49 protein-coding genes and 1 riboswitch (1 of these 50 running past the window's edge) are annotated in these 57,671 nt (G+C 57.6%); of the genes, 29 read left to right on the plus strand and 20 right to left on the minus strand.

From position 1 onward, the window contains the following. From rluA to araB, 6 genes are all read right to left on the minus strand, one after another. On the minus strand, positions 1-75 hold the 5' end (the start) of the coding sequence (gene rluA / locus DBY73_RS10525; RefSeq protein ID WP_112011092.1) for a bifunctional tRNA pseudouridine(32) synthase/23S rRNA pseudouridine(746) synthase RluA. It extends 585 nt beyond the left edge of the window; 75 of the gene's 660 nt are visible here — the first part of the coding sequence; it begins with the start codon at positions 73-75; its stop codon lies beyond the left edge, outside the window. 12 nt (positions 76-87) lie between these two features. Next, positions 88-2,994, minus strand: coding sequence for an RNA polymerase-associated protein RapA (gene rapA / locus DBY73_RS10530; RefSeq protein ID WP_112011093.1), 2,907 nt, complete (start codon positions 2,992-2,994; stop codon positions 88-90). Between the two features lie 129 nt (positions 2,995-3,123). After that, a complete protein-coding gene (gene polB / locus DBY73_RS10535) occupies positions 3,124-5,475 on the minus strand; it encodes a DNA polymerase II (protein ID WP_112011094.1) in 2,352 nt (783 codons plus the stop codon). A gap of 212 nt (positions 5,476-5,687) precedes the next feature. Continuing rightward, positions 5,688-6,383 (minus strand): L-ribulose-5-phosphate 4-epimerase, encoded by a 696-nt coding sequence (gene araD, locus DBY73_RS10540; RefSeq protein WP_025758012.1) that lies wholly within the window; start codon positions 6,381-6,383, stop codon positions 5,688-5,690. 47 nt (positions 6,384-6,430) lie between these two features. Beyond that, positions 6,431-7,933, minus strand: coding sequence for an L-arabinose isomerase (araA, locus tag DBY73_RS10545; protein WP_112011095.1), 1,503 nt, complete (start codon positions 7,931-7,933; stop codon positions 6,431-6,433). A gap of 10 nt (positions 7,934-7,943) precedes the next feature. Continuing rightward, positions 7,944-9,653 carry a ribulokinase gene (gene araB / locus DBY73_RS10550; RefSeq protein WP_112011096.1) on the minus strand — a complete coding sequence of 570 codons (1,710 nt, stop codon included), beginning with the start codon at positions 9,651-9,653 and terminating at the stop codon, positions 7,944-7,946. A 335-nt stretch (positions 9,654-9,988) separates the two neighbouring features. Between araB and araC the strand changes: the two genes are divergently transcribed. Continuing rightward, positions 9,989-10,834: an arabinose operon transcriptional regulator AraC gene (gene araC / locus DBY73_RS10560; protein WP_112011098.1), complete on the plus strand. Its 846-nt coding sequence runs from the start codon at positions 9,989-9,991 to the stop codon at positions 10,832-10,834. A gap of 128 nt (positions 10,835-10,962) precedes the next feature. Beyond that, positions 10,963-11,730 carry a DedA family protein gene (locus tag DBY73_RS10565; protein ID WP_112011099.1) on the plus strand — a complete coding sequence of 256 codons (768 nt, stop codon included), beginning with the start codon at positions 10,963-10,965 and terminating at the stop codon, positions 11,728-11,730. Between the two features lie 137 nt (positions 11,731-11,867). Here DBY73_RS10565 and thiQ read toward each other — a convergent pair whose 3' ends face one another. The 4 genes from thiQ to sgrR all read right to left on the minus strand — a co-directional run bounded on the left by thiQ (position 11,868) and on the right by sgrR (position 16,946). Next, positions 11,868-12,569, minus strand: coding sequence for a thiamine ABC transporter ATP-binding protein ThiQ (gene thiQ / locus DBY73_RS10570; RefSeq protein ID WP_112011100.1), 702 nt, complete (start codon positions 12,567-12,569; stop codon positions 11,868-11,870). Beyond that, positions 12,553-14,163: a thiamine/thiamine pyrophosphate ABC transporter permease ThiP gene (gene thiP, locus DBY73_RS10575; RefSeq protein WP_112011101.1), complete on the minus strand. Its 1,611-nt coding sequence runs from the start codon at positions 14,161-14,163 to the stop codon at positions 12,553-12,555. The genes thiQ and thiP overlap by 17 nt, the downstream gene beginning before the upstream one ends. Next, complete coding sequence (thiB, locus tag DBY73_RS10580; protein WP_112011102.1) at positions 14,139-15,122, minus strand: thiamine ABC transporter substrate binding subunit; 984 nt, start codon at positions 15,120-15,122, stop codon at positions 14,139-14,141. Before thiB ends, thiP begins: the two co-directional genes overlap by 25 nt. Before the next feature lie 31 nt (positions 15,123-15,153). Continuing rightward, positions 15,154-15,254, minus strand: a riboswitch (TPP riboswitch). A gap of 36 nt (positions 15,255-15,290) precedes the next feature. Continuing rightward, positions 15,291-16,946 carry an HTH-type transcriptional regulator SgrR gene (sgrR, locus tag DBY73_RS10585; protein WP_112011103.1) on the minus strand — a complete coding sequence of 552 codons (1,656 nt, stop codon included), beginning with the start codon at positions 16,944-16,946 and terminating at the stop codon, positions 15,291-15,293. A gap of 88 nt (positions 16,947-17,034) precedes the next feature. Between sgrR and sgrT the strand changes: the two genes are divergently transcribed. The 3 genes from sgrT to DBY73_RS10600 all read left to right on the plus strand — a co-directional run bounded on the left by sgrT (position 17,035) and on the right by DBY73_RS10600 (position 18,856). Further along, positions 17,035-17,187 (plus strand): glucose uptake inhibitor SgrT, encoded by a 153-nt coding sequence (gene sgrT, locus DBY73_RS10590; RefSeq protein WP_112011104.1) that lies wholly within the window; start codon positions 17,035-17,037, stop codon positions 17,185-17,187. Between the two features lie 120 nt (positions 17,188-17,307). After that, positions 17,308-18,486, plus strand: coding sequence for a sugar efflux transporter (locus DBY73_RS10595; RefSeq protein ID WP_112011105.1), 1,179 nt, complete (start codon positions 17,308-17,310; stop codon positions 18,484-18,486). 217 nt (positions 18,487-18,703) lie between these two features. Next, the gene (locus tag DBY73_RS10600; protein WP_045907789.1) at positions 18,704-18,856 is read left to right on the plus strand and encodes a Hok/Gef family protein; all 153 of its coding nucleotides are present in this window, start codon (positions 18,704-18,706) and stop codon (positions 18,854-18,856) included. Between the two features lie 91 nt (positions 18,857-18,947). Here the strand turns inward: DBY73_RS10600 and leuD are convergent, their stop codons facing one another. From leuD to leuA, 4 genes are read right to left on the minus strand one after another with little or no spacing between them, the layout of a single operon-like run. Then, entirely contained in the window at positions 18,948-19,553 is a 606-nt protein-coding gene (gene leuD, locus DBY73_RS10605; RefSeq protein WP_112011106.1) for a 3-isopropylmalate dehydratase small subunit, read from the minus strand. A 10-nt stretch (positions 19,554-19,563) separates the two neighbouring features. Beyond that, positions 19,564-20,964 carry a 3-isopropylmalate dehydratase large subunit gene (leuC, locus tag DBY73_RS10610; RefSeq protein ID WP_112011107.1) on the minus strand — a complete coding sequence of 467 codons (1,401 nt, stop codon included), beginning with the start codon at positions 20,962-20,964 and terminating at the stop codon, positions 19,564-19,566. A 2-nt stretch (positions 20,965-20,966) separates the two neighbouring features. Then, on the minus strand, positions 20,967-22,058 hold the full coding sequence (gene leuB, locus DBY73_RS10615) for a 3-isopropylmalate dehydrogenase (protein WP_112011108.1): 1,092 nt from the start codon (positions 22,056-22,058) through the stop codon (positions 20,967-20,969). Next, positions 22,058-23,629 carry a 2-isopropylmalate synthase gene (leuA, locus tag DBY73_RS10620; RefSeq protein ID WP_112011109.1) on the minus strand — a complete coding sequence of 524 codons (1,572 nt, stop codon included), beginning with the start codon at positions 23,627-23,629 and terminating at the stop codon, positions 22,058-22,060. The genes leuB and leuA overlap by 1 nt, the downstream gene beginning before the upstream one ends. 816 nt (positions 23,630-24,445) lie before the next feature. Here leuA and leuO point away from each other — a divergent pair. The 23 genes from leuO (at position 24,446) to mutT (ending at position 51,619) form a co-directional block, all read left to right on the plus strand. Further along, on the plus strand, positions 24,446-25,390 hold the full coding sequence (leuO, locus tag DBY73_RS10630) for a transcriptional regulator LeuO (RefSeq protein ID WP_112011111.1): 945 nt from the start codon (positions 24,446-24,448) through the stop codon (positions 25,388-25,390). 381 nt (positions 25,391-25,771) lie between these two features. Next, positions 25,772-27,496 (plus strand): acetolactate synthase 3 large subunit, encoded by a 1,725-nt coding sequence (gene ilvI, locus DBY73_RS10635; RefSeq protein WP_112011112.1) that lies wholly within the window; start codon positions 25,772-25,774, stop codon positions 27,494-27,496. Between the two features lies 1 nt (position 27,497). Next, positions 27,498-27,989: an acetolactate synthase small subunit gene (ilvN, locus tag DBY73_RS10640; protein ID WP_112011113.1), complete on the plus strand. Its 492-nt coding sequence runs from the start codon at positions 27,498-27,500 to the stop codon at positions 27,987-27,989. Between the two features lie 178 nt (positions 27,990-28,167). Continuing rightward, complete coding sequence (gene cra / locus DBY73_RS10645; RefSeq protein ID WP_006173866.1) at positions 28,168-29,172, plus strand: catabolite repressor/activator; 1,005 nt, start codon at positions 28,168-28,170, stop codon at positions 29,170-29,172. 602 nt (positions 29,173-29,774) lie between these two features. Then, entirely contained in the window at positions 29,775-30,233 is a 459-nt protein-coding gene (gene mraZ, locus DBY73_RS10650; RefSeq protein ID WP_112011114.1) for a division/cell wall cluster transcriptional repressor MraZ, read from the plus strand. A 2-nt stretch (positions 30,234-30,235) separates the two neighbouring features. Further along, positions 30,236-31,177 carry a 16S rRNA (cytosine(1402)-N(4))-methyltransferase RsmH gene (gene rsmH, locus DBY73_RS10655; RefSeq protein WP_112011115.1) on the plus strand — a complete coding sequence of 314 codons (942 nt, stop codon included), beginning with the start codon at positions 30,236-30,238 and terminating at the stop codon, positions 31,175-31,177. Then, positions 31,174-31,539 carry a cell division protein FtsL gene (gene ftsL, locus DBY73_RS10660; protein ID WP_006173860.1) on the plus strand — a complete coding sequence of 122 codons (366 nt, stop codon included), beginning with the start codon at positions 31,174-31,176 and terminating at the stop codon, positions 31,537-31,539. Before rsmH ends, ftsL begins: the two co-directional genes overlap by 4 nt. A 15-nt stretch (positions 31,540-31,554) precedes the next feature. Continuing rightward, a complete protein-coding gene (locus tag DBY73_RS10665; protein WP_112011116.1) occupies positions 31,555-33,321 on the plus strand; it encodes a peptidoglycan glycosyltransferase FtsI in 1,767 nt (588 codons plus the stop codon). Beyond that, the gene (murE, locus tag DBY73_RS10670; protein ID WP_112011117.1) at positions 33,308-34,795 is read left to right on the plus strand and encodes a UDP-N-acetylmuramoyl-L-alanyl-D-glutamate--2,6-diaminopimelate ligase; all 1,488 of its coding nucleotides are present in this window, start codon (positions 33,308-33,310) and stop codon (positions 34,793-34,795) included. Before DBY73_RS10665 ends, murE begins: the two co-directional genes overlap by 14 nt. After that, on the plus strand, positions 34,792-36,150 hold the full coding sequence (gene murF / locus DBY73_RS10675; protein ID WP_112011118.1) for a UDP-N-acetylmuramoyl-tripeptide--D-alanyl-D-alanine ligase: 1,359 nt from the start codon (positions 34,792-34,794) through the stop codon (positions 36,148-36,150). Before murE ends, murF begins: the two co-directional genes overlap by 4 nt. After that, positions 36,144-37,226, plus strand: a complete 1,083-nt coding sequence (gene mraY, locus DBY73_RS10680) for a phospho-N-acetylmuramoyl-pentapeptide-transferase (protein ID WP_028016681.1) — start codon at positions 36,144-36,146, stop codon at positions 37,224-37,226. The genes murF and mraY overlap by 7 nt, the downstream gene beginning before the upstream one ends. Positions 37,227-37,228: 2 nt before the next feature. Continuing rightward, complete coding sequence (gene murD, locus DBY73_RS10685) at positions 37,229-38,545, plus strand: UDP-N-acetylmuramoyl-L-alanine--D-glutamate ligase (protein ID WP_112011119.1); 1,317 nt, start codon at positions 37,229-37,231, stop codon at positions 38,543-38,545. Next, complete coding sequence (ftsW, locus tag DBY73_RS10690; protein WP_112011120.1) at positions 38,545-39,789, plus strand: cell division protein FtsW; 1,245 nt, start codon at positions 38,545-38,547, stop codon at positions 39,787-39,789. Before murD ends, ftsW begins: the two co-directional genes overlap by 1 nt. Continuing rightward, on the plus strand, positions 39,786-40,850 hold the full coding sequence (murG, locus tag DBY73_RS10695; protein ID WP_112011121.1) for an undecaprenyldiphospho-muramoylpentapeptide beta-N-acetylglucosaminyltransferase: 1,065 nt from the start codon (positions 39,786-39,788) through the stop codon (positions 40,848-40,850). The genes ftsW and murG overlap by 4 nt, the downstream gene beginning before the upstream one ends. Positions 40,851-40,906: 56 nt before the next feature. Next, positions 40,907-42,382, plus strand: coding sequence for a UDP-N-acetylmuramate--L-alanine ligase (gene murC, locus DBY73_RS10700; RefSeq protein WP_112011122.1), 1,476 nt, complete (start codon positions 40,907-40,909; stop codon positions 42,380-42,382). Beyond that, positions 42,375-43,295: a D-alanine--D-alanine ligase gene (locus DBY73_RS10705; protein ID WP_112011123.1), complete on the plus strand. Its 921-nt coding sequence runs from the start codon at positions 42,375-42,377 to the stop codon at positions 43,293-43,295. Before murC ends, DBY73_RS10705 begins: the two co-directional genes overlap by 8 nt. Position 43,296: 1 nt before the next feature. Continuing rightward, positions 43,297-44,139 carry a cell division protein FtsQ gene (gene ftsQ, locus DBY73_RS10710; RefSeq protein ID WP_112011124.1) on the plus strand — a complete coding sequence of 281 codons (843 nt, stop codon included), beginning with the start codon at positions 43,297-43,299 and terminating at the stop codon, positions 44,137-44,139. Beyond that, positions 44,136-45,392, plus strand: a complete 1,257-nt coding sequence (ftsA, locus tag DBY73_RS10715; protein ID WP_112011125.1) for a cell division protein FtsA — start codon at positions 44,136-44,138, stop codon at positions 45,390-45,392. Before ftsQ ends, ftsA begins: the two co-directional genes overlap by 4 nt. A gap of 61 nt (positions 45,393-45,453) precedes the next feature. Beyond that, positions 45,454-46,605, plus strand: coding sequence for a cell division protein FtsZ (gene ftsZ / locus DBY73_RS10720; RefSeq protein ID WP_112011126.1), 1,152 nt, complete (start codon positions 45,454-45,456; stop codon positions 46,603-46,605). A gap of 101 nt (positions 46,606-46,706) precedes the next feature. Next, positions 46,707-47,624: a UDP-3-O-acyl-N-acetylglucosamine deacetylase gene (gene lpxC, locus DBY73_RS10725; RefSeq protein WP_112011127.1), complete on the plus strand. Its 918-nt coding sequence runs from the start codon at positions 46,707-46,709 to the stop codon at positions 47,622-47,624. 278 nt (positions 47,625-47,902) lie between these two features. Next, entirely contained in the window at positions 47,903-48,406 is a 504-nt protein-coding gene (gene secM, locus DBY73_RS10730) for a secA translation cis-regulator SecM (protein ID WP_112011128.1), read from the plus strand. 57 nt (positions 48,407-48,463) lie between these two features. Further along, entirely contained in the window at positions 48,464-51,169 is a 2,706-nt protein-coding gene (gene secA, locus DBY73_RS10735; RefSeq protein ID WP_112011129.1) for a preprotein translocase subunit SecA, read from the plus strand. A 57-nt stretch (positions 51,170-51,226) separates the two neighbouring features. After that, on the plus strand, positions 51,227-51,619 hold the full coding sequence (gene mutT / locus DBY73_RS10740; RefSeq protein ID WP_112011130.1) for an 8-oxo-dGTP diphosphatase MutT: 393 nt from the start codon (positions 51,227-51,229) through the stop codon (positions 51,617-51,619). Between the two features lie 29 nt (positions 51,620-51,648). Here mutT and yacG read toward each other — a convergent pair whose 3' ends face one another. From yacG to coaE, 3 genes are read right to left on the minus strand one after another with little or no spacing between them, the layout of a single operon-like run. Then, positions 51,649-51,846: a DNA gyrase inhibitor YacG gene (gene yacG, locus DBY73_RS10745; protein WP_112011131.1), complete on the minus strand. Its 198-nt coding sequence runs from the start codon at positions 51,844-51,846 to the stop codon at positions 51,649-51,651. 9 nt (positions 51,847-51,855) lie between these two features. Next, entirely contained in the window at positions 51,856-52,599 is a 744-nt protein-coding gene (gene zapD, locus DBY73_RS10750) for a cell division protein ZapD (protein ID WP_112011132.1), read from the minus strand. Next, positions 52,599-53,219 (minus strand): dephospho-CoA kinase, encoded by a 621-nt coding sequence (coaE, locus tag DBY73_RS10755; RefSeq protein ID WP_112011133.1) that lies wholly within the window; start codon positions 53,217-53,219, stop codon positions 52,599-52,601. The genes zapD and coaE overlap by 1 nt, the downstream gene beginning before the upstream one ends. Before the next feature lie 228 nt (positions 53,220-53,447). Between coaE and DBY73_RS10760 the strand changes: the two genes are divergently transcribed. Further along, the gene (locus DBY73_RS10760; RefSeq protein WP_112011134.1) at positions 53,448-54,491 is read left to right on the plus strand and encodes a GMP reductase; all 1,044 of its coding nucleotides are present in this window, start codon (positions 53,448-53,450) and stop codon (positions 54,489-54,491) included. 32 nt (positions 54,492-54,523) lie between these two features. Here the strand turns inward: DBY73_RS10760 and hofC are convergent, their stop codons facing one another. Genes hofC through ppdD form a run of 3 tightly spaced genes read right to left on the minus strand, consistent with a single transcriptional unit; the run spans position 54,524 to position 57,542 of the window. Then, the gene (hofC, locus tag DBY73_RS10765) at positions 54,524-55,720 is read right to left on the minus strand and encodes a protein transport protein HofC (protein ID WP_112011135.1); all 1,197 of its coding nucleotides are present in this window, start codon (positions 55,718-55,720) and stop codon (positions 54,524-54,526) included. Continuing rightward, positions 55,710-57,092 (minus strand): type II secretion system protein GspE, encoded by a 1,383-nt coding sequence (gspE, locus tag DBY73_RS10770; RefSeq protein ID WP_112011136.1) that lies wholly within the window; start codon positions 57,090-57,092, stop codon positions 55,710-55,712. Before gspE ends, hofC begins: the two co-directional genes overlap by 11 nt. A gap of 12 nt (positions 57,093-57,104) precedes the next feature. Then, positions 57,105-57,542: a prepilin peptidase-dependent pilin gene (ppdD, locus tag DBY73_RS10775; protein ID WP_112011137.1), complete on the minus strand. Its 438-nt coding sequence runs from the start codon at positions 57,540-57,542 to the stop codon at positions 57,105-57,107. Positions 57,543-57,671 lie beyond the last annotated feature (129 nt).

Raw genomic sequence — 57,671 nt, forward strand, 5'->3', positions numbered from 1 at the left:
TACCATAATATGCTCATCCTGATACAGAATGACCAGCCACGGGTCCGTCGGCGGATTGTAGGGCTCCATTACCATTTTTCGCTCCGCTTACTGATGCGTAACAACGATCAGACGCAGCGCGTCCAGACGCCAGCCCGCCTGATTCAGGCTTTCCAGCACCTGCTGGCGGTTGCTTTCAATCGCCGCCAGCTCATCGTCGCGGATGTTCGGATTCACCGCTTTTAGCGCTTCCAGGCGCGACAGCTCGGCAGAGAGCTTCTCGTCGGCCTCGGCTCGCGCGGCATCGATCAGCGCACGGGCTGCTTTCTCAGCCTGGACTTCGCCCTGCTGCAGAATGGCATGCACGTCCTGCTGGACCGCGTTGACCAGCTTGCTGCCCGTATGGCGGTTCACGGCGCTCAGCTGGCGGTTAAAGCTTTCGAACTCCACCTGGCCCGCCAGGTTGGTGCCGTTCTTATCGAGCAGCAGGCGTACGGGAGTCGCCGGCAGGAAGCGGTTAAGCTGCAGCTGCTTCGGCGCCTGGGCTTCCACCACGTAGATCAGCTCCAGCAGCAGCGTGCCGACCGGCAGCGTTTTGTTTTTCAGCAGGGAAATCGTGCTGCTGCCGGTGTCGCCGGAGAGGATCAGGTCCAGACCATTGCGGATCAGCGGGTGTTCCCAGGTGATGAACTGCGCGTCTTCGCGGGACAGCGCGACGTCGCGTTCAAAGGTGATGGTACAGCCGTCCTCCGGCAGGCCCGGGAAATCCGGCACCAGCATGTGATCGGACGGCGTCAGGACGATCAGGTTCTCGCCGCGATCGTCCTGGTTGATCCCCACGATGTCGAACAGGTTCATGGAGAAGCTAATCAGGCTGGTATCGTCATCCTGCTCTTCGATGCTTTCAGCCAGCGCCTGTGCTTTCTCGCCGCCGTTGGAGTGGATCTCCAGCAGGCGATCGCGCCCCTGTTCCAGTTGGGCCTTCAGCGCGTCGTGTTTTTCACGGCAGGCTTTGATCAGATCGTCAAAGCCTTCGGTCTCTTCCGGCGCGGCCAGGTAGCCAATCAGGTCGCCGTGGACCTGGTCGTAAATGGTGCGGCCCGTCGGACAGGTGTGCTCAAACGCGTCCAGCCCTTCGTGGAACCAGCGCACCAGCACGGACTGGGCGGTTTTTTCCAGGTAAGGCACGTGGATCTGAATATCATGCGCCTGGCCGATGCGGTCCAGACGGCCGATGCGCTGCTCCAGCAGATCCGGGTTAAACGGCAGATCGAACATCACCAGGTGGCTGGCGAACTGGAAGTTACGGCCTTCGGAACCGATCTCCGAGCACAGCAGAACCTGCGCGCCGCTGTCCTCTTCGCTGAACCACGCCGCGGCGCGGTCGCGCTCAACGATGGACATGCCTTCGTGGAAGACGGCGGCGCGAATGCCTTCACGCTCGCGCAGAACCTGCTCCAGCTGCAGCGCGGTGGCGGCTTTCGCGCAGATCACCAGCACCTTTTGCGAGCGGTGTGCGGTCAGGTAGCCCATCAGCCACTCTACGCGAGGGTCGAAGTTCCACCATGTGCCGGTATCGCCTTCAAACTCCTGGTAAATCTGTTCCGGGTAGAGCATGTCACGGGCGCGATCTTCCGCGCTTTTGCGCGCGCCCATAATGCCGGAAACTTTAATGGCCGTCTGGTACTGGGTCGGCAGCGGCAGCTTGATGGTGTGTAATTCGCGTTTCGGGAAACCCTTCACGCCGTTACGGGTGTTACGGAACAGCACGCGGCTGGTGCCGTGGCGGTCCATCAGCATATCGACCAGCTCTTTGCGCGCGGATTCCGCGTTGTCGCTCTCGCTGTTGGCCGCCTGCAGCAGCGGCTCAATGTCCTGCTCGCCGATCAGGTCGCTCAGGGTATTCAGCTCGTCGTTTGACAGGCGGTTGCCCGCCAGCAGCAGCGCGACGGCGTCGGCAACCGGACGGTAATTATTTTGTTCTTCCACGAACTGCGCAAAGTCGTGGAAACGGTTCGGGTCCAGCAGGCGCAGGCGGGCGAAGTGGCTTTCAAGGCCCAGCTGTTCCGGCGTTGCGGTCAGCAGCAGGACGCCAGGCACGCGCTCGGCAAGCTGTTCAATCGCCATGTATTCGCGGCTTGGGGCATCTTCGCTCCAGACCAGGTGGTGAGCTTCGTCAACGACCAGCAGGTCCCACTCGGCGTCACACAGGTGCTCCAGGCGCTGCTTGCTGCGGCGCACGAAGTCCAGGGAGCAGATGACCAGCTGTTCGGTGTCAAACGGGTTATCCGCGTCGTGCTGGGCTTCCGCGTAGCGCTCGTCGTCAAACAGCGAGAAGCGCAGGTTGAAGCGGCGCAGCATTTCCACCAGCCACTGGTGCTGCAATGTTTCAGGAACCACAATCAGCACGCGCTCGGCCGCGCCGGAGAGCAGCTGCTGGTGCAGGATCATCCCCGCTTCAATGGTTTTCCCCAGGCCCACTTCATCTGCCAGCAGCACGCGCGGCGCGTGGCGGCGGCCCACGTCATGGGCGATGTTGAGCTGGTGGGGGATCAGGCTGGTGCGCTGTCCGCGCAGGCCGCTCCACGGCATGCGGTACTGTTCGCTCTGGAACTTACGCGCGCGGTAGCGCAGGGAAAAGCGGTCCATGCGGTCAATTTGCCCGGCGAACAGGCGGTCCTGCGGCTTGCTGAATACCAGCTTGCTGTCGAGCAGCACTTCGCGCAGGACGACGTTGGCCTCGTCGGTATCGAGGCGAGTCCCGATATAGGCGAGCAGTCCATTCTCTTCTTTTACGTCTTCAATCTTGAGCTGCCAGCCGTCGTGGCTGGTCACGGTGTCACCCGGATTGAACATCACGCGGGTCACAGGGGAGTCATTGCGAGCGTACAGGCGGTTTTCACCGGTGGCGGGGAAAAGGAGGGTAACCATGCGCGCATCGACTGCCACCACGGTTCCCAATCCAAGTTCGCTTTCTGTATCGCTGATCCAGCGTTGACCAAGTGTAAAAGGCATAGTTGTTCGGCTCTACTCTTTAATTGCAGGCAATAGTTCAACCGCCGTCGAAGAGTGACGGCCATCGAAAAATGGGTCCGGGAATGGAAAGGGCGCTATGGTACTGGATGGCAGCGCTTTCGTCACGCGTCAAAATAGGCCAAGTTGCCCTGTCACAAGTGTAGCAAAGTCGTCGTCAATAAAGGGCAAAATTCCCTCCGCAACCGGCTGAAGCTGACGCGTCAGGTAGTGATCGTAATTGAGCGGCGAGCGTTGGTAATCAACGGGTTCCGGGCCGCCGGTTGTCCAGACGTATTTAATGGTTCCCCGGTTTTGATACTGCGGCGCGCGGCCCCGCTTAACGTTCTCTTCATCCGCCAGCCGCGCGGCGCGCACGTGGGGCGGAACGTTACGCTGGTACTCAGCCAGCGGACGGCGCAGGCGTTTACGATACACCAGCTGGTCATCCAGCTCGCCTGCCATCAGGCTGGCGATGGTTTCGCGCACGTAGTCCTGATAGGGCTCGTTGCGGAAAATCCGTAAATAGAGCGTCTGCTGAAACTGCTGCGCCAGCGGGGTCCAGTCCGTGCGCACCGTCTCCAGCCCTTTGAAGACCATCCTCTGCGTATCGCCTTCCTGGATCAGCCCGGCATAGCGCTTCTTGCTGCCCTGGTCGGTGCCGCGAATGGTCGGCATCAAAAAGCGGGCAAAATGGGTTTCGAACTCCAGCTCGAGCGCGCTGGTTAAGCGCTCTTTTTGCAAACTTTCACGCCACCAGTCGTTGACGTAGGCCACCAGCGCCTTGCCGATGCGGGCGGCGTCCTCTTCCGAATGCGCGCTTTTCAGCCACACGAACGTTGAGTCGGTATCGCCGTAGATAACGTCATAACCCTGAGATTCAATCAGCGCTTTGGTCTGGCGCATGATCTCATGCCCGCGCATGGTAATAGACGACGCCAGGCGAGGGTCGAAGAAGCGGCAGGCGCTGGTGCCGAGCACGCCGTAAAACGCGTTCATGATGATCTTGAGCGCCTGCGAGAGCGGCTTGTTGCCGTGGCGTTTCGCCTCGTCGCGGCCGTGCCAGATGTTGCCCACTATTTCCGGCAGGCAGTGTTTTTCCCGCGAGAAGCGCGCGCCCAGGAAGCCTTCGGTGCTGTGCTCGTCGTCCGGCTGCGCCATCCCTTCGATCAGCCCTACCGGGTCTATCAGGAAGGTGCGGATAATCGACGGATACAGGCTTTTATAGTCCAGTACCAGAACTGAATCATATAGCCCGGGCCGGGAGTCCATGACGTACCCGCCGGGGCTGGCCTGTGGCGGCACGTCGCCGAGGTTGGGCGCAACGTAGCCCGCGCGATGCATGCGGGGAATATAGAGATGGCCGAAGGCGGCAACCGATCCCCCGTGCCTGTCGACCGCCAGGCCGTTCACCGTCGCGCGCTCCAGCAGAAACGGCATGATCTCGGTTTTATGGAATATCTGCGTAACCAGCTCGCAGTCCTTCAGGTTATAGGTGGCCAGCGCCGGTTTGTCTTCGTGAAAGCGGCGGTCGATTTCGTCCATCCTGTCCCACGGGTTATCGATAGATTTGCCTTCGCCAAGCAGCTCCCGGGCCACGGCTTCCAGAGCGAAAGAGGAGAAGTTCCAGAAGGCGGACTTCAGCGCCTCAATGCCGTCGATAATCAGGCGGCCGTTGGCCTGGGCGAAGAACACGCCGTTCTTAAAACCGTGCTCGCGCCACTCCAGCTCGCTATTTCCGCGCCCCAGCATCAGCGGAATGCGGTAGCGCTCGGCGTGTTTTTGCAGCACGCGCAGGTCAAACTGCACCACGTTCCAGCCGATCAGCACGTCCGGGTCGTGCTCGGCAAACCACTGGTTAAGCTTCTCCAGAAGCTGCGGACGGCTGCTGACGTACTCCAGCTGGAAGTCGAGCTGTGACGCGTCGCCGTTCGGCGGACCGAGCATGTAGACAACGCGCTGCCCGCAGCCTTCCAGGCCAATGCAGTACAGTTCACCGTGGCGGGTGGTTTCGATATCCAGGGAGACCCACTTCAGCGGCGGGCGATAGTGCGGGTTCGGCTTCAGGCGCGCGTCGACGAGCCTGCCGTTCCGTAAGGCGCCATCGACCCAGACGGGCGCGGTGATAAAACGCTCCATCAGAAAACGTTCCGGCGGACGAATATCCGCCTCGTAAAGCGTGATGCCCGCCTCGCGCAGCAGCTTTTCATAGCGCATCAGCTGGCGATGGGCGCGGCAGTACAGGCCGTAGACCGGCTGGCGGTGGAAATCCTTCAGCCCGAGCGGGGTAATGCGCCAGCCGTTTTCCCCGCGAAGCAGCTGTTTCACTTTTTCAACGTGCGCTTCAGGAATAAACGCCACGGATTCCTGCGGCGGCAGCGTGACGTTCAGCGGGCCGCTGTCCGTGGCCAGCCAGAACTCAACTTCCGTCCCCTGAGGCGTGTCCCGCCAGTGTCGGGTCAGTAAAAAGCCTTCTTGCGCCACGCCGTTATCCCAGAAAACAAACCAGGCCTGATTATAGCCTGGTTAAAGGGTTTTGGCTGGGGTTTTATACAGTTATATGTTAACGACGGCCCCTCACCCCGCCCTCTCCCCACGGGGGAGAGGGAGAAAATCCAGACCTGCTCTAACGTTGATTACCGCACTGGCCAGTCCCCTCTCCCCCGTGGGGAGAGGGTTAGGGTGAGGGGTAAGGATTACTGCCCGTAATACGCCTTCGCGCCGTGCTTACGCAGGTAGTGCTTATCCAGCAGGGTTTGCTGCATATCCGGGAGCTGCGGCGCCAGCTGGCGGCAGAAGATTCCCATATAGGCCACTTCCTCCAGCACGATAGCGTTATGCACCGCGTCTTCCGCATTTTTGCCCCAGGCAAACGGTCCGTGGGAGTGCACCAGCACGCCCGGCATCTGCGCCGCGTCGATCCCCTGTTTCTCGAAGGTTTCGACAATCACGTTGCCGGTTTCCCACTCGTATTCACCGTTGATTTCAGCGTCGGTCATCAGGCGCGTGCAGGGGATGGTGCCGTAAAAGTAGTCCGCGTGCGTGGTACCCGTGGCCGGAATGGACTGACCCGCCTGCGCCCAGATGGTGGCGTGACGCGAATGGGTATGCACGATGCCGCCGATGGTCGGGAACGACCGATACAGCAGACGGTGGGTAGGCGTATCGGAGGAGGGTTTTTTGTTGCCTTCCACCACTTCACCCGTTTCGATGCTGACCACCACCATATCGTCTGCCGTCATCACCGTGTAATCCACGCCCGAAGGCTTGATCACGAACACGCCTTTTTCGCGGTCAACGGCGCTGACGTTGCCCCAGGTTAGCGTCACCAGGTTATGTTTCGGCAGCGCCAGGTTTGCCTCGAGCACCTGTCGTTTGAGATCGTCTAACATTGTTGTCTCCCTGCCCGGTGAACGCGGTGCCACCGGGCATTCAGGCCTTAGCGTTTCGAACCGTAATAGACTTCGTTCCAGCGCAGCGCGTCTTTGAACGCTGGCAGGCGGGTGTCGTTATCAATCACGGTCAGTTCGATATCGTGCAGCTCGGCGAACTGACGCATGTCGTTCAGATCCAGCGCGTGGCTGAACACCGTATGGTGCGCGCCACCGGCGACGATCCAGGCTTCGGACGCGGTAGCCAGATCCGGCTGCGCTTTCCACAGGGCGTTGGCGACCGGCAGTTTTGGCAGAGAGTGCGGCGTTTCAACCGCATCCACGCAGTTGACCAGCAGGCGGAAGCGATCCCCCAGATCGATCAGGCTGGCGTTGATGGCCGGGCCGGTGCGGGTGTTGAAGATCAGACGGGCGGGATCGGCCTTGCCGCCAATGCCGAGGTACTGCACGTCAAGAATCGGTTTCTCTTCCACCGCAATAGACGGGCACACTTCCAGCATGTGCGAGCCGAGCACCAGGTCGTTGCCGTTTTCGAAGTGATAGGTGTAGTCCTCCATAAAGGAGGTGCCGCCCTGCAGACCGGTTGACATCACCTTCATGATGCGAAGCAGGGCGGCGGTTTTCCAGTCGCCTTCGCCCGCAAAGCCGTAGCCCTGCTGCATAAGACGTTGTACCGCCAGGCCCGGGAGCTGCTTCAGGCCGTGGAGGTCTTCAAACGTTGTCGTAAAGGCGTGGAAGCCGCCCTGTTCCAGGAAGCGCTTCATGCCCAGCTCGATGCGCGCCGCGTCCAGCACGTTCTGGCGCTTGTCGCCGTGGATTTGTGCCGCAGGCGTCAGGCGGTAGCTGCTTTCATATTCGTCTACCAGCGCGCTCACGTCGCCGTCGCTGATTTCATTGACCACCTGCACCAGATCGCCCACCGCCCAGGTGTTGACGGAGAAGCCGAACTTGATCTGCGCCGCGACTTTATCGCCGTCGGTGACCGCCACTTCACGCATGTTATCGCCGAAACGCACGACCTTCAGGTGGCGGGTATCTTGTTTAGACACCGCCTGACGCATCCACGAGCCAATACGCTGCTGCGCCTTGCCATCCTGCCAGTGGCCGGTGACCACCGCGTGCTGCTGGCGCATGCGCGCGCCGATAAAGCCGAACTCGCGGCCGCCGTGCGCGGTCTGGTTCAGGTTCATGAAGTCCATGTCGATGCTGTCCCACGGCAGGGAGGCGTTGAACTGAGTATGGAACTGCAGCAGCGGTTTGTTGAGGATTGCCAGGCCGTTGATCCACATTTTGGCCGGGGAGAAGGTGTGCAGCCACACGACCATCCCGGCGCATTTGTCGTCGTAGTTGGCCTCGCGGCAGATGTTGGTAATTTCGTCCGGCGTTGTACCCAGGGGTTTCAGCACCAGCCTGCACGGCAGTTTTGCTTCCGCGTTGAGGGCATTAACGACGTGCTCGGCGTGTTTCGTCACCTGCTGCAGCGCTTCCGGCCCGTACAGGTGCTGGCTGCCAATCACAAACCACACTTCATAATTATTAAAAATGGTCATCATCGTGTCCTTAATGGGTCAGGGTTGCCGTCGTGTCCGCGGTGTGTTTTGACGGGGCGGCGACAGGGAGATAGTGGAGTTCCGCGCTTTTCGCCCACTGCTGGTAGCGCTGATAGAGTTGTTCGAATCGTTGGGCCTGCTCTGCACGCGGCTGGAGCGTGTTTTCGACGGCGCTGGCCATATGCTGTTGCGCGGTGGGGATATCTGCATGAACGCCCGCGGCGACGGCGGCGAAAATCGCCGCGCCCAGCGCGCAGCATTGATCGGAAGCGACAATCTGCAGCGGACGGTTGAGCACGTCGCAGCAGGCCTGCATGATCACCGGGTTTTTACGGGCGATGCCGCCCAGCGCCATCACGTTGTTGACGTCGATGCCCTGGTCGGTGAAGCACTCCATGATGGCGCGCGCGCCGAAGGCCGTTGCGGCAACCAGGCCGCCGAACAGCGCAGGCGCGTCGGTCGCCAGGTTGAGATCCGCGATCACCCCCTTCAGGCGCTGGTTAGCAAACGGCGTGCGTCGGCCGTTAAACCAGTCCAGCACTACCGGGAGATGGTCGAGAGACGGATTTTTCGCCCAGGCTTCCGTGAGCTGCGGCAGGAGCTGCTTTTTGCTCTCGTCGATCTGGGCTTTCAGTTCAGGATGCGCCGCCGCCAGCCGATCCAGCGGCCAGCCCAGCACGCGACCAAACCAGGCATAGATATCGCCAAACGCGGACTGGCCGGCTTCCAGACCGATGAAGTCCGGCACCACGCTGCCGTCAACCTGGCCGCAGATGCCTTTTACCGCGCGGTCGCCCACGCTGGCCTTGTCGGCTATCAGGATGTCGCAGGTCGAGGTGCCGATAACTTTCACCAGCGTGTTGGGCTGCGCGCCCGCGCCGACGGCGCCCATATGGCAGTCGAACGCGCCGCCGGAAATCGCTACGTTTTGCGGCAGGCCGAGGCGCGTCGCCCACTCCTCGCAGAGCGTGCCCACCGGCACGTCGGCGGTGAAGGTGTCGGTAAACAGCGGGTAGGTCAGGCTGTTGTTGAGGATCGGGTCGAGCTCATCGAAGAAGGCGGCCGGCGGCAGGCCGCCCCAGCCTTCATGCCACAGGGATTTATGCCCGGCGCTGCAGCGGCCGCGGCGGATATCCTGCGGGCGCGTGGTGCCGGAAAGCAGCGCGGGGACCCAGTCGCAAAGCTCCACCCACGATGCCGCAGCCTGCGCTACCGCCGCGTCCGCGCGGGTCACGTGCAGGATTTTGGCCCAGAACCATTCGCTGGAGTAAATGCCGCCGATATAGCGCGAGTAGTCCGTTTTGCCTGGCTGATGGCACAGGCGGGTGATGGCTTCGGCCTCATCAACGGCGGTGTGGTCCTTCCACAGCACGAACATGGCGTTCGGGTTGTCGGCAAACTCCGGGCGCAGCGCCAGCACGCGGCCTTCGGCATCTATCGGAGCGGGGGTAGAGCCGGTGCTGTCGACGCCGATGCCGACAATCTCCGCGCGCTGCGCGTCGGTCAGTTCAGCCAGTACGGTTTTGATGGCCGCTTCCATCGACTCGATGTAGTCGCGCGGATGGTGGCGGAACCGGTTGTTTGGCCCGTCGCAGTAGCGCCCCTCTTGCCAGCGCGGGTACCACTCAACGCTGGTTGCTATCTCCTGGCCGGTTGAACATTCCACCGCCAGGGCGCGAACCGAGTCGCTGCCGAAATCGAGGCCAATCGCAATTGCCATGGTGTTACTCCATAAAAAACAGGTATGGAGGAACATTAGAGACTGGGGGCAAAAATCGTCAGGCAGTATTCGCTAATCTTATGGACTAAATTGCTGTAGCAACGGAAAGTGTGACGCTGTGCAAATAATCAATGTGGACATTTCTGCCGTAGTTATAGACACTTTTGTTGCTGCCGAATCGCCATTGATGAAGGATAAATTCGCGGAGAAGGCGGTAGCACGGTGAAGGGAAAAGTGCAGCGAGCCATTTTGGACCTTTACCCACGCCGTTTTTAACCTGCTTTTATCGATATGGACAATTGGTTTCCTTCGGGACCGCCGGGAGAACTGAATTTATGGCTGAAACGCAAAACGATCCCCTGTTGCCTGGCTACTCGTTTAACGCGCATCTTGTCGCGGGGCTGACGCCCATCGAGGCGGAGGGCTATCTGGATTTTTACGTCGACCGACCGCTGGGGATGAAGGGCTATATTTTAAATCTCACGGTGCGCGGCGAAGGGGTGATTCAAAACGGCGACCAGCAGTTTGTCTGCCGCCCCGGCGACATCCTGTTGTTCCCGCCGGGGGAGATCCACCACTATGGCCGTCATCCGGAGGCGAAGGAGTGGTATCACCAGTGGGTCTATTTCCGCCCGCGCGCCTACTGGCAGGAGTGGCTCTCCTGGCCCGCGATTTTTGCCCATACCGGCTTTTACCGGCCCGACGACGCGCACCAGGCGCAGTTTCGCGAGCTGTTTGCGCAGATTATCGAGGCGGGGCAGGCGGGAGGGCGCTACGCCGAGCTGCTGGCGATCAACCTGCTTGAGCAGCTGCTGCTGCGGCGCATGGAGGCGATCAACGAGTCGCTGAACCCGCCGCTGGATAACCGCGTGCGCGATGCCTGCCAGTACATCAGCGATCACCTGGCCGATAGCCAGTTTGATATCGCCAGCGTTGCCCAGCACGTCTGTCTGTCGCCGTCGCGCCTGTCGCATCTATTCCGCCAGCAGCTTGGCGTGAGCGTGCTGAGCTGGCGGGAGGATCAGCGCATCAGCCAGGCGAAGCTGTTGCTCAGCACCACCCGTATGCCTATTGCGAGCGTGGGGCGCAACGTAGGGTTTGAGGATCAGCTCTATTTCTCCCGCGTCTTTAAAAAATGCACCGGCGCCAGCCCGAGTGATTTCCGCGCAGGTTGTGAATAAACGGTAAAGAAAAATAAACAAACAGGTGAACCTGCCCGGCAACCTGTAAACTATTCAGACAATTGTTGCCTTGACGCGACGCAGGGCGCTGAGCAGAATCGCTGATTCGTTTACCGATCGGAATCGTTATGCAGCCATTGCTGGAACATTTTATCACCCAGTCCGTTATGTATTCGCTCATCGCCGTGGCGCTGGTGGCGTTTCTGGAATCACTGGCGCTCGTAGGGCTTGTCCTCCCCGGCACCGTGATGATGGCGGGGCTCGGGGCGCTTATCGGCAGCGGTGAGGTCAACTTCTGGCAGGCGTGGATGGCCGGGATCGTCGGCTGCCTGCTGGGCGACTGGATCTCGTTCTGGCTGGGCTGGCGCTTTAAGAAGCCGCTGCACCGCTGGTCGTTTATGAAAAAGAACAAGGCGCTGCTGGATAAAACCGAGCACGCGCTGCATCAGCACAGCATGTTCACCATTCTGGTGGGCCGTTTCGTTGGGCCAACGCGTCCGCTGGTGCCGATGGTGGCGGGGATGCTGGACCTGCCCGTCGCGAAGTTCGTGGTGCCGAACATTATCGGTTGCGTGTTCTGGCCGCCGTTTTATTTCCTGCCGGGGATCCTGGCGGGAGCCGCGATTGATATTCCTGACGGTATGCAGAGCGGCGAGTTTAAGTGGCTGCTGCTGGGAACGGCGGTGCTGCTGTGGCTGGCGGGCTGGCTGTGCTGGCGGCTGTGGCGCAGCGCGAAAGCGAACGTCGATCGCCTGACGCGCTATCTTCCGCGCTCTCGCCTGTTGTGGCTGGCCCCGCTGACGCTGGGTGTGGCCGTGGTCGCGCTGGTCGCGCTGATTCGCCACCCGCTGATGCCGGTATATGGTGAGATTTTATTGAAAGTGGTCAGCCGTTAAGGACTTTTCCCTCTCCCCGTGGGAGAGGGTCAGGGTGAGGGCATCAGACGGCACAAGGTAAAAGCAAAACGGCAACCAGAGTTGCCGTTTTTAATGTTTGTACCCTCTCCCTGTGGGAGAGGGCTAGGGTGAGGGCATCAAACCGCACGAATGCCCAGCAGTGAAGATGCCCCCGCTCTACCGCTCAGCAGTTCTTCCGTCTTCCCATCCCACAGAATCCGCCCCTCGGCGACGACTACCGATCGCGGCGCAATCCGCGCGGCATCTTCTATGCTGTGCGACACCATCAGCATGGTGAGCTGCTGGCGCTGGCAGACGTCCTGCACCAGCGCCAGCATCTCCTGGCGCAGCGCCGGATCGAGCGCGGAAAACGGTTCGTCCAGCAGCAGCACCGGCTGCTCGCGCACCAGGCAGCGTGCCAGCGCCACGCGCTGGCGCTGGCCGCCGGAGAGCTCGCCGGGCAGACGGTCAATAAAATCCCCAATCCCCATCTGTGCGGCGATGGTCTCGAGCTTTTGCCGCTGGGCGGCGCTGAGCTTCATGCCCGGGTGCATCCCCAGGGCGATGTTCTGCCGCACCGTCAGGTGGGTAAACAGGTTATTTTCCTGAAACAGCATTGAAACCGGACGCCGCGCGGGAGGCGTACGGGTATGATCCTGATTTTCTATCAGAATCGACCCGCTCGCCGGCTGCAGGAAACCGGCAATCAGGCTGAGCAAGGTGCTCTTGCCCGCGCCGCTGGGGCCGAGGATCGCGATCGTTTCACCCTGTTTCACCGACAGCGTGAAGCGCATCGGCAGATGCTGGTAGAGCCAGGTCACATCAATCAGTTTTAACATCACGCCCCGGAAGTTTTTCAATAACGGTAAATAACGCAAAGCACAGCAGCAGGAGCAGCAGCGCCGTGACGGCCCCGTCCTGGCTGCGGTAGGAGCCAATTTGCTGATACAGCCAGAATGGCAGCGTGCGGAAATCGTCACTGCCGAACAGCGCCACCACGCCAAAATCGCCCATCGACAGCACGCAGGCAAAGGCCAGCGCCTGCGCCAGCGGACGCTTCAGCGCGCGCAGTTCAACCACCTTCAGCCGCTGCCAGCCCTGCATCCCCAGCGACTGGCAGAGCAGACCGTAGCGGCTGTTCACGTCGCGCATTGGGTTTTCCAGCACTTTAATGGCGTATGGGATCGCCATCAGGGCGTTGGTAAAAATGACGATCCCGTCGGCGCTTTCCGGCAGGCCAACGGTACTGTTGAACAGCAAAAAGAAGCCCGTCGCCAGGACGATGCCCGGCATGGCCAGGATCAGCATCCCCGTCAGCTCCAGCGCTTGTCCAGCCCGGCGGGCCTGACGCGCGTAAAGCTCGCGGCTGCTCCAGAGCAGCATCATGGTCAGAAGAACACAGAGTACTCCCGCGGCGAGCGCGATGCGGACCGAGGTCCACGTTGCCTGCCAGAGCACGGGCTGGCGGAGCACGGACGCCAGGTTCAGATTGACGCCGTCGACAACGACAGCCATCAGCGGCGGCAGCAACAGCAGCAGGGCGAGCGCGATAAGGACTACGTCCGCGATGCGGCTGTGCAGGCTATCCTGCGGGTCGCGCCAGCCTGATACCTGATTGCTGCCGGGGTTAAAGGCTTTGCTCAGGCGCTGGGCGAGCAGCACCAGCGCCAGGCAGCAAACCATCTGCACCATCGCCAGCAGCGCGGCGCGGCCGGGATCGTAGTCATAGCTTAGCGCCTGGTAGATCGCCAGCTCAATGGTGGTGGCCTGCGGCCCGCCGCCGAGGGAGAGTACGGTGGCGAAGCTGGCGAAGCACAGCATAAAAATAAGCGCCGCGGTCGGCGGAATGTGCCGCCTTAGCCACGGCCATTCGACAAAGCGGAAGAACGAGACGCCGCGCATGCCGAGCTGGGCGGCAAGCTGGCGCTGCTCGCCGGGGATGCTTTCCAGCGCCTGCAGGAAGAGCCGCGTTGCCATCGGCATGTTGAAGAAGATGTGCGCCAGCAAAATGCCCTTCAGCCCGTAGGGTGAGAACGTCCACTCCAGGCCGAGAAAATGGAAGAGCGAGGCGAGCCAGCCCTGACGCCCGTAAACGCTCAGAATGCCAAACACGGCCACCAGAACGGGCAGGATCAGCGTCATGGCGCACAGGCGCAGCAGGGCCTGCCTGCCGGGAAAACGCCGGCGATAAAGCGCTCTGGCCAGAAAAATGGCCGGGATCGTCGACAGCAGGGCAGAGAGAAACGCCTGCCAGAACGAGAACCGGATAACGTGCCACAGATAGCCGTCGTGCCAGAACGCGAGAAGGTTGCTCTCCGGCGTGTTGAACCACAGCGCAAGAAATGCCCCGAGGCTCACCGCCACCATCAGCACGGCGGCAAGCAGCCCGGGGAGTAGCCAGCCGGGGATCAACGGCTGACGGCGCGTTGCCATTCACTTACCCATGCTGCGCGCTGCGCGGCGACCTGCTGCGGCGTAAACTCCAGCGAGGTTTTTGGCTTAGTCAGCCGATTAAATCCGGCGGGAAGCGTGACGTCGGTGACCGGATACATCCAGTTGCCCGTCGGGATTGCTGTCTGGAACGCCGGGGAAACCATAAATTTCAGGAACTTTTCGGCCAGTTCCGGCTGCTTGCTGGCGGCGGTTCGCGCGGCGACTTCTACCTGCAGATAGTGGCCTTCGGCGAAATCAGCGGCCGCGTAGTTGTCTTTCTTCTCGGCGATGATGTGGTAGGCCGGAGAGGTGGTGTAGCTCAGCACCAGGTCGCTTTCGCCTTTCAGGAACAGGCCGTAGGCTTCGCTCCATCCCTTAGTGACGGTGACGGTTTTGGCGGCCAGCTTCTGCCAGGCGTCAGGCGCTTTGTCGCCGTAGACTTTCTGCATCCACAGCAGCAGCCCCAGGCCCGGCGTGCTGGTGCGAGGGTCCTCGTAGATCACGCGCCATTTCCGATCGCTTTCAACCAGCTCTTTCAGGCTTTTCGGCGGGTTTTTCAGCCTGTTTTTGTCATACACGAAAGCAAAGTAGCCGTAATCGAACGGCACAAAGGTGTCATTCTTCCAGCCGCCCGGCACGTTCACGGCATCGGTCGCGACGCCGCTTTTGGCAAACAGCTTCGTTTGCGTGGCCGCGTCCAGCAGGTTGTTATCCAGCCCGAGCACCACGTCGGCCTTGCTGTTTTTGCCCTCCATGCGCAGGCGGTTAAGCAGCGATACGCCGTCCTCCAGCGCCACGAACTTCAGCTCGCAGCCGCAGTCGGCTTCAAAAGCTTTTTTGACCACCGGGCCGGGGCCCCAGTCGGCGGAGAAAGAGTCATAGGTGTAGACCGTCAGAACGGGCTTCGCGAACGCGGGCAGCGCAAACAGCGCCAGCAGGGGAAGACATTTTTTTAACACTTTGCACCTCAGGGTTGAGTGGCAAAGGATTTTGAGAGACAGCCTCAAATCCCTTCGCCGGCGTTATCCGGATCAGGTTCGACGGGTATTATCTCAGCGCACATCAGTGATGCAGCACCCCGTTGAGAACGGCGCTATTGTAATGATTTGGTGAATATTACGAAAGCGTTATGGCTCCGGCGGGGCAAACCAGGCGGATTTAAAATCAAACCAGCCCAGGGTGTTCATCCGCAGGCCGCGCATGCTGCGCTGGCCCTGAATCATCAGCCAGTGATGGATAAGCGGCACAATCGCCTGCTGCGCCAGCAATTGCTGGCACCAGGCGGCCAGGCTCATTTCGCCCGCACGCCACTGGGCAGCGTCCTGCTGCCAGTCACGGTCAATGCAGTGCTGGATCAGCGGCACTTCGTACAGGTGTGAAAAGAGCGAGAAATCAAGCGGCAGGGTGAAGTTGGCGCTGTTGAGCCAGATGTCGCTGACGATGTCTCCGCGGTGCCATTCGTCATAATCCACCTCCTGAATATCAAGGTGAACGCCCTCGGCGGCCAGCAGCTTGCTCATAATTCGGGCAATAAAGCGGTGCTCCACGTGGTCGCGGTAGTAGGTCAGGGTAATCGACTCAAGCCCGGCAGGCTTTTCTCCGTGCACGGGCCGGGCGTGGTGCCAGCGCGGCAGCAGGCCGTAGGCCGGGAACCAGTAGGTCTGGTATTGCTCTTCGGCCAGGTAGATCAGGTTGGACGGAGAGAGGATGTGGCTCACCCACCTGCGCACCTCTCGGCTGGCGCCTCGGCGGCTGCGGGCGTCAAACAGCAGGTAATAGCAGCCCTCTTCAAGACGGCTCTCCACGGCTTTTTCCCCGTCGGTTGGCCCTTCCAGCGTTAGGCCACAGCTCAGCTCTTCGCTGATCTCAGGCAGGACCCACACGTTGACTTCGTCGATCAGCGCGCGAAAGCCGAAGTAGTCGTCAAAGGCGCGGATTTTCAGCTGGTTGCTGGTGTTGCGCGTCACCGCGTAGGGACCCGTTCCTACCGGCTGGCTGGCAAAATGGGGCAGGGATGCCCATTCGCGCGGCAGGATCATCGACGGAACGTAGCCCATGAGCCACGGCAGCCACCGGTCCGGCTCGGTCAGTTCAATATCAATGGTCCAGGCCGTGGGGGAGTGGACGCGCGACACGTGGGCATACAGAGGAAGCGCGCGAGCCCGCTGAAGAGAGTCAATGACGTCGTCCATTTCCAGCTCGCGGCCGTGGTGGAAATGAATACCGGGACGTAAAAAAAAGCGCCAGTGGAGAGGGGAAAGTTGCTGCCAGTGGTGCGCGATATCGGCTTCCAGTTCCCCGTTTTCCTCATTTATCCGCGTCAGGCCGTTGAAGATCTGGCGGGCGATGTGGGTTTCCGAACGGCGCAGCGCCGTGCCGGGGAGCAGGTTTTTCATCGGGCGATAGTAGAGCACGCGCAGGATGTGCCGCCCCTGGCGAAAGCTGCGCCCAAGGTGCGAGACCAGCATCTGGCGGACGGCGGCCTTGTCGCCCACCAGCTGCACCAGCTGGTCGATGCGGTCCTGTTCCAGCAGATCTTCCGCGCGCTGCTGCTGTAGCGCCAGCCCGGTATAGAGGAAGGTCAGCCGCGATCGTTTCCCGCGTCCCGCCTCGGCTTCCCAGCTTAGCCAGCCCTGCTGCTGCATGGTGTTCAGCAGCGTGCGCATATGGCGTCGCGAGCAGCTCAGCAGGTCGGCCAGCTCGCTAAGCGTGGTCTCCTTCGTTTGCCCCTCGCAGCACTGCCAGAGGCGGATAAACTGTTGTTGCAGACGACCAGAGGGCATAAAAGAGGAACTCCTGACAAAAAACCAGCAATTTATTTATCCCTATATTAGGTCAATAATTCTTCTCGATGAAGTGAGGAGGTAAATTATGAAGAGGTCTACCGCACGTCAGTTTTATCAGCAGTACTTTTCAGCGACGAAGGGAGCGTCCTGGCTGGCCCGCCGGTGTGCAGAGCAACGGCTGAAAATGTTGGAAGATCTGATGCAGTGGGACGTTACGCAACCGACCTCTTCTCGCTAACTCGCCTCGATCATGTGTGACTGAGTATTGGTGCGAATCACCCGCCAGCAAAATGTTTTTGCTGGCTTTTTTCGTTTATCCTTTCACCCAATTTCGATTCCCTTTCACAAGGACTTGCGCATGCTGTGGTTGATGACGATGGGGCGACGCCTGAACGGCGTGTATGCCGCTTTTATGGTGGTGGCCTTTATGATGGGCGTAGCGGGCGCGCTTCAGGCGCCGACGCTGAGCCTGTTTCTCAGCCGCGAGGTTGGTGCGCAGCCGTTCTGGATAGGGCTGTTTTATACCGTTAACGCCATCGCGGGGATCCTCGTGAGCCTGTGGCTGGCGAAGCGCTCTGACAGCCAGGGGGATCGCCGACGGCTGATCCTCTTTTGCTGCGCGATGGCGGTGGGCAACGCGCTGCTGTTTGCGTTCAACCGTCATTACCTGACGCTCATTACCTGCGGCGTGCTGCTGGCGTCGCTGGCGAATACCGCCATGCCGCAGCTGTTCGCGCTGGCGCGTGAATACGCCGATAGCTCGGCGCGGGAAGTGGTGATGTTCAGCTCGGTAATGCGCGCGCAGCTATCGCTGGCGTGGGTGATTGGCCCGCCGCTGGCGTTTATGCTGGCGCTGAACTATGGCTTTACCACCATGTTTACCATCGCCGCCGGGATTTTTGTCATTAGCCTGGTGCTGATTGCCTTTGCGCTGCCGTCGGTGGCCCGCGTGGAACAGACGACGGATAAACCGATGACGGACGTGAGCGGCTGGCAGGACAAAAACGTGCGGATGCTGTTTATCGCCTCGACGCTGATGTGGACCTGCAACACCATGTACATCATTGATATGCCGCTGTGGATCAGCAGCGATCTGGGGCTGCCGGACAAGCTCGCGGGGATCCTGATGGGCACCGCGGCGGGGCTGGAAATCCCGGCGATGATTCTGGCGGGTTATTACGTTAAGCGCTTTGGTAAACGCAAAATGATGGTGGTTGCGGTGGCGGCGGGCGTGCTGTTCTATCTTGGGCTGATATTCTTCCATTCACGCGAAGCGCTGCTGGCGCTGCAGCTGTTCAACGCGGTGTTCATCGGAATTGTCGCCGGGATTGGCATGCTCTGGTTCCAGGACCTTATGCCGGGGCGGGCAGGGTCGGCAACGACGCTTTTTACCAACAGTATTTCGACCGGCGTGATTCTGGCTGGGGTGATTCAGGGCGCGCTGTCGCAAAGCTATGGGCACGGCGTGGTGTACTGGATGATAGCGGCGATTTCGCTGGTGACCCTGATTCTGACGTGTCGCGTTAGGGATGTCTGATTCTGGAAGGCCGCTTCACGAAATGAAACGACTTTATGACAGGTGCCGAGAAGGAGAATAGAGTGCGTGGCGGGTGCTTGAGGCTGTTTGCCTCAGGCTTTCGCAAGAGGCAAACAGTGGAGAGTCCCGCATCAATAAAACTGATGGGGAGACCAACTTCACAACCCACATTGCGAGGTTAGTCTCTTCGTTGCCGAAAAGCAATAAGGAGGCTGGAATGCCAAAACGTACTCTGCTGTTAGGTTTGTTTTTGATCTGTACGACGTTGTTGATCTTCACCTGGATGGTGCGCGACTCGCTCTGCGAGCTGCACTTCAGACAGGAAAAAACAGAGATGGCGGCAGTGTTGGCGTACGAAGCAAAACGTTAACGGTATGGGCGGGGAGTGTTCCCCGCCACTCCAGCGTGGTTGAGCCTCAACGCACCCTTATCAATGGCCCGCTCCGTGCGGGCCATTGCCTTTAGCCCATAAACGCGGGCTGCTTTTTCTCGTAGGCCGAGATAGCCTCTTCGTGCTGGAGCGTCAGGCCAATGCTATCCAGCCCGTTCAGCATGCAGTGGCGGCGGAACGCGTCAATGCTGAAGCCGTAGCGTTTATCGCCGGCTTTTACCTCGCCCGCTTCCAGATCCACTTCGAACGACATGCCCGGGTTCGCCTGAACCAGCGCAAACAGCTCGTCGACCTCGGCATCGCCCAGCGTGACCGGCAGCAGCTGGTTGTTGAAGCTGTTGCCATAAAAGATATCCGCAAAGCTCGGCGCGATAACCACTTTAAAACCGTAGTCGGTCAAGGCCCACGGCGCGTGTTCTCGAGATGAGCCGCAGCCAAAGTTTTCGCGGGCCAGCAGAATCGACGCGCCTTTGTATTCCGGGAAGTTCAGCACGAACTCCGGATTAGGCACTTCACCCTTATCGTCCAGGAAACGCCAGTCGTTAAACAGGTGTGCGCCAAAGCCCGTGCGCGTCACCTTTTGCAAAAACTGCTTAGGAATGATGGCGTCGGTATCGACGTTTGCGGCGTCCAGCGGGACAACCCGGCCCGTATGTTGGGTAAATTTCTCTGCCATGATTGTCTCCTTATTTCAGGCTGCGGATATCGGCAAAATGGCCGGTGACTGCCGCAGCGGCGGCCATTGCCGGGCTGACCAGGTGGGTGCGCCCACCGCGGCCCTGACGGCCTTCAAAGTTACGGTTGCTGGTGGAGGCGCAGCGTTCGCCCGGGTTCAGGCGATCGTTATTCATCGCCAGGCACATGGAGCAGCCTGGCAAGCGCCACTCGAAGCCGGCGTCGATAAAGATCTTGTCCAGACCTTCCGCTTCCGCCTGTGCCTTCACCGGACCGGAGCCTGGGACGACCAGCGCCTGAACGCCTGGCGCCACTTTACGACCTTTGGCAATCTCTGCCGCGGCACGCAAGTCTTCGATACGGGAGTTGGTGCAGGAGCCGATAAAGACTTTATCAATGGCGACATCGGTCAATGGCACGCCGGGTTTCAGCCCCATATAGGCCAGCGCTTTTTCCGCGCAGGCGCGCTCGACCGGATCGGCGAAGGACGCCGGATCGGGAACGCTGTCGTTAACGGAGATGACCTGGCCGGGGTTAGTGCCCCAGGTGACCTGCGGCGCAATGTCTTCTGCCTGCAGGGTAACGACGGTATCAAAGGCTGCGCCGTCGTCGGTTTTCAGGGTGGCCCAGTACGCGACCGCGTCGTCAAAATCTTTGCCTTTCGGCGCGTGCAGACGGCCCTTCACGTAGTTGAAGGTTGTCTCGTCCGGCGCGACCAGACCGGCTTTCGCGCCCATTTCAATGGCCATGTTGCACAGCGTCATGCGGCCTTCCATGCTCAGCGCCTGAATGGCCTCGCCGCAAAACTCAACCACGTGACCCGTGCCGCCCGCGCTGCCGGTTTTGCCGATAATCGCCAGCACGATGTCTTTCGCGGTGATCCCCGGCGCCGCTTTGCCTTTTACTTCGATCTTCATTGTTTTGGCGCGGCCCTGCTTCAGGGTCTGCGTCGCCAAAACGTGTTCAACCTCTGAGGTACCGATACCGAAGGCCAGCGCGCCAAAGGCGCCGTGCGTGGCGGTATGGGAGTCGCCGCAGACGATGGTCATACCGGGCAGGGTGATCCCCTGCTCAGGCCCCATCACGTGGACGATGCCCTGATACGGGTGGTTCAGGTCGTACAGCTCAACGCCAAACTCGCTGCAGTTCTTGATCAGCTCCTGCATCTGGATTCGCGCCATTTCGCCGGACGCGTTAATGTCTTTGGTCTGGGTCGAAACGTTGTGATCCATGGTCGCGAAGGTTTTACCCGGCTGACGCACCGGACGATTGTGCGCGCGCAGCCCGTCAAACGCCTGCGGGGATGTGACCTCGTGGACCAGATGGCGGTCGATATACAGCAGCGGGGTTTCGTTAGGCGCTTCGTAAACAACGTGCGCATCAAACAACTTTTCGTATAACGTCTTCGCCATGATTACACCCCTTCTGCGACATAGCGGGCAATGATATCGCCCATTTCATCGGTACTCACCGCCGCCGCACCGCGAGCTAAATCACCGGTACGGATGCCTTCTTCCAACGCGCGGTTAATGGCGTTTTCAATGGCGATTGCAGCATCACCTGCATCCAGGCTGTAGCGCAGCAGCAGCGCGAGGGACAAAATCTGCGCAATCGGGTTGGCGATGTTTTTGCCTGCGATATCCGGCGCGGAACCGCCCGCCGGTTCGTACAGGCCGAAGCCCTCTTCGTTGAGGCTGGCCGATGGCAGCATGCCCATGGAGCCGGTGATCATCGCACATTCGTCAGACAAAATATCCCCGAACAGGTTGGAGCACAGCAGCACGTCAAACTGAGACGGATCTTTGATCAGCTGCATGGTCGCGTTGTCGATGTACATGTGCGACAGCTCGACGTCCGGATACTGCTTGCTGATTTCGCTGACGATCTCGCGCCACAAAATAGACGACTGCAGCACGTTTGCCTTATCAATGGAGGTCACCTTGTGGCGACGCTTGCGCGCGGACGCAAAGGCAATGTGGGCGATACGCTCAATTTCGAAGCGGTGATACACCTCGGTATCAAACGCTTTCTCATGCTGACCGCTGCCTTCGCGGCCTTTCGGCTGGCCGAAGTAAATGCCGCCGGTCAGCTCACGCACGCACAGAATGTCGAAGCCGTTGGCGGCGATATCCGCGCGCAGCGGGCAGAACTCTTCCAGCCCCTGGTACAGCTTGGCCGGACGCAGGTTGCTGAACAATTTGAAGTGCTTGCGCAGGGGCAGCAGCGCGCCGCGTTCCGGCTGCTCTGCCGGCGGCAGGTGCTCCCACTTCGGGCCACCCACGGAACCGAACAGCACGGCATCGGCGTTTTCACACCCTTCAACGGTCGCTTTTGGCAGCGGCGTACCGTGGTTATCAATCGCAATCCCGCCGACATCGTAGTGGCTGGTGGTAATTTTCATCGCAAAACTCGAGCGAACGGCTTCCAGTACTTTCAGTGCCTGTGCCATCACTTCCGGGCCAATACCGTCACCCGGCAACACGGCAATATGGTAGTTCTTCGACATTACACGGTTTCCTTATTGTTCTCTTTATTCTGAGCCTTGCGTTGCAACTCTTTTTCAACTTCGGCGGCGCGCCAGATGTTGTTCAGGACGTGCACCATTGCTTTAGCGGAGGATTCGACAATGTCCGTCGCCAGGCCGACGCCGTGGAAGCGACGACCGTTGTGGTTGACGACAATATCGACCTGGCCCAGCGCGTTTTTGCCCTGGCCTTTCGCCGTCAGGTCATATTTGACCAGCTCAACGTCGAACTCGGTGACGCGGTTGATCGCCTGATAGATGGCATCGACAGGGCCGTTGCCGTTTGCCGCTTCGGCTTTAATCTCATCCCCGCACGCCAGCTTGACCGACGCGGTAGCGATGTCGCTGGAGCCGGACTGCACGCTGAAGTAATCCAGGCGGAAGTGCTCTGGCTCTTCCTGCTGCTTGTTAATGAATGCCAATGCTTCCAGATCGTAATCAAAGACCTGGCCTTTTTTGTCGGCCAGCTTCAGGAACGCGTCGTACAGCTGATCCATGTTGTAGTCGCTGTCCTTATAGCCCATCTCTTCCATGCGGTGCTTCACCGCCGCGCGGCCCGATCGGGAGGTCAGGTTCAGCTGCACCTGGTTCAGGCCGATGGATTCCGGCGTCATGATTTCGTAGTTTTCGCGGTTTTTCAGCACGCCGTCCTGGTGGATGCCGGAGGAGTGGGCGAACGCGCCGGTGCCGACAATCGCCTTGTTCGCCGGGATAGGCATGTTGCAGATCTGGCTGACGGTCTGGCTGGTGCGCCAGATTTCGTTGTGATTGATGCGCGTATTGACGTTCATGATGTCTTTGCGCACCTTGATCGCCATGATCACCTCTTCCAGCGAGCAGTTGCCCGCGCGCTCGCCGATGCCGTTCATCGCGCCTTCAACCTGACGCGCGCCGGCGTGGACGGCCGCAATGGCATTGCCAACGGCCAGGCCCAAATCGTCGTGGGTGTGTACGGAGATAATTGCCTTATCGATATTCGGCACGCGGTCGTACAGGCCGGTAATGATGTTGGAGAACTCAAACGGCATGGTGTAGCCGACGGTGTCAGGGATGTTGATCGTTTTGGCACCAGCACTGATGGCGGCTTCAACCACGCGGGCCAGGTCTTCAATCGGCGTGCGGCCCGCATCTTCACAGGAAAACTCAACGTCGTCGGTATAGTTGCGCGCGCGCTTGACCATGTAGACCGCGCGCTCGATCACCTCATCCAGCGTGCTGCGCAGCTTAGTTGCAATATGCATAGGCGAGGTGGCAATAAAGGTGTGGATGCGGAATGCTTCGGCCACTTTCAGGGACTCTGCCGCAACGTCGATATCTTTCTCAACGCAGCGCGCCAGTCCGCAGACGCGGCTGTTTTTAATGGTGCGCGCGATAGTTTGAACGGATTCGAAATCACCCGGAGAGGAGACGGGGAAGCCGACCTCCATTACGTCGACGCCCATACGCTCGAGTGCCAAGGCAATCTGCAGTTTCTCTTTCACGCTCAGGCTTGCCTGTAATGCCTGTTCGCCGTCGCGTAAAGTGGTATCGAAAATAATGACTTGCTGGCTCATGGGTTAGGTCCTTGTCTGTCCTGGGGCGCCTTGCTACGAGCATAAAAAAACCCGCGCAGCGGCGCGGGTTTTGAGTCTTACTGGAGACGATTCAGTTCTGAATTTCGCTCGCCAGCCTACCGCGCACAGTGGATGCGTTTAGTAGTAGTAGGCCGGTGAAACGAACGGTGCGAATCATGAATCATGCTCCTGTTAAATACGTGATGCCTTTAGTGGTACTGGATACGCTCGATCATGTCAACCCCTGACAATCAAAACGCCCCGGTTAGCTTAGGATGCTAATGAAAGTGCTTTAGCTAATTGTGCTGGTTTTTCGCTTTTCAGCGATTCGAATAGTCTAATTTTGGACTGAAAAACAATACTTGAATCATTTGAATATATTTCGTTGCAACCGCGACGGTATTTCAAGTGCTGCGTCGAATGCACGGAAAGTATATCAATTTCATTGAGTTATAGATTTCATGAATGTTTTTCGATCGGCGATGTTTGAACAGGATGAAGCAATAATGTTAAGCGAAAGATACGGTTCGATGGAAGAGTTTAATAATACTTAATATGTCTTTAATTTGCGGTCAGTTGTTTATTTGTCTGAGTTATGGTTTCATTTCATCGTTATCGTTTTTTATATCATTTTAAAGAGGAGAGCCCCCACGAGCGATCGGCAGGTAAGGGTCCTCTTTATATTCCTTTTTTCTTTATATATTCCGAATTTTAAATAATTCCCTTTTGCTAGTTATATCTGCATGGTAAATCATATATTTGGTGATTATCATTATGGTTCGGTAAAGGGAGTTTAGCGTGACAGTGGAGTTAAAAATGTCAGGAAATAATATTAATCAGCCTCAGGCCTATGATGGCGTAAAGCCTCAGTTGCGCACCGTCGATCTTAATCTGCTGACCGTCTTCGACGCCGTCATGCAGGAGCAAAATATTACGCGAGCGGCACAGTCGCTTGGCATGTCGCAGCCTGCGGTGAGTAATGCAGTTTCCCGGCTTAAGGTCATGTTTAACGACGAATTATTCGTTCGCTACGGTAGAGGGATACAGCCGACCGCGCGCGCGTATCAGCTCTTTGGCGCCGTTCGCCAGGCACTACAGCTCGTTCAGAACGAACTGCCAGGCTCGGGCTTCGAACCCTTAAGCAGCGAGCGCGTCTTTAATCTTTGCGTTTGCAGTCCCTTAGATAATTATCTGACCTCGCTTATATACAATAAAGTTGAGGAAATCGCCCCAAACATTCACCTCGTTTTTAAATCATCCTTAAATCAGAATACCGAGCATCAGTTACGCTATCAGGAAACGGAGTTTGTTTTGGGCTATGAAGAGTTCCGTCGTCCGGAATTTTCCTGCGTCCCGCTCTTTAAAGATGAAATGGTATTAGTTGCCAGCAAGAAACATCCGCGTATGAATTCTCCGCTGCGCGAAAGCGATGTCTATAACGAACAGCACGCGGTTGTTGCGCTCGATCGCTACGCGTCATTTAGCCAGCCGTGGTATGACACGCCGGATAAACAGGCCAGCGTTGCCTATCAGGGCATGGCGATGGTAAGCGTATTAAACGTGGTATCCCAAACGCATCTGGTGGCTATTGCACCGCGCTGGCTGGCCGAAGAGTTTGCCGAGCAGCTTAACCTGCAGATTTTGCCATTGCCGCTGAAGTTAAACAGCCGCACCTGCTACCTCTCCTGGCATGAGGCTGCTGGCCGTGATAAAGGCCACCAGTGGATGGAAGAGTTGCTTACCAGCGTCTGTCGTCGCTAGGCCATTCAGGGTAAACCGTATTAAAGACTGCGGTTTATCCTGTTATTTTTCTGAAGTGAAGTATTTTATTCTGTTGTGATTTTTTTCATTCCAAGAGGACGTCGTGAAAAATAGATGATTTCCTGATTCACCGTCCTTTTTAAACATGATTTGTTAGCGCATTCTCTTATTCCAGTTGAATTAACCAGTTCCTGTCGTAATGCTTCTTTATTCTGCTTTGAACGCCATTTGCTCTTCCCCGTTTGCTAATTGCCTGCCTCATAACGAGCGGTTAAGGTAACCCTCACTCTGCATATAGAACTGGGTTATCCCGATCGCAAGACGGCTCGGAAATGATTTCTGCCCACTGTCTATCTATAACAAAAAGCCTGGAGGCAAAGCATGGAGATGTTGTCTGGCGCGGAAATGGTCGTCCGGTCGCTCATTGATCAGGGCGTGAAGCAAGTGTTCGGCTACCCGGGGGGCGCAGTCCTCGATATTTATGACGCGCTGCATACGGTGGGGGGTGTCGACCATGTTCTGGTGCGCCACGAGCAGGCCGCGGTGCATATGGCCGATGGGCTTGCACGCGCAACGGGCGAGGTGGGCGTTGTGCTGGTTACTTCCGGCCCCGGCGCGACAAACGCCATCACCGGCATCGCGACCGCCTACATGGACTCCATCCCGCTGGTCATTCTTTCCGGGCAGGTTGCGACGTCTTTAATAGGCTACGACGCCTTTCAGGAGTGCGATATGGTGGGGATTTCCCGCCCCGTCGTTAAGCACAGCTTTCTGGTGAAGCAAACGGAAGACATCCCGGGCGTGCTGAAGAAGGCCTTCTGGCTGGCGGCGAGCGGTCGTCCCGGTCCGGTGGTTGTCGATCTGCCAAAAGATATACTTAATCCGGCCAACAAGCTTCCCTACGTTTGGCCTGAGACGGTCAGCATGCGTTCATACAACCCGACAACGCAGGGCCACAAGGGCCAGATCAAGCGTGCGCTGCAAACGCTTTTGGCCGCTAAAAAACCGGTGGTGTACGTTGGGGGAGGGGCGATCAACTCGGCCTGCGAACCGCAGCTGCGCACGCTTGTTGAAACGCTGAACCTTCCCGTCGCATCCTCATTGATGGGGCTGGGCGCTTTTCCGGCAACGCATCGCCAGGCGCTGGGAATGCTTGGGATGCATGGCACCTACGAAGCAAATATGACGATGCATCACTCCGATGTGATCTTCGCCGTCGGCGTCCGCTTTGACGACCGCACGACCAATAATCTGGCAAAATATTGCCCGAATGCGACCGTACTGCACATTGATATTGATCCTACGTCGATCTCTAAAACGGTATCGGCCGATGTGCCGATCGTCGGCGACGCGCGTCAGGTGCTGGAGCAAATGCTGGAGCTACTCCCGCAGGAGAGCGCGTCCCAGCCGCTGGACGAGATCCGCGACTGGTGGCAGCAGATCGAGCAATGGCGGGCGCGGCAGTGTCTGAAATACGACGCGCACAGCGAACATATCAAGCCGCAGGCGGTGATCGAAACGATCTGGCGTCTGACCCAGGGTGACGCGTACGTTACCTCTGACGTGGGCCAGCACCAGATGTTCGCCGCATTGTACTATCCGTTCGACAAGCCGCGTCACTGGATCAACTCCGGCGGCCTGGGCACAATGGGCTTTGGCCTTCCCGCCGCGCTGGGGGTCAAGATGGCGCTTCCGCAGGAAACCGTGGTCTGCGTGACCGGGGACGGCAGCATTCAGATGAACATTCAGGAACTTTCGACGGCGCTACAGTATGAGCTGCCGGTGCTGGTGCTGAACCTGAATAACGGCTACCTCGGGATGGTGAAGCAGTGGCAGGACATGATCTACTCGGGCCGCCACTCGCAGTCGTATATGACGTCGCTCCCGGATTTTGTTCGCCTGGCGGAAGCCTATGGCCATGTCGGCATGCGCGTGACCAGTCCGGCGGAACTGGAAGCCCGACTCGGCGAAGCGCTTGAGCAGGTCAAAAACGGTCGCCTTGTGTTTATGGATGTCATCGTCGACGGCGCCGAGCACGTCTATCCAATGCATATCCGCGGCGGCGGTATGGACGAAATGTGGCTCAGCAAAACGGAGAGAACCTGATATGCGCCGGATATTATCGGTATTACTGGAAAACGAATCTGGCGCACTGTCACGCGTCATTGGCCTTTTTGCCCAGCGCGGCTATAACATTGAAAGCCTGACCGTCGCCCCGACCGACGATCCCACGCTGTCACGAATGACCATCCAGACCGTGGGCGATGCAAAAGTTCTTGAACAGATTGAGAAGCAGCTGCACAAGCTGGTTGATGTGCTCCGCGTGAGCGAGCTGGGGCAGGGGGCATATGTCGAACGCGAAGTGATGCTGGTAAAAATTCAGGCCAGCGGCTACGGGCGTGAGGAGGTTAAGCGCAACGCGGATATTTTCCGCGGGCAGATTATTGACGTGACCCCTTCTTTATATACTGTGCAGCTTGTGGGCACCAGCGACAAGCTGGACGCCTTCATCGCTTCGGTACGCGACGTGGCAAAAATTGTTGAAGTGGCGCGCTCGGGCATCGTTGGCCTGTCGCGCGGCGAGAAAATCATGCGGTAGTTGTCTGAAAGGTTCGCCTCTTTCTGCCCGGTCACCAAAGCCGGGCTTTTTTTTGCGTAATCAGCCGACAACGTGGATAAAAGCGGTTGCCGCGAAGGCTAATCTGCGTTTAGATGTTAAAATATTTAACCATAACCTTGACAGGGCCATGGACTTTTCTTTTTTTTGAGGGGCAATTGTGAAACTGGATGAAATCGCCCGGCTTGCCGGCGTGTCACGAACGACGGCCAGCTATGTGATTAACGGTAAAGCCAAGCAGTACCGCGTCAGCGATAAGACCGTTGAAAAAGTTATGGCGGTGGTTCGTGAGCATAACTACCATCCGAATGCCGTCGCCGCGGGCCTGCGCGCCGGGCGAACCCGCTCTATTGGCCTGGTGATCCCCGATCTGGAAAACACCAGTTACACCCGTATCGCGAACTATCTTGAGCGTCAGGCTCGCCAGCGGGGCTATCAGCTGCTGATTGCCTGTTCCGAAGACCAGCCCGATAACGAGATGCGCTGCATTGAGCATCTTCTGCAGCGCCAGGTGGATGCCATTATTGTTTCGACCTCTTTACCGCCAGAGCATCCCTTCTACCAGCGCTGGGCGAACGATCCTTTCCCCATTGTGGCGTTGGACCGCGCGCTGGACCGCGAACATTTCACCAGCGTGGTGGGCGCCGACCAGGACGATTCAGAGATGCTGGCCGCCGAGCTGCGTACCTTCCCTGCCGAGACGGTGCTGTATCTTGGCGCATTGCCCGAGCTTTCCGTGAGCTTCCTGCGCGAGCAGGGCTTCCGTACCGCCTGGAAAGACGATCCGCGCGAGGTTCATTATCTCTATGCAAACAGCTACGAGCGTGAAGCCGCCGCGCAGCTTTTTGAAAAGTGGCTGGAAACGCACCCTATGCCGCAGGCGTTGTTCACCACCTCGTTTGCTCTCCTTCAGGGAGTAATGGACGTGACGCTGCGCCGCGATGGAAAATTACCGTCCGACCTGGCCATTGCCACCTTCGGCGATAATGAGCTGCTGGACTTCCTGCAATGCCCGGTGCTCGCGGTGGCGCAGCGCCATCGGGACGTCGCCGAGCGCGTGCTGGAAATCGTTCTGGCGAGCCTGGATGAGCCACGAAAGCCGAAGCCAGGCCTGACGCGCATCAAACGCAACCTTTACCGCCGCGGGATACTGAGCCGCCATTAATTAAATTGTTGGGGCAGTTAAACTGCCCCAATCTTGATCTACCAGGGCTTAAGGTAATTCCCGGATGAAAATTAGGATAATTCTTTGAAACGGATAGTCTGCTATTAATCTTAATTCCTGCTGCGCATTTAAAATGCACATTTAAGGAAGATTTAACCCTTTTTTGATTGTTCTTTTGTATTATTTTGTTACAAAGGCCGCATGGCCGATGAATATTCAGACGTTTTTTCGACAGTGGTATCGTTCAGCGCGCCAGCGCGCATGCTCTGGAGCCCCCGTGTTGCATCTGGCGCTGTTATCCCCTCCCAATATGTCCTAAAATGCTGCCCGCGTCGCAAACTGACACTTTATATTTTCACGCGATGATATTGAGTGGTGCTTTAACGCCGATTGGATATTTGATTTTTTTCTTACAAATATTCATGACGTTAATTTTGCCTCGCCTGTTGTGCAGTTATTAATCAGGTCAGGCGATATCTGTAAATAGGGTGTAATACAGCCCTGATAGGGAGAGTACTGGCTTGACAAGCTTTTCCCTCGCTCCGTAAACTCCTTTAGGTGGGAATTTGTGGGTTAAAGTGGTGATAAGGGGTGAGGCTGGCATGTTCCGTGGAGCGACGTTAGTCAATCTCGACAGCAAAGGGCGTTTATCGGTGCCAACCCGATACCGTGACCAGCTGGTTGAGAACGCTTCAGGTCAAATGGTTTGCACCATTGACATCAACCACCCCTGCCTGCTGCTTTACCCTTTACCCGAATGGGAAATTATCGAGCAAAAGCTGTCGCGACTGTCGAGCATGAACCCACAGGAGCGCCGCGTACAGCGGCTGCTGCTGGGACATGCGAGTGAGTGCCAGATGGATAGCGCTGGGCGGTTACTGATTGCGCCTGTGCTGCGGCAGCATGCCGGTCTGACGAAAGAAGTGATGCTGGTCGGGCAGTTCAACAAGTTTGAACTGTGGGATGAAACGACCTGGTATCAACAGGTCAAGGAAGATATCGACGCTGAGCAGTCTGATTCTGAAACGCTATCGGAACGGCTGCAGGACTTGTCTCTATAAATATGATGGAAAATTATAAACATACTACGGTGCTGCTGGATGAGGCCGTAAACGGCCTGAATATTCGTCCGGACGGCATCTACATTGATGGCACTTTTGGCCGCGGTGGCCACTCGCGTTTGATCCTCTCTCAGCTTGGGGCGGAAGGACGCCTGCTGGCAATCGATCGCGATCCGCAGGCGATTGCCGTTGCGCAAACCATCGATGACCCACGCTTTTCCATCGTGCATGGACCTTTCTCTGCGCTGGCGGATTATGTTGCCGAGCGCGGCCTGACGGGCAAGATCGACGGGATTCTTCTCGATCTTGGCGTCTCTTCACCACAGCTTGATGATGCAGAACGCGGTTTTTCCTTTATGCGCGATGGCCCGCTGGACATGCGCATGGACCCGACGCGCGGCCAGTCTGCTGCCGAGTGGTTACGAACCGCTGACGAAGCGGATATCGCCTGGGTGATCAAAACCTTCGGCGAAGAACGTTTTGGCAAGCGCATTGCGCGCGCCATCGTCGAGCGTAACCGCATCGAGCCGATGACCCGCACCAAAGAGCTGGCGGAAGTCATCGCGGCGGCAACGCCGGTGAAGGATAAGCACAAACATCCCGCGACCCGTACCTTCCAGGCGGTTCGCATCTGGGTAAACAGTGAACTGGAGGAAATAGAGCTGGCGCTAAAAAGCTCGCTCGACGTGCTGGCCCCGGGTGGGCGGTTATCCATCATCAGCTTCCATTCGCTGGAAGACCGCATTGTGAAACGCTTTATGCGCGAGCAAAGCCGCGGACCTCAGGTTCCAGCAGGGCTGCCGATGACGGAAGAACAACTCAGGAAGCTGGGCGGCCGTCAGCTGCGAGCACTAGGCAAGTTGATGCCGGGCGAAGAAGAGGTGGCAGAGAATCCACGTGCCCGTAGTTCAGTTCTGCGTGTTGCAGAGAGGACGAACGCATGATCGGCAGAGTGACAGAGACCCTCAGCAAAGTTAAGGGATCGTTAGGAAGTAACGAGCGCCATGCCTTGCCTGGCGTGATCGGAGACGATCTTTTGCGGTTTGGGAAGCTGCCACTCTGCTTGTTCATTTGCATCATTGTGACGGCAGTGACGGTGGTGACAACGGCCCACCATACCCGTTTGTTAACCGCGCAGCGCGAGCAGCTGGTGCTGGAACGCGATGCGCTGGATATCGAATGGCGAAACCTGATTCTTGAAGAGAACGCGCTCGGCGATCACAGCCGGGTTGAACGGATCGCAACGGAAAAGCTGCAGCTGCAGCATGTTGATCCTTCTCAGGAAAATATCGTTGTACAAAAATAAGGGAAAACGCGACGCATGAAAGCAGCGGCAAAAACGCTAAAACCAAAACGTCAGGAAGAACAGGCCAACTTTGTCAGTTGGCGTTTTGCGTTGCTTTGCGGCTGCATTTTACTGGCGCTGGGTTTCCTGCTGGGCCGCGTGGCGTGGTTGCAAATCATTGCCCCTGACATGCTGGTTCGCCAGGGCGACATGCGTTCTCTGCGCGTGCAGGAAGTGTCCACGTCCCGCGGCATGATTACCGATCGCTCCGGGCGTCCGCTGGCGGTGAGCGTGCCGGTGAAAGCCATTTGGGCCGATCCGAAAGAGCTGCACGATGCCGGTGGCATAACGCTTGATAACCGCTGGAAAGCCCTTGCGGATGCCCTGAAGATGCCGCTCGACCAGATGGCATCGCGCGTGAATGCGAACCCGAAAGGGCGTTTTATCTATCTGGCGCGTCAGGTGAACCCTGACATGGCGGATTACATCAAAAAGCTCAAGCTGCCGGGGATTCATCTGCGTGAGGAGTCACGCCGCTATTATCCTTCCGGCGAAGTAACCGCTCACCTCATTGGCTTCACCAACGTTGATAGCCAGGGGATTGAGGGTGTTGAAAAAAGCTTTGATAAATGGCTTACCGGCCAGCCGGGCGAACGTATCGTGCGTAAGGACCGCTACGGCCGCGTCATTGAAGATATCTCTTCAACGGACAGCCAGGCGGCGCACAACCTTGCGCTCAGCATTGATGAACGTCTCCAGGCGCTGGTTTACCGCGAGCTGAACAACGCCGTGGCGTTTAACAAGGCGGAATCGGGCAGCGCCGTGCTGGTCGATGTCAACACGGGTGAAGTGCTGGCGATGGCTAACAGCCCATCCTACAACCCGAACAACCTGACCGGTACGCAGAAAGACGTGATGCGTAACCGCACCATCACCGACGTGTTCGAGCCGGGATCTACCGTGAAGCCGATGGTGGTAATGACCGCGCTCCAGCGCGGCATCGTGAACGAAAATACCGTTCTGAATACGATCCCTTACCGAATTAACGGTCACGAAATTAAAGACGTGGCGCGTTACAGCGAATTGACCCTTACCGGGGTCCTGCAGAAGTCGAGTAACGTCGGTGTCTCAAAGCTGGCGTTAGCGATGCCGTCCTCAGCGTTAGTAGAGACTTACTCACGTTTTGGACTGGGAAAGGCGACCAATTTGGGGTTGGTCGGAGAACGCAGTGGCTTATATCCTCAAAAACAACGGTGGTCTGACATAGAGAGGGCCACCTTCTCTTTCGGCTACGGGCTAATGGTAACCCCGTTACAGTTAGCGCGAGTCTACGCAACGATCGGCAGCTATGGCGTCTATCGCCCGCTGTCGATTACCAAAGTTGATCCACCGGTTCCCGGCGAGCGTATCTTCCCGGAATCCACCGTTCGTACCGTTGTGCACATGATGGAAAGCGTCGCGCTGCCCGGCGGCGGCGGCGTGAAGGCGGCGATCAAAGGCTATCGCATCGCTATTAAAACCGGTACGGCGAAAAAAGTGGGGCCAGACGGCCGCTACATCAACAAATACATTGCCTATACCGCAGGCGTTGCGCCTGCAAGCAATCCGCGTTTTGCGCTGGTGGTCGTGATTAACGATCCACAGGCGGGTAAATACTACGGTGGTGCCGTTTCAGCGCCGGTGTTCGGGGCAATCATGGGCGGCGTGTTGCGCACCATGAACATCGAACCGGATGCGCTGGCGACCGGCGATAAGAGTGAATTTGTAACTAATCAAGGCGAGGGTACAGGTGGCAGATCGTAATTTGCGCGACCTACTCGCTCCGTGGGTGCAAAACGTGCCTGCGCGAGCGCTACGAGAGATGGTACTGGACAGCCGCATGGCGGCTTCCGGCGATCTTTTTGTGGCTGTAGTGGGCCATCAGGCGGACGGGCGTCGATATATCCCGCAGGCGATTGCGCAAGGTGTTGCTGCCGTTATTGCTGAGGCGAAAGATGAAGCAGCCGACGGTGAAATCCGCGAAATGCACGGCGTGCCGGTCATCTACCTCAGCCAGTTAAATGAGCGTCTTTCCGCGCTGGCAGGACGTTTTTACCACGAGCCGTCTGACCAGCTGCGTCTGGTCGGCGTGACCGGTACCAACGGTAAAACGACCACCACGCAGCTGATGGCGCAGTGGGCGCAGCTGCTCGGGGAAACCGGTGCCGTGATGGGTACGGTAGGCAACGGCCTTCTTGGCAAGGTGAGCCCGACGGAAAATACCACGGGTTCCGCCGTGGACGTGCAGCACGTGCTTGCTGGCCTGGCGGAGCAGGGCGCGACGTTTGCCGCAATGGAAGTTTCCTCTCACGGCCTGGTTCAGCACCGCGTCGCGGCGCTGAAATTTGCCGCGTCCGTGTTCACTAACCTGAGCCGGGATCATCTTGATTATCACGGCGACATGGAACACTACGAAGCCGCGAAGTGGCTGCTGTATTCAACGCACCACGCTGGTCAGGCCATCATCAATGCTGATGATGAAGTCGGTCGTCGCTGGCTGGCGAAGCTGCCGGATGCGGTAGCCGTCTCGATGGAAGATCATATTAATCCTGACTGCCACGGCCGCTGGCTGAAGGCGGTTGAGGTGAACTATCACGACAGCGGCGCAACGATCCGCTTTGCCTCTTCATGGGGGGAAGGCGAGATTGAAAGCCGCCTGATGGGCGCGTTTAACGTCAGCAATCTGCTGCTGGCGCTGGCGACCCTGCTGGCGCTGGGCTACCCGATGGCCGATCTGCTGAACACAGCAGCGCAACTGCAGCCGGTCTGTGGCCGTATGGAAGTGTTTAGCGCGCCGGGCAAGCCGACCGTGGTGGTGGATTATGCCCACACGCCGGATGCGCTGGAAAAAGCGCTGGAAGCCGCGCGTCTGCACTGCGCGGGCAAGCTGTGGTGCGTCTTTGGCTGCGGCGGGGACCGCGACAAAGGCAAGCGCCCGCTGATGGGCGCGATTGCCGAGCAGTTCGCGGATATTCCGGTTGTGACCGATGACAACCCGCGTACCGAAGAGCCGCGCGCCATCATCAACGATATTCTGTCCGGCATGCTGGACGCGGGCCGAGCTCGCGTCGTCGAAGGCCGCGCGGAAGCGGTGACCAACGCCATTATGCAGGCGCGTGAAAACGACGTGGTTCTGCTGGCCGGTAAAGGCCATGAGGACTATCAGATCGTCGGCAATCGTCGTCTGGACTATTCCGACCGCGTCACCGCAGCCCGCCTGCTGGGAGTGGTGGCATGATTAGCATCACGTTAGGCCAGGCCGCAATCGTATTGCAGGGCGAACTGCGCGGTCAGGATATGACCATTGACGCCGTCACGACCGATACCCGTAAGGTGACCGCGGGCTGTCTGTTTGTGGCGCTGAAAGGCGAGCGCTTTGACGCTCATGACTTTGCTGAACAGGCTAAAGAGAACGGCGCAGGCGCACTGCTCGTAAGCCGCATGCTGGATATCGATCTGCCGCAGATTGTGGTGAAGGATACCCGTCAGGCATTTGGCGAGCTGGCCGCATGGGTGCGCCAGCAGGTCCCGACGCGCGTCGTTGCGCTGACGGGATCGTCCGGCAAAACCTCCGTAAAAGAGATGACCGCGGCAATTCTAAGCCGCTGCGGAAATACGCTCTACACTGCGGGCAACCTTAATAACGACATCGGCGTGCCGATGACGCTGCTTCGCCTGACGAAAGAACATGAATTTGCCGTGATTGAGCTGGGCGCTAACCATCAGGGTGAAATTGCCTGGACCGTCAGCCTCACGCGTCCGGAGGCCGCGCTGGTGAATAACCTGGCGGCGGCGCATCTGGAAGGTTTCGGTTCTCTGGAAGGCGTGGCGAAAGCCAAAGGCGAGATTTACACCGGCCTGCCGGCTGAGGGCATCGCCATTATGAATGCCGATAACAACGACTGGCTGAACTGGCAAAGCATCATTGGCGATCGTAAAATCTGGCGCTTCTCGCCGAATGCCGCCAACAGCGACTTTACCGCGACTAACGTTCACGTCACGTCGCACGGCACCGAGTTTACGCTCAATACGCCTACGGGCGGCGTTGACGTGCTGTTGCCGCTGCCGGGCCGTCATAACATCGCCAACGCGCTCGCCGCCGCCGCGCTGTCTATGGCCGTTGGCGCAACGCACGACGCAGTTAAAGCGGGGCTGGCGAATCTGAAAGCGGTACCGGGGCGTCTGTTCCCGATCCAGCTTGCGCAGAACAAGCTGCTGCTGGACGACTCCTACAACGCCAACGTCGGTTCGATGACGGCGGCCGTGCAGGTGCTGTCCGAAATGCCGGGCTATCGCGTAATGGTTGTTGGCGATATGGGCGAGCTGGGCGAAGAAAGCGAAGCTTGCCATATCCAGGTCGGCGAAGCGGCGAAGGCGGCAGGTCTGGATTGCGTGCTAAGCGCAGGAAAACTGAGCCAGGCGATTAGCCAGGCCAGCGGCGTTGGCGAGCACTTTGCTGATAAAGCGGCGCTAATTAAACGACTTAAAATGATTATTGCAGAAAAACCAATTGTTACAGTGCTAGTGAAAGGTTCACGCAGTGCCGCCATGGAAGAGGTTGTGCACGCACTACAGGAGAACGGGACATGTTAGTTTGGCTGGCCGAGCATTTGGTCAAATATTATTCAGGCTTTAACGTCTTTTCGTATCTGACGTTTCGCGCCATCGTCAGCCTGCTGACCGCGCTGTTCATCTCATTGTGGATGGGCCCGCGCATGATCGCCCGTCTGCAAAAACTCTCATTTGGTCAGGTTGTTCGAAACGACGGCCCCGAGTCACACTTCAGCAAGCGCGGCACGCCAACGATGGGCGGGATTATGATCCTGACCGCCATCGTGGTCTCCGTGCTGCTGTGGGCCTATCCATCTAACCCGTACGTCTGGTGCGTGCTGACCGTACTGATTGGCTACGGAATCATTGGCTTTGTCGACGACTACCGCAAGGTGGTCCGAAAAGACACTAAGGGCCTGATTGCCCGCTGGAAGTACTTCTGGATGTCGGTGATTGCGCTGGGCGTGGCCTTCGCGCTTTACCTGGCGGGAAAAGATACGCCGGCCACCGAGCTTGTCGTTCCGTTCTTTAAGGACGTGATGCCGCAGCTGGGGCTGTTCTACATCCTGCTGGCCTATTTCGTGATCGTCGGGACCGGCAACGCCGTCAACCTCACGGACGGTCTGGATGGCCTGGCGATTATGCCAACCGTCTTTGTCGCCGCGGGCTTCGCGCTGGTGGCGTGGGCGACCGGTAACATGAACTTTGCCAACTACCTGCATATTCCTTATCTGCGCCACGCCGGGGAGCTGGTGATTGTCTGTACGGCAATTGTCGGCGCGGGCCTTGGCTTCCTGTGGTTTAACACCTATCCGGCTCAGGTCTTTATGGGGGACGTCGGATCGCTGGCTCTGGGCGGCGCGCTGGGTATTATTGCCGTGCTGCTGCGCCAGGAGTTTCTGCTGGTGATTATGGGCGGCGTATTCGTGGTGGAGACCCTGTCGGTGATCCTGCAGGTCGGCTCCTTCAAGCTGCGCGGACAGCGCATTTTCCGCATGGCGCCTATTCACCACCACTATGAACTGAAAGGCTGGCCGGAACCGCGCGTGATTGTGCGCTTCTGGATTATTTCGCTGATGCTGGTGCTGATTGGCCTGGCAACGCTGAAGGTACGTTAATCATGGCAGATTACCAGGGTAAAAAAGTCGTTATCATCGGGTTAGGCCTGACCGGCCTTTCCTGCGTGGACTTTTTCCTTGCGCGTGGCGTCACGCCGCGCGTGATGGACACGCGTGTCTCTCCGCCGGGTCTGGACACGCTGCCGGAGCAGGTTGAACGCCACCTTGGTGGTCTGAATGATAACTGGCTGCTGGCCGCCGATCTGATTGTTGCCAGCCCGGGCATGGCGCTGGCACATCCTTCATTAAGCGCGGCAGCGGATGCGGGCGTTGAAATTGTTGGCGATATCGAGCTGTTTTGCCGCGAGGCGCAGGCGCCGGTTATCGCCATCACCGGTTCTAACGGAAAAAGCACCGTCACCACGCTGGTGGGCGAGATGGCCAAAGCGGCGGGCATGAACGTTGGCGTCGGCGGAAATATCGGCCTCCCGGCCCTGATGCTGCTGGATAAAGGCTGCGAGCTTTACGTTCTCGAGCTTTCAAGCTTCCAGTTGGAAACAACTTCCAGCCTGCGAGCCGCGGCGGCGACGATCCTGAACGTGACCGAAGACCATATGGACAGATATCCGTTTGGCCTTCAGCAGTACCGTGCCGCTAAGCTGCGCGTCTATGAAAACGCCAAAGTATGCGTGGTGAATGCCGATGATGCTTTGACCATGCCGGTACGCGGCGCGGACGAGCGCTGCATCAGCTTTGGCATCACCATGGGTGACTACCACCTGAACCGCCAGCAGGGCGAGACCTGGCTGCGCGTGAAGGGCGAAAAAGTGCTGAACGTGAAGGAGATGAAGCTTTCCGGCCAGCATAACTACACCAATGCCCTGGCGGCGCTGGCGCTGGCGGATGCCGTTGGCCTGCCGCGTTCGTCGAGCCTTCAGGCGCTGACCACCTTTACCGGCCTGGCTCACCGCTTCCAGCTGGCGCTGGAACACAACGGCGTACGCTGGATTAACGACTCCAAGGCGACGAACGTCGGCAGCACCGAAGCCGCGCTGAACGGCCTGCACGTTGACGGCACGCTGCACCTGCTGCTGGGCGGCGACGGCAAATCAGCTGACTTCTCCTCTCTGAAGCAGTATCTCGCCGGGGATAACGTTCGCCTGTACTGCTTCGGCCGCGATGGAAGCGAACTTGCCGCGCTGCGCCCTGACGTCTCTGAGCAAACCGAAACGATGGAGCAGGCGATGCGCCTGATTGCGCCGCGCGTGAAGCAGGGCGATATGGTGCTGCTCTCACCGGCATGCGCAAGCCTCGATCAGTTTAAAAATTTCGAACAGCGTGGCGATGTCTTTACCCGCCTGGCGAAGGAGTTAGGCTGATGCGTTTATCTTTCCCTCGCCTGAGAATGCCGCGCCTGCCAGGATTTGGCATCCTGGCGTGGCTGTTTGCGGCGCTTAAAGGCTGGGTAATGGCGTCGCGGGAGAAAGATTCCGACAGCCTGATCATGTACGACCGCATGTTGTTCTGGCTGACGCTGGGGCTGGCGGCGATTGGTTTTATTATGGTGACGTCGGCATCGATGCCCGTTGGGCAGCGTCTTGCCAACGATCCGTTCCTGTTTGCCAAACGCGATGGCCTGTACATCATTCTGGCGTTCTGCCTGGCGCTGATTACCCTGCGCCTGCCGATGACGTTCTGGCAGCGCCACAGTACGGCGATGCTGATTGCGTCTATCATCATGCTGCTTATCGTGCTGGTCGTCGGTAGCTCCGTTAACGGGGCATCGCGCTGGATCGCGTTTGGTCCGCTGCGCATACAGCCCGCGGAGTTTACCAAGCTGTCGCTGTTCTGCTACCTGGCCAACTACCTGGTGCGCAAGGTAGATGAAGTGCGAAACAACCTGCGCGGCTTCCTGAAACCGATGGGCGTGATTCTGGTGCTGGCTATTTTGCTCCTGGCGCAGCCTGACCTTGGTACCGTTGTGGTACTGTTCGTGACCACGCTGGCCATGCTGTTCCTCGCCGGGGCGAAGCTGTGGCAGTTCATCGCGATTATCGGGATGGGGATTTCGGCGGTTGTTCTGCTGATCCTCGCCGAACCGTATCGTATTCGACGCGTTACCTCCTTCTGGAACCCGTGGGAAGACCCCTTCGGCAGCGGTTATCAGCTGACGCAGTCGCTGATGGCGTTTGGCCGCGGCGAACTCTGGGGACAAGGGCTGGGTAACTCCGTCCAAAAACTGGAGTATTTACCCGAGGCACATACCGACTTTATCTTCTCCATCATTGGGGAAGAACTGGGTTATATCGGTGTGGTATTGGCGCTTTTAATGGTATTCTTCGTCGCTTTCCGCGCCATGTCGATTGGCCGTAAAGCGCTGGAGATCGATCACCGCTTCTCAGGTTTCTTAGCCTGCTCAATTGGTATCTGGTTTAGCTTCCAGGCGCTGGTTAACGTTGGGGCCGCAGCAGGTATGCTGCCGACCAAAGGCCTGACGTTGCCGCTGATCAGCTATGGTGGTTCGAGCCTGTTGATTATGTCGACGGCCATTATGTTTTTGTTACGCATAGATTATGAGACGCGTCTGGAGAAAGCCCAGGCGTTTACGCGAGGTTCACGATGAATCAACCGAAGCGGTTAATGGTGATGGCAGGCGGTACCGGCGGACACGTGTTCCCGGGGCTGGCGGTTGCGCACCATTTGATGGAGCAGGGCTGGCAGGTACGCTGGCTCGGAACCGCGGACCGTATGGAAGCCGACCTGGTACCGAAGCACGGGATTGAGATCGACTTTATTCGCATTTCCGGCCTGCGGGGCAAAGGCGCTAAGGCGCTGCTTTTGGCTCCCGTCCGTATTTTCAATGCCTGGCGCCAGGCCCGCGCGATCATGAAGCGCTTTAAGCCTGACGTTGTGCTGGGTATGGGTGGCTATGTTTCTGGGCCAGGCGGGCTTGCCGCGTGGTCTTTGGGTATTCCCGTTGTGCTGCACGAGCAGAACGGTATAGCCGGGTTGACTAACAAATGGCTGGCGAAAATAGCCACCAAGGTCCTGCAGGCATTCCCGGGCGCATTTCCGAAAGCGGACGTGGTAGGCAACCCGGTTCGCGTGGACGTGCTGGCACTTCCGCTGCCTGAAGAGCGTCTGAGCGGTCGTGAAGGGCCGGTCCGCGTGCTGGTCGTTGGCGGTTCCCAGGGGGCGCGCGTCTTAAACCTGACGATGCCTCAGGCTGCCGCAAAGCTGGGTAGCGCGGTAACGATCTGGCACCAGAGCGGGAAAGGCGCGCAGCAGATGGTTGAGCAGGGCTACGCCGAGGCGGGCCAGCCGCAGCACAAGGTGACGGAATTTATCGACGACATGGCCGCAGCTTACGCCTGGGCCGACGTCGTGGTGTGTCGCTCCGGCGCGCTGACGGTGAGCGAAATCGCCGCTGCGGGTTTACCCGCGGTGTTTGTGCCTTTCCAGCACAAAGACCGCCAGCAGTACTGGAATGCGCTGCCGCTTGAACAGGCCGGCGCCGCAAAAATTTTTGAACAGCCGCAGTTTACCGCTGAGGCGGTCGCCACCACCCTGGCGGGCTGGAACCGTGAAACATTGCTGGAGATGGCCGCGCGCGCGCGCGCAACGGCCATTCCCGATTCGACGGAACGGGTGGCAAAAGAAGTGAGCCTGGCAGCACGGGCTTAACCCTCGCAGCGCGTGTTGCGCTGCACGAATTTTAAGTAGTCGATGGCGTTTAGAGAATGAATACACAACAACTGGCAAAACTGCGTTCAATCGTGCCCGAGATGCGTCGCGTCCGGCACATTCACTTTGTCGGCATTGGCGGTGCTGGCATGGGCGGTATTGCCGAAGTGTTGGCGAACGAAGGTTACCAGATCAGTGGTTCCGATCTGGCCCCCAACCCTGTTACGCAGCAGCTGGCGTCGCTTGGGGCGACTATCTATTTCAACCACCGTCCGGAAAACGTGAGCGACGCGAGCGTGGTGGTGGTTTCAAGCGCTATCTCCTCTGATAACCCGGAAATTGTTGCCGCGCATGAAGCGCGTATTCCGGTCATCCGCCGCGCTGAAATGCTGGCAGAGCTGATGCGCTTTCGCCACGGTATTGCCGTTGCGGGGACGCACGGTAAAACCACGACCACGGCGATGGTGTCCAGCATTTACGCCGAAGCGGGCCTGGACCCAACCTTCGTTAACGGTGGTCTGGTAAAAGCAGCGGGCGTTCACGCGCGCCTGGGCCACAGCCGTTACCTCATTGCGGAAGCGGATGAGAGCGACGCGTCGTTCCTTCACCTGCAGCCGATGGTGGCGATCGTCACCAACATCGAAGCCGACCACATGGATACCTACCAGGGCGACTTCGAAAATTTAAAACAGACCTTTATTAATTTCCTGCACAACCTGCCGTTTTATGGTCGTGCGGTTATGTGCGTAGACGACCCGGTGATCCGTGAGCTGTTGCCGCGCGTTGGGCGTCAAATTACGACGTACGGCTTTAGTGAAGATGCCGACGTTCGCGTGGAGGATTACAAACAGCTGGGCGCGCAGGGGCATTTCACCCTGGCGCGTCAGGACAAAGAGCTGCTTCACGTCACGCTTAACGCGCCTGGGCGCCACAACGCCCTCAATGCGGCGGCGGCCGTTGCGGTCGCAACGGAAGAAGGCATCGACGACGACGCCATTCTGCGCGCGCTGGAAAGCTTCCAGGGCACGGGCCGTCGTTTTGACTTCCTCGGCGAATATCCGCTGGAGTCGGTAAACGGCAAGCCGGGAACGGCCATGCTGGTAGATGACTACGGTCACCACCCAACGGAAGTCGACGCCACCATTAAGGCGGCGCGCGCGGGCTGGCCGGAAAAAAATCTGGTGATGATTTTCCAGCCGCACCGTTATACCCGTACTCGCGATCTGTATGACGACTTCGCGAGCGTGCTGTCACAGGTTGATACGCTGCTAATGCTGGATGTTTATTCAGCGGGCGAAACTCCGATTCCGGGCGCGGACAGTCGTTCTCTGTGTCGAACCATTCGGGGACGCGGTAAAGTAGACCCTATTTTGGTTTCGGACCCCGCAGAGGTGGCCGAAATCCTCGCGCCGGTCCTGACGGGGAACGATCTGGTGCTCATTCAGGGTGCGGGAAATATCGGCAAAATCGCCCGTACCTTAGCCGAAATCAAACTGAAGCCGCAAACCCAGGAGGACGAGCATCATGGCTGATAAGATTGCTGTCCTGTTTGGCGGCACCTCCACCGAGCGTGAGGTTTCACTCAATTCCGGCGCTGCCGTTCTGGCTGGCCTGCGTGAAGGTGGCGTAGACGCACACCCGGTCGATCCAAAAGAGGTCGATGTTACGCAGCTCAAAGCGATGGGCTTCGATAAAGCCTTTATTGCGCTGCACGGACGCGGTGGTGAAGACGGTACCCTGCAAGGGCTGCTGGAGCTGATCGGCATGCCGTATACCGGCAGCGGCGTGATGGCGTCGGCGATCTCGATGGATAAACTGCGCAGCAAGCTGCTGTGGCAGGGCGCTGGATTGCCGGTTGCGCCGTGGGTTGCGCTGACGCGCCGCGAATGTGAATTAGGCCTCTCTGATAGCGTTAATACGCGCATTGCAGAGCTGGGCCTTCCGGTTATTGTTAAGCCGAGCCGCGAAGGGTCGAGCGTTGGAATGTCCAAAGTTGACGAAGCTGGCAAATTGGCAGATGCGTTAAAACTGGCATTTCAACATGATGAAGAGGTTCTGATCGAAAAATGGCTGAGCGGGCCGGAATTTACCGTAGCCATGCTGGGTGAAGAAATTTTACCGTCAATTCGCATTCAACCCGCTGGCGTCTTCTATGATTATGAGGCGAAGTATCTCTCTGATGAGACGCAATATTTCTGCCCAAGTGGTCTTGAAGCAGAACGTGAAGCAGATTTACAGTCCCTGGTGCTTAAAGCCTGGAATATTTTGGGCTGCCGTGGCTGGGGGCGCATTGATGTGATGCTCGACGGTGATGGGCAATTTTATTTGCTGGAAGCGAATACGTCTCCAGGCATGACCAGCCACAGCCTTGTGCCAATGGCCGCGCGTCAGGCTGGGATGAGCTTCTCGCAGTTAGTTGTACGTATTCTGGACCAGGCGGGCTGATATGTCGCAGGCTGCATTGAACACGCGCAACCGTGATGATGAGGAAGACTATTCTTCTTCGCGGCGGAGTAATGGAACGCGTCTTGCAGGGATTATTTTCCTTCTGGGCGTGCTGTTTACCGTGTTTATCAGCGGCTGGATGGTGCTGGGCTGGATGGAAGACGCGCAGCGTTTACCGCTCTCGAAGCTGGTGGTGACGGGGGAGCGCCATTACACGCGTAATGACGATATTCGCCAGTCGATTCTGGCACTTGGGTCGCCTGGCACCTTTATGACCCAGGACGTGAACATTATCCAGAGCCAGATTGAACGTCTGCCATGGATAAAACAGGCGAGCGTAAGAAAGCAATGGCCTGATGAATTGAAGATTCATCTGGTTGAATATGTGCCCATTGCGCGTTGGAATGATCAGCACATGGTTGACGTAGACGGAAATTCGTTCAGCGTCCCATCCGATCGCGTCAACAAGCAAAATTTACCGATGTTGTATGGCCCGGAAGGTAGTGAAAATGAAGTGTTGCAGGGTTTTCGCGACATGGGGCAGGTGCTGGCTAAGGATCGTTTTACGCTGAAGGATGCTGCGATGACGGCGCGCCGCTCGTGGCAGTTAACGTTAACGAACGGCATTAAGCTCAATCTTGGCCGCGGCGACACCATGAAGCGTCTGGCACGTTTTGTTGAACTCTACCCGGTTCTACAGCAACAGGCTCAAACGGACGGCAAACGGATAAGCTATGTTGATTTGCGCTATGACTCAGGCGCAGCAGTCGGTTGGGAGCCGGCTCCGGTCGAGGAACCTAATCAGCAACAGAATCAGGCACAGGTACAGGCAGAACAACGATGATCAAGGCGACGGACAGAAAACTGGTAGTTGGACTGGAGATTGGCACCGCGAAGGTTGCCGCTTTAGTAGGGGAAGTTCTGCCCGACGGTATGGTCAATATCATTGGCGTGGGCAGCTGCCCGTCCCGTGGTATGGATAAAGGTGGGGTTAACGACCTTGAATCGGTGGTGAAATGCGTACAGCGCGCTATCGATCAGGCTGAACTGATGGCAGATTGCCAGATTTCATCTGTCTATCTGGCCCTTTCTGGAAAGCACATTAGCTGCCAGAACGAAATTGGCATGGTGCCCATTTCAGAAGAAGAAGTGACGCAGGAAGACGTTGAGAACGTGGTTCACACTGCGAAATCCGTCCGCGTGCGCGATGAGCACCGCGTGCTGCACGTTATCCCGCAGGAATATGCGATCGATTATCAGGAAGGGATTAAAAACCCGGTCGGTCTTTCCGGCGTGCGTATGCAGGCAAAAGTGCACCTGATCACATGTCACAACGATATGGCGAAGAACATTGTAAAAGCCGTTGAACGTTGTGGCCTGAAAGTTGACCAACTTATTTTTGCAGGGCTGGCCGCCAGCTACTCGGTGTTGACCGAAGACGAACGTGAACTGGGCGTCTGTGTGGTCGATATAGGTGGTGGTACAATGGATATCGCCGTGTATACCGGCGGTGCGCTGCGCCACACCAAAGTGATCCCTTATGCAGGGAACGTTGTGACCAGCGACATTGCCTACGCCTTTGGTACGCCACCGAGCGATGCAGAGGCGATTAAGGTCCGTCACGGCTGCGCGCTGGGCTCTATCGTCGGTAAAGATGAGAGCGTGGAAGTGCCAAGCGTGGGCGGGCGTCCGCCGCGCAGCCTGCAGCGTCAGACGCTGGCTGAGGTGATTGAGCCGCGTTACACCGAGCTGCTTAACCTGGTCAACGAAGAGATTTTGCAGTTACAGGAACAGCTTCGCCAGCAGGGTGTGAAACATCATCTCGCGGCGGGGATTGTATTAACCGGCGGGGCAGCGCAAATTGAAGGTCTTGCGGCCTGCGCTCAGCGGGTGTTCCATACGCAAGTGCGTATTGGTGCACCGCTGAATATTACCGGTTTAACGGATTATGCCCAGGAGCCGTATTACTCAACGGCTGTGGGCCTGCTCCACTACGGGAAAGAGTCCCATTTGAGTGGTGAAGCAGAAGTGGAAAAACGCGTCTCGGTGGGGTCGTGGGTCAAACGACTGAACACCTGGTTGCGAAAAGAGTTTTAATTTTTTTAAGAGACCGGAGAGAATTAACGGTCTCGGGCGACAGGCACAACGGAGAGAAACTATGTTTGAACCAATGGAATTAACCAACGACGCGGTGATTAAAGTCATCGGCGTCGGTGGCGGCGGCGGCAACGCCGTAGAGCATATGGTGCGCGAGCGCATTGAAGGCGTTGAATTTTTCGCGGTAAACACCGATGCGCAGGCACTGCGTAAAACGGCCGTAGGCCAGACGATTCAGATCGGTGGCGGTATCACCAAAGGTCTGGGCGCAGGCGCTAACCCGGAAGTCGGCCGCAATGCGGCTGAAGAAGATCGTGAAGCCCTGCGCGCAGCGCTGGACGGCGCTGACATGGTCTTCATTGCAGCAGGTATGGGCGGCGGTACTGGTACCGGTGCTGCACCTGTTGTTGCTGAAGTGGCAAAAGATTTGGGTATCCTGACCGTTGCCGTCGTGACCAAGCCTTTCAACTTTGAAGGCAAGAAGCGTATGGCATTTGCGGAGCAGGGTATCACCGAGCTGTCCAAGCACGTGGACTCTCTGATTACCATTCCGAACGACAAGCTGCTGAAGGTATTGGGACGCGGTATCTCCCTGCTGGATGCGTTTGGCGCGGCGAACGACGTGCTGAAAGGCGCGGTTCAGGGCATCGCTGAACTGATTACCCGTCCAGGCCTGATGAACGTTGACTTTGCAGACGTTCGCACCGTGATGTCCGAAATGGGCTACGCGATGATGGGCTCCGGCGTGGCAAGCGGTGAAGACCGTGCAGAAGAAGCCGCTGAAATGGCGATCTCTTCTCCACTGCTGGAAGATATCGACCTGTCCGGTGCGCGCGGCGTGCTGGTCAACATTACCGCTGGCTTTGACCTGCGTCTGGACGAATTCGAAACTGTGGGTAACACCATCCGTGCGTTCGCGTCCGACAACGCGACCGTGGTTATCGGTACATCCCTTGACCCGGAAATGAACGACGAGCTGCGCGTCACGGTTGTTGCTACCGGTATCGGCATGGACAAGCGTCCTGAGATCACGCTGGTGACCAACAAGCAGGCTCAGCAGCCGGTGATGGATCGTTTCCAGCAGCACGGTATGGCTCCGCTGACTCAAGAGCAAAAACCAGCTGCGAAAGTGGTGAACGATACCACGCCACAAACCGCGAAAGAGCCGGATTATCTGGACATTCCAGCGTTCCTGCGTAAGCAAGCTGACTAAGAATTGACTGGAATTTGGGGATTTTCGCTCTTTGTGCTAAACTGGCCCACCGTTAGTGAGATACACTCTCGGTTGGATAGTTAATTTGGCGAGATTATACGATGATCAAACAAAGGACACTTAAACGTATCGTTCAGGCGACTGGCGTCGGTTTACATACCGGCAAGAAAGTCACACTGACGTTACGCCCTGCGCCGGCCAATACCGGGGTCATCTATCGTCGCACCGACTTGAATCCACCGGTAGATTTTCCGGCCGATGCAAAATCTGTGCGTGATACTATGCTCTGTACTTGCCTGGTGAACGAGCATGACGTGCGGATTTCTACCGTAGAGCACCTTAACGCCGCCCTGGCGGGGCTGGGTATCGACAACATCGTTGTTGAAGTCGATGCGCCAGAAATCCCGATCATGGATGGCAGTGCTGCACCGTTCGTCTATCTATTGCTGGATGCCGGCATCGAAGAACTGAACTGCGCGAAGAAATTTGTTCGCATCAAAGAGACCGTTCGCGTCGAAGATGGCGACAAGTGGGCTGAATTTAAACCGTACAATGGTTTCTCGTTGGACTTTACCATCGACTTTAACCATCCGGCGATTGATGCCAGCACCCAACGCTATGCGATGAACTTCTCTGCTGATGCGTTTATGCGCCAGATCAGTCGTGCCCGTACTTTTGGCTTCATGCGTGATATTGAATATCTGCAGTCCCGCGGCCTGTGCCTGGGCGGCAGCTTCGATTGTGCCATCGTTGTTGACGATTATCGCGTACTGAACGAAGACGGCCTGCGTTTTGAAGATGAATTCGTTCGTCACAAAATGCTGGATGCAATCGGCGATCTGTTTATGTGTGGTCATAATATCATTGGTGCATTTACCGCGTTTAAATCCGGTCATGCGCTGAACAACAAGCTGTTGCAGGCAGTCCTGGCAAAACAGGAAGCCTGGGAATATGTGACCTTCGAAGACGAAGCTGAACTGCCGCTGGCATTCAAAGCACCGAGCACGGTCCTGGCGTAACGGTCTAAGCCGTTTCGTAAAAAACGACTGGTTTACCTGGTACTCTCTCCGGCCAGGGAGGCCGGTCGTTTTTATTTTTACCCTTTGATTTCTATCTCAGCGTCTTTCGTGATGTCTACGGCGTAGAAAATCTGCGCGTTAGCTGCATTCTTGACCGTTTTTCCCCGCTGTTAATCGTCATTCCTGCTGCTGTAGAGTGGCTTTAGTGGTACTATCTTGGCGCTAAAAAAGAATAATCAAACTCAGCCTTACTAAGGCTGGCTTATCTGGTGGAGCAAGTGAGCGGAATACTGACGCGCTGGCGACAATTTGGCAGACGTTACTTCTGGCCGCATCTCTTATTAGGGATGGTCGCGGCGAGCTTCGGCTTGCCTGTGCTCAGCAACAGTGCCGAGGCGGCGACGCCTGCCAACACCTCCACCACCAAACACGATTTCTCAACGCGGGTTAATTTCACTAATCTCGCGTGGCTTGAAGCCAGCCGTCGTCCGAATTTCTCCGTCGATTACTGGCAGCAACATGCCATCCGCACGGTTATCCGCCATCTCTCTTTCGCGATGGCACCTCAGACGGTGCCTGTTGCTGAAGAAACGCTCCCGGTTCAGGCCCATCATCTTGCGCTGCTGGACACGCTGAATGCGCTGCTCACTCAGGACGGCCAGCCGCCGGTTTCCGTTCGCCAGCCGACGCAAACGGCATTTGTTTCCCCGGCAGCATTCTCTGTCTCTACGTGGATTAGCCAGGCTCATGGCATTCGCGCCGGGCCTACACGCCTCAGCTAAATTAACTTTTTCAAAACCTTAATTTATCTGCCCAACTGGGGCGTTTGAGAATTTATTATGCTAATCAAATTATTAACAAAAGTTTTCGGTAGTCGTAACGATCGTACCCTGCGCCGCATGCGCAAAGCTGTTGCTGTCATCAATGGTATGGAACCGGCGATGGAAAAGCTCTCTGATGATGAGCTCAAAGCAAAAACGGTTGAGTTCCGCGCGCGTCTCGAAAAAGGGGAGACCTTAGAAAGCCTGATCCCTGAAGCTTTCGCGGTAGTGCGTGAAGCCAGTAAACGCGTTTTTGGCATGCGTCACTTCGACGTGCAGCTGCTGGGCGGTATGGTGCTTAACGAGCGCTGCATCGCGGAGATGCGTACGGGTGAAGGTAAAACGCTGACGGCGACCCTGCCTGCTTACCTGAACGCGCTGACCGGTAAGGGCGTTCACGTTGTTACCGTCAACGACTACCTCGCGCAGCGTGACGCCGAAAATAACCGCCCTCTGTTTGAGTTCCTCGGCCTGACCGTCGGCATCAACATGTCTGGTCTGCCTGCGCCGGCCAAGCGTGAAGCATACAACGCGGATATCACCTACGGTACCAACAACGAATACGGCTTTGACTACCTCCGTGACAACATGGCGTTCAGCCCTGAAGAGCGCGTACAGCGTAAGCTGCACTATGCGCTGGTGGATGAGGTGGACTCCATTCTGATCGATGAAGCCCGTACCCCGCTGATCATCTCCGGTCCGGCTGAAGACAGCTCCGAGATGTACCGCAAAGTCGATAAAATCATTCCGCACCTGCTGCGCCAGGAGAAAGAAGACTCCGATACTTTCCAGGGCGAAGGCCACTTCTCCGTGGATGAAAAAGCGCGCCAGGTTAACCTGACCGAACGCGGTCTGGTGAAAATCGAAGAGCTGCTTGTAGCTGAAGGCATTATGGAAGAGGGCGAGTCGCTGTACTCTCCAGGCAACATTATGCTGATGCACCACGTGACTGCCGCACTGCGCGCGCATGCGCTGTTCACCCGTGACGTTGACTACATCGTAAAAGACGGCGAAGTGATCATCGTTGATGAACATACCGGTCGTACCATGCAGGGTCGCCGCTGGTCCGATGGCCTGCACCAGGCGGTTGAAGCCAAAGAAGGCGTTGATATTCAAAACGAAAACCAAACGCTGGCGTCCATCACCTTCCAGAACTACTTCCGTCTGTACGAGAAGCTTGCGGGGATGACCGGTACCGCCGATACCGAAGCGTTTGAGTTTAGCTCTATCTACAAGCTGGACACCGTGGTCGTGCCGACCAACCGCCCAATGATCCGTAAGGATATGGCGGATCTGGTGTACATGACGGAAGCGGAAAAAATCCAGGCAATCATTGAAGACATTCGTGAGCGTACCGCGAACGGCCAGCCCGTTCTGGTGGGTACCATCTCGATTGAAAAATCTGAAGTGGTTTCCAATGAGTTGACGAAAGCGGGCATCAAGCACAACGTGCTGAACGCCAAATTCCACGCCAAAGAGGCGGATATTGTTGCGCAGGCGGGCTATCCGGGGGCGGTAACAATCGCCACCAACATGGCGGGTCGTGGTACCGACATCATGCTTGGCGGTAGCTGGCAGGCGGAAGTCGCCGAGCTGGAAAACCCAACGCCAGAGCAGATCGCGCAGATCAAAGCCGACTGGCAGGTGCGTCACGATGCCGTTCTGGCTTCAGGCGGCTTGCATATCATCGGTACCGAACGTCACGAATCTCGCCGTATCGATAATCAGCTGCGTGGTCGTGCGGGTCGTCAGGGGGATGCCGGTTCTTCTCGCTTCTATCTGTCTATGGAAGATGCGCTGATGCGTATTTTCGCCTCTGACCGCGTCTCCGGCATGATGCGTAAACTGGGCATGAAGCCTGGCGAAGCGATCGAACACCCGTGGGTAACCAAGGCGATTGCCAACGCCCAGCGCAAAGTGGAAAGCCGCAACTTCGATATTCGTAAGCAGCTGCTGGAATATGATGACGTGGCGAACGATCAGCGTCGTGCGATCTATACCCAGCGTAACGAACTGCTGGACGTGTCCGACGTAAGCGAAACCATCAACAGCATCCGCGAGGACGTGTTTAAAGCAACGATCGACGCGCATATTCCTCCGCAGTCTCTGGAAGAGATGTGGGATATTGAAGGCCTGCAGGAGCGTCTGAAAAACGACTTCGACCTCGAGCTGCCGATCAAAGAGTGGCTGGACAAAGAGCCAGAACTGCACGAAGAAACTCTGCGTGAGCGTATCTTTGAGCACGCGCTGGAAGTGTACAAGCGTAAGGAAGAAGTGGTTGGCGCTGAGATGATGCGTCACTTCGAAAAAGGCGTGATGCTGCAAACGCTGGACTCCCTGTGGAAAGAGCACCTGGCGGCCATGGACTACCTGCGCCAGGGTATCCACCTGCGCGGCTACGCGCAGAAAGATCCGAAGCAGGAGTACAAGCGCGAATCCTTCTCTATGTTTGCCGCTATGCTTGAGTCGCTGAAGTACGAAGTGATCAGCACCCTGAGCAAAGTTCAGGTACGCATGCCGGAAGAGGTGGAAGCGATGGAGCAGCAGCGTCGTGAAGAAGCCGAGCGTCTGGCGCAGATGCAGCAGCTGAGCCACCAGACGGAAGAAAGTGAAGCGGCGGCGGCGATCGCGGCGCAAACCGGCGAACGTAAAGTGGGACGCAACGATCCGTGCCCTTGCGGTTCCGGTAAAAAATATAAGGCGTGCCACGGCCGTCTGAACTAAGTTCATATAAAAATGAAAAGGCGCAGATATCTGCGCCTTTTTTATGGAAGTGACACAATGAAAACACTGCAAATTTCAGTCGGGATTATTCGCAACCCGCAAAACCAAATCTTTATCACCCAGCGCGCCGCCGATGCCCATATGGCGAACAAATGGGAGTTTCCCGGCGGGAAAATTGAGGCAGGTGAAACGCCGGAACAGGCGCTAGCGCGTGAGCTTCAGGAAGAGGTGGGTATCACGCCGCTGGGCGCCACGCTTTTTGATAAGCTTGAGTATCAGTTTCCGGACCGGCATATCACGCTCTGGTTCTGGCTAGTCGAAAGCTGGGAAGGAGAGCCCTGGGGGAAAGAGGGGCAGCCGGGAAACTGGGTTGAGCTACAGGAGAGCGACGCTGAAAAATTCCCTTCAGCAAATGCGCCCGTCATCACTCGGCTGACGGGCAACCTGTAGGCCTGCGAAGCGGCGGCTGGCTTTTTAGGCTAGCGCTGCTGCTCTTCGCTCCAGTCATCGCTGTCGGAAAGATCGCCTTCGCTTGGAATGCGTTTCTCTTCCGCCGCCCATTCGCCAAGGTCAATCAGCTGGCAGCGCTTGCTGCAGAATGGGCGAAACGGACTCACTTCCCCCCAGACAACGGTTTTCCCACAGGTAGGGCAGCTTACGGTGGTTATGTCAGACATCGGCGCTCCTTAACAACAGGCCAGTTCAAAATCGAGGCGTTCCGGCACGGTGCCATTTTCGCTGTCCAGCGGCATAAAGCGAATCGCGAAGCGGCTCTTATGCCCGGAAATCTGCGGATACAGCTGTTCGTCGAGGGACAGGTTCAGGCGCAGCAGATCGGCATCATCCCCGTTGTCCTGGTAAAATCCGTTCAGGCTGGTTTGCTTGCGGAAAGGGGCCGAGTTTCGAACGAGATCCAGAATGAGCGTTAAGGCCTGATTTACCGGCTCCAGGCTCGCCATCCAGCCGTCAACCTGCGCATCACGCTGGGCCTGCGGCATATGAAGCCACATATGCAACGTTGGAAGATCGAAGCTACAGCAGCCGCCAGGGATGCTCAGACGCTGGCGCACCAGGCCAATCAAACGATCTTCTCGTAAAAACTGCCCCACGCGCGGCGCGGCCATCAGAATAGCGCTGCTGTTTTTGAGCTGCTGACGCAGAGCGTCGATACGGCTCTGGTCAACGCCCGGCACTTCGGCCCAGGCCTGTAATTTACGCTGCTGGCGTTCCAGCTCTTTCAGCAGTTCGGTGCGAACGTCGCCGCGCTCAACCACATCCAGCAGATCGCCAACGTTGCGGAAAAAATGCAGCGCCGTGGCATGATCGTGTACCGGCAGATGCTCTGAAAGCTGTTGAATGAGAAACTCAATGCGCAGCCAGGTACGCATTTTTTCATTCAGCGGATGCTCAAAAAGAATATGAGTAGACATTAGGGTTTTTCCTGTGCAACGGCCTGCGCGGCGAACGTCAGATACTGCTCGTGCAGGCGGGCAACATCCGATGCAATGGCATCTGGTGCGCCGTTGTTATCAATAACATCATCCGCCACGGCAAGGCGCGCGTCGCGCGTGGCCTGGGCGGCAAGAATTTGTTCAGCATGTTCGCGTGAAACGCCATCGCGCGCCATCGTTCGCCGGATCTGCGTTTCGGGAGAAACATCGATTACCAGAACTCTGTTCGCTTTTCCGTGCAGCTGATTTTCAACCAGCAGCGGAACCACCCATAAACAATAGGGAGAGGTTGAGGCGGCAATCTGACGCTGAGTTTCCTGGTGGATAATGGGGTGGAGCAGCGAATTGAGCCAGTCTTTTTCAGAAGAATCAGAAAAAATGTATTCTCGCAGACGACGGCGGTTGAGCGTCCCATCGTCATTCAGGATGGTATGGCCGAAATGCGCTTCGATAGCCTGGAGTGCAGGTGTATGCGGCTCTACCACCTGACGGGCAATGACATCTGCATCAACTATGGTGATGCCGAGACGATAAAATGCGTCCGCAACGGTGCTTTTGCCACTACCGATGCCGCCGGTTAACGCGACGATATACCCCATTACATCAAATCCTGGGAATTATTCATTATTAAAATCAGTTGCTTAAAAAACAAACTTACAACAGCGCATGTTAAGCTCTCTTTACCTGCTTTTTACCAGGTAAATTTATAGGATTGTAGCGTAAAAAAAGAGAATTTCGCAGTCTTGCGGAGCAGGTATTAGTGCGTATGATAGCGTCACTGGAGTTGTGCTTTTACTTTATTTGCCTCTAACCCCAGGAATCCGCACATGCGTATCGAAGAAGATCTGAAGTTAGGTTTCAAAGACGTTCTTATCCGCCCTAAACGCTCTACGCTGAAAAGCCGCTCAGACGTTGAACTCGAACGTCAGTTCACCTTTAAACACTCCGGTCAGTCCTGGTCTGGCGTACCGATTATCGCAGCCAACATGGATACCGTGGGCACGTTCGAGATGGCTTCAGCGCTGGCAAAATTCGACGTACTGACTGCGGTGCATAAGCACTACAGCGCCGAAGAGTGGAGTGCATTCGTCGCGTCCGCATCGGATGACGTCATTAAGCATGTGATGGTCTCTACCGGCACGTCTGACGCCGATTTCGAAAAAACCAAACAGATCCTGAACGCGAATCCTGCGCTGAACTTTGTGTGCATTGACGTGGCGAATGGTTATTCCGAACACTTCGTGCAGTTCGTCAGCAAGGCGCGCGAAGCATGGCCGACTAAAACCATCATCGCGGGCAACGTGGTGACCGGTGAGATGTGTGAAGAGCTGATCCTCTCCGGTGCGGATATCGTAAAAGTCGGCATTGGTCCGGGCTCCGTCTGCACCACGCGCGTGAAAACCGGCGTGGGTTATCCACAGCTGTCTGCCGTTATTGAGTGTGCCGATGCGGCTCACGGCCTGGGCGGGCAGATTATCAGCGACGGCGGCTGCACAACGCCGGGCGACGTGGCAAAAGCCTTTGGCGGCGGCGCAGATTTCGTGATGCTGGGCGGTATGCTCGCGGGCCATGAAGAGAGCGGCGGTACCGTAGTGGAAGAGAACGGCGAGAAGTTCATGCTGTTCTACGGTATGAGCTCAGAATCCGCGATGACCCGTCACGTGGGTGGCGTAGCGAAATACCGTGCGGCAGAAGGCAAAACCGTAAAGCTGCCTCTGCGCGGCCCGGTTGCGAATACCGCGCTGGATATCCTCGGCGGCCTGCGTTCCGCCTGTACCTACGTTGGCGCCTCCCGCCTGAAAGAGCTGACTAAGCGTACGACGTTTATCCGCGTTCAGGAGCAGGAAAACCGCGTATTCAATAGCCTGTAACGCTTTCGCTGGCGCATGCCCGTGCGCCAGCGCTACCCCGCGCTCATCGCATCCCCCAGATGGAAAATAGGCAGATACATCGCCACAACCAGCGTACCGATTATCACGCCCGTCACGATGAGCAGCAGAGGTTCAAGCACGGCGGCCAGGCCGTCTGCCTGCTCAAATGTCTGATCCATATGATGACGAGCAAGATTCTCCAGCATAACGTCCAGCGCGCCCGATGCTTCACCGGTTTGAATCAGCTGAATGCAGAGCGGCGTGAAAACGCTGGCTTTCTGAAAGGATGACCAGACGGGAGCACCTCCTTCAATATGCCTATACACGTCACCAAGTTTTTCTCGCCAATACAGGCTATCAACCGTTTCTTCTGCGCTGACCAGCCCCTGCAGAAAGGGAATGCCGGCCTGCTGCGTCAACGACAGCACGGTAAAGATTTGCCCTAGTTTCTGGCCTCGCGCCAGCGCGCCCATGACCGGCAACCGCAGCAGCATACGCTGAGCCAGCCGCTGCCAGCGTGGCCGTTGCCGCAGGCCATAGAGGGTAAAACCGGATAGAAACAGCATGACAAAAAGCGCAAAGGCATAGTCCTGGATAAATGCCGCAAAGCCCATAACGGCCTGCGTCAGCGCGGGTAGCGGCGTATTGAACGTTTTGTAGATTGCCGCGAATTCCGGGAGGACCAGCGTGACCATCGCCAGCACCACGCCGGCGGCCAGGCCAAGAATGATGAGCGGATAGCGCAACGCCTTCTTCACCTTCGCGCGAAGCCGCTGTTGGTTCTTTTGCTGCAGCGCAAGCTGGCGGCAGCACGTCTCCAGCTTTCCCGTCAGCTCGCCGGTTTTCACCAATGAGACATAAAGCGGGCTGAAGGTCGCGGGCCATTTCCCTAATGCATCCGAAAAGGAGCATCCTTCACGCAGGTCATCGGCCAGGCGCTGTAGTAACGCCTGCCAGTGGGGTAAGGGGTGTTGACGCGCCTGCATCTCCAGGCTTTCCGTCAGCATCAGGCCCGCCTGCAGTAGCGTCGCCAGCTGGCGGAAAACCTCGCAGCAGTGGTGCGGCTGCCAGCGTGGAAGGTGTGAACATCTGCCGAGCGCCAGCGGGTTTAAGCCTTTTTTCATTAATGCGGAATAGGCCTCTTCACGGTTAGCCGCCCAGAGCATACCGCGCCGCGCTCCCCCTTCGGAGGAAATCGCCCTCCAGCGCCAGAGCCGATTAGCCTTCATCGGGCATCTCCAGAACGCGCAGCAGCTCTTCGAATGTGGTAAGCCCCTGCTCGACGGCCATGCAGCCATGTTCAAATAAAGAGAGCATCCCCGCCTGCCGGGCGCTGGCTTTTATTACCTCAATCGCCGCGCCGGTGGCAATGGCCTGCCGAAGCGTGCTGTCGATATTCAGCACCTCGAAAATCGCCTGGCGGCCGTAAAAACCATGATAGCAACGATCGCAACCGACGGCCTGCCAGCGGGGAAGAGGCCGCGGCCAGAGCGCGCGCGGCAGCTCGGACTGATACTGTGTTTTCTGTCGACAGTGGGGACAAAGGCGCCGAACCAGTCTTTGGGCAACCACCAGCGAGAGTGCCGATGAGATCGTCCAGCGGGCGACCCCCATCTGCTGAAGGCGAACGAGGGTTTCTGCCGTGGAGTTGGTATGCAGCGTCGACAGGACAAGGTGGCCGGTCTGCGCGGCATTGATCGCAATTTCTGCCGTTTCACCGTCGCGAATTTCCCCCACCATGATGATGTCCGGGTCCTGGCGCAGCAGCGCGCGCAGCACGCTCTGAAAGGTGAGGCCGGCGCGCGGGTTGATTTGCGTCTGGTTCAATCCTGATAGAGGTATTTCGACAGGATCTTCGACGCTGCAAATATTCACGTCAGGCTTATTTCGCGCCTGAAGCGCGCTGTAAAGCGTGACGGTTTTACCGCTTCCGGTGGGGCCCGTGACCAGAATCAGCCCCTGCGGTTTCTGGAGCATTTCCGTAAAGCAGGCATGCTGTTCGGCGCTCATCCCTAGCTGGGTGGTGTCCAGCGCCTGCTGGACCTGATGAAGCAGGCGCAGCACGATTTTCTCGCCGCCGTTGCAGGGAAGCGTGGCGATGCGAAAAGAGACCGGCTCGTTCGCCAGCTCAACCGTGAACTGCCCGTCCTGGGGCAAACGGCGTTCCGCAATATCAAGGTTGCCCAGCACTTTTAAGCGGGCAATGAGCATCGTCGCCAGCGCGCTGGCGAGCGGGGGCTGCGGGCAGAGCACGCCGTCGATCCGCAGGCGAATCTGGCACGCCTGTTCGTCTGGCTCAATATGAATATCCGATGCGCGCTGCTTTATTGCCTGCAGCAGCGTGTGGTTTAAAATATCAACTGCCGAATGCGGCGCCACAGCAGCCGGAAGCTGCGATTGCGCCATCATTTGCAGGTGTTTTTCCATTCTTTCGGCGTTCCAGCACTCGATATCAATGCGTTTTTGAGTCGCGAACCGTAATGCTTCCATCAGCTCTGCCGCAGGGCTGCCCACCACCGCGATGTCGATTGTTTCGCTGCTGCTGTTCAGCAGCAGGGCATGGTGACGCTGGCAGAGGGCGGTCAGTTGTTCAACATTCATTGTCTGCCTCCGTCAGTTGTTGTCGAAACGGAAGACTTCTTCACACGCCTGCTTGAGCGCACCGTCGCTGCTGATGTTGCAAACGCGCGTCCAGCCCGTCATGCCGTTGCCATTGTTCCACTGGGGCGTCATCACGACCTCAAGCCCGTTCAGACTTTCCTGGCCGGTCAATGCCACTACGCCTTTTGCCACGCTCATTCCTGACACATAGCGGGTGGTTGTCGGTGACGGGACGCCGTTACTTCCCCCGTCGCAGCGATCTACGCCGCCGTGATCCAGGGCGCAAAGCTCAATCGCCGTGCGGTACGGTACGAAGGTTTGCAGCATATCGGTGAGGGCGGCCTTGCGCAGGTAGTTCTGGTAGGCCGGAATGCCGATAGCGCTCAGAATGGCAATAATGCCGATGACCACCATTAGCTCAATAAGCGTAAATCCTTGCTGTCTGTTCATGTCTGCTCCTCAGGTTAAGTGGCGCAACTCTGGCAGGAGAAACAACGTCAGACGAGGAGCAAAAAGAGAAACGTGAAGGCGCTTTCAGCGTTTTTACGCTGCGTTGCAGCGGGGAACGGCGGGTCTGCG

The sequence above is a fragment of the Enterobacter sp. RIT418 genome, from assembly GCF_003057745.1.
In the GTDB taxonomy this organism is placed as follows: domain Bacteria; phylum Pseudomonadota; class Gammaproteobacteria; order Enterobacterales; family Enterobacteriaceae; genus Enterobacter.

Excerpts from the sequence above, each read along its gene's own strand:
- araD (WP_025758012.1), bottom strand. The coding sequence starts at position 6,383 with ATGTTAGACGATCTCAAACGACAGGTGCTCGAGGCAAACCTGGCGCTG.
- araC (WP_112011098.1), top strand. The coding sequence starts at position 9,989 with ATGGCTGAAACGCAAAACGATCCCCTGTTGCCTGGCTACTCGTTTAAC.
- murF (WP_112011118.1), top strand. The coding sequence starts at position 34,792 with ATGATTAGCATCACGTTAGGCCAGGCCGCAATCGTATTGCAGGGCGAA.
- ilvI (WP_112011112.1), top strand. The coding sequence starts at position 25,772 with ATGGAGATGTTGTCTGGCGCGGAAATGGTCGTCCGGTCGCTCATTGAT.
- ftsA (WP_112011125.1), top strand. The coding sequence starts at position 44,136 with ATGATCAAGGCGACGGACAGAAAACTGGTAGTTGGACTGGAGATTGGC.
- DBY73_RS10600 (WP_045907789.1), top strand. The coding sequence starts at position 18,704 with ATGCCAAAACGTACTCTGCTGTTAGGTTTGTTTTTGATCTGTACGACG.
- DBY73_RS10705 (WP_112011123.1), top strand. The coding sequence starts at position 42,375 with ATGGCTGATAAGATTGCTGTCCTGTTTGGCGGCACCTCCACCGAGCGT.
- mraZ (WP_112011114.1), top strand. The coding sequence starts at position 29,775 with ATGTTCCGTGGAGCGACGTTAGTCAATCTCGACAGCAAAGGGCGTTTA.
- DBY73_RS10760 (WP_112011134.1), top strand. The coding sequence starts at position 53,448 with ATGCGTATCGAAGAAGATCTGAAGTTAGGTTTCAAAGACGTTCTTATC.
- araB (WP_112011096.1), bottom strand. The coding sequence starts at position 9,653 with ATGGCAATTGCGATTGGCCTCGATTTCGGCAGCGACTCGGTTCGCGCC.
- yacG (WP_112011131.1), bottom strand. The coding sequence starts at position 51,846 with ATGTCTGACATAACCACCGTAAGCTGCCCTACCTGTGGGAAAACCGTT.
- DBY73_RS10665 (WP_112011116.1), top strand. The coding sequence starts at position 31,555 with ATGAAAGCAGCGGCAAAAACGCTAAAACCAAAACGTCAGGAAGAACAG.
- murC (WP_112011122.1), top strand. The coding sequence starts at position 40,907 with ATGAATACACAACAACTGGCAAAACTGCGTTCAATCGTGCCCGAGATG.
- leuD (WP_112011106.1), bottom strand. The coding sequence starts at position 19,553 with ATGGCAGAGAAATTTACCCAACATACGGGCCGGGTTGTCCCGCTGGAC.
- murG (WP_112011121.1), top strand. The coding sequence starts at position 39,786 with ATGAATCAACCGAAGCGGTTAATGGTGATGGCAGGCGGTACCGGCGGA.
- sgrT (WP_112011104.1), top strand. The coding sequence starts at position 17,035 with ATGAAGAGGTCTACCGCACGTCAGTTTTATCAGCAGTACTTTTCAGCG.
- zapD (WP_112011132.1), bottom strand. The coding sequence starts at position 52,599 with ATGTCTACTCATATTCTTTTTGAGCATCCGCTGAATGAAAAAATGCGT.
- DBY73_RS10565 (WP_112011099.1), top strand. The coding sequence starts at position 10,963 with ATGCAGCCATTGCTGGAACATTTTATCACCCAGTCCGTTATGTATTCG.
- hofC (WP_112011135.1), bottom strand. The coding sequence starts at position 55,720 with ATGAAGGCTAATCGGCTCTGGCGCTGGAGGGCGATTTCCTCCGAAGGG.
- ftsW (WP_112011120.1), top strand. The coding sequence starts at position 38,545 with ATGCGTTTATCTTTCCCTCGCCTGAGAATGCCGCGCCTGCCAGGATTT.
- leuB (WP_112011108.1), bottom strand. The coding sequence starts at position 22,058 with ATGTCGAAGAACTACCATATTGCCGTGTTGCCGGGTGACGGTATTGGC.
- gspE (WP_112011136.1), bottom strand. The coding sequence starts at position 57,092 with ATGAATGTTGAACAACTGACCGCCCTCTGCCAGCGTCACCATGCCCTG.
- ftsZ (WP_112011126.1), top strand. The coding sequence starts at position 45,454 with ATGTTTGAACCAATGGAATTAACCAACGACGCGGTGATTAAAGTCATC.
- mraY (WP_028016681.1), top strand. The coding sequence starts at position 36,144 with ATGTTAGTTTGGCTGGCCGAGCATTTGGTCAAATATTATTCAGGCTTT.
- secA (WP_112011129.1), top strand. The coding sequence starts at position 48,464 with ATGCTAATCAAATTATTAACAAAAGTTTTCGGTAGTCGTAACGATCGT.
- mutT (WP_112011130.1), top strand. The coding sequence starts at position 51,227 with ATGAAAACACTGCAAATTTCAGTCGGGATTATTCGCAACCCGCAAAAC.
- thiQ (WP_112011100.1), bottom strand. The coding sequence starts at position 12,569 with ATGTTAAAACTGATTGATGTGACCTGGCTCTACCAGCATCTGCCGATG.
- ilvN (WP_112011113.1), top strand. The coding sequence starts at position 27,498 with ATGCGCCGGATATTATCGGTATTACTGGAAAACGAATCTGGCGCACTG.
- leuA (WP_112011109.1), bottom strand. The coding sequence starts at position 23,629 with ATGAGCCAGCAAGTCATTATTTTCGATACCACTTTACGCGACGGCGAA.
- DBY73_RS10595 (WP_112011105.1), top strand. The coding sequence starts at position 17,308 with ATGCTGTGGTTGATGACGATGGGGCGACGCCTGAACGGCGTGTATGCC.
- leuO (WP_112011111.1), top strand. The coding sequence starts at position 24,446 with ATGTCAGGAAATAATATTAATCAGCCTCAGGCCTATGATGGCGTAAAG.
- rapA (WP_112011093.1), bottom strand. The coding sequence starts at position 2,994 with ATGCCTTTTACACTTGGTCAACGCTGGATCAGCGATACAGAAAGCGAA.
- sgrR (WP_112011103.1), bottom strand. The coding sequence starts at position 16,946 with ATGCCCTCTGGTCGTCTGCAACAACAGTTTATCCGCCTCTGGCAGTGC.
- ftsQ (WP_112011124.1), top strand. The coding sequence starts at position 43,297 with ATGTCGCAGGCTGCATTGAACACGCGCAACCGTGATGATGAGGAAGAC.
- lpxC (WP_112011127.1), top strand. The coding sequence starts at position 46,707 with ATGATCAAACAAAGGACACTTAAACGTATCGTTCAGGCGACTGGCGTC.
- coaE (WP_112011133.1), bottom strand. The coding sequence starts at position 53,219 with ATGGGGTATATCGTCGCGTTAACCGGCGGCATCGGTAGTGGCAAAAGC.
- ftsL (WP_006173860.1), top strand. The coding sequence starts at position 31,174 with ATGATCGGCAGAGTGACAGAGACCCTCAGCAAAGTTAAGGGATCGTTA.
- thiP (WP_112011101.1), bottom strand. The coding sequence starts at position 14,163 with ATGGCAACGCGCCGTCAGCCGTTGATCCCCGGCTGGCTACTCCCCGGG.
- murD (WP_112011119.1), top strand. The coding sequence starts at position 37,229 with ATGGCAGATTACCAGGGTAAAAAAGTCGTTATCATCGGGTTAGGCCTG.
- araA (WP_112011095.1), bottom strand. The coding sequence starts at position 7,933 with ATGACCATTTTTAATAATTATGAAGTGTGGTTTGTGATTGGCAGCCAG.
- ppdD (WP_112011137.1), bottom strand. The coding sequence starts at position 57,542 with ATGAACAGACAGCAAGGATTTACGCTTATTGAGCTAATGGTGGTCATC.
- rsmH (WP_112011115.1), top strand. The coding sequence starts at position 30,236 with ATGATGGAAAATTATAAACATACTACGGTGCTGCTGGATGAGGCCGTA.
- leuC (WP_112011107.1), bottom strand. The coding sequence starts at position 20,964 with ATGGCGAAGACGTTATACGAAAAGTTGTTTGATGCGCACGTTGTTTAC.